This window comes from Rhizobium sp. SG741, from assembly GCF_012275435.1.
In the GTDB taxonomy this organism is placed as follows: domain Bacteria; phylum Pseudomonadota; class Alphaproteobacteria; order Rhizobiales; family Rhizobiaceae; genus Rhizobium; species Rhizobium lusitanum.
Genome location: NZ_JAAZQP010000001.1, coordinates 727,816 through 783,452, shown reverse-complemented (window position 1 = coordinate 783,452; position 55,637 = coordinate 727,816). Strand labels below are relative to the sequence as shown.

The window sequence follows — 55,637 nt, the reverse complement described above, 5'->3', positions numbered from 1 at the left end:
CCCAGGCGGCTTGCGACCCAAGGCGACTTGAAGTTGTCGCGAAAGTCCTGACCTTTGCTAAGATGTTCTAATTGAGATTGCAGCCGGAAGGTGATCCTATTCCTTCTAACTGAGTCCTCGCCCTCCTTTCCATTTAGAGCCCGAGCGAGCCATGTCGATTTCAGATGCGATCTACCGCCCCTTCGAAAGCCTGATCCGCCCGCTCGACATCCCCTATCGGCCGTTGCCGTCGAAGGGGCCGGTCGCCGTTCTCCTGCACTTCATCTCTATGTTTCGCGGCATCCTGATCACGCTCGCCCTCTGCACCATGGTGATTGAGGTCATGAGTCTGGCGATGGTCTGGGGCCTGTCTGTTATCGTCGACGGCGTCACGCAGCAGGGCGCTGTCGCCTTCCTGCACAACGACCGGATGCTGCTGATCCTCCTTGGCCTGATGCTTTTCCCCTGCATCCCGATTGGCTCTTTCCTCGTCAATACGCTGAACTCGCATACGCTTGGCATCGGCATGCCGGCCACCATTCAATGGCAGGGCCACAGGGCGGTGGAGCGGCAGGACCTCGCGTTCTTCCACGATCTCTATGCCGGCCAGGTCGCCTCGCGCCTGCAGCAGGTAGCGTCAGCCGTGCAGCAGCAGGTGATCTCAGCATTCCAGTCCATCCCGCGCTTTATCATGCAGATGGTTGGCTCCGTCATTCTCCTGAGCGCGCTCTCCTGGCAGCTCGCCCTGCCGACCATCGTCTGGATCACGCTCAACGTCCTGCTCGCCGTCAGGCTGGCGCCTGTCTTCACCGAGCGCTCGCGCCGCTCCGCCAAGCGCCGCAGTCTGATTTCCGGCGCCATCACTGATGTCTACGCCAATATGCAGATGGTGAAACAATTTGCCGCCGAAGACAGCGAGGCCGGCGCTATCCGCGGCATCATCGGTAAGGCCATCGAAGCGCAGCAAAGTGAGCAGCGCATCTATCGCACCTCGGAGGTCATCGTCGTTATTCTCAACATGATGCACTGGCTGGCAATCCTGTGGATCGGCTTCACCGGGCTCGTCGATGGTTTCGTCACGATCGGCGAGTTCACTGCCGCTGTTTATGTCCTCAACCGCTTCTCCGGTCACACATTTACATTCCTGCAGATGGGCCAGCAGATCTTCCAGGCGATCGGCACAATCAAGGACGCCATGCCGGTCATGACGACACCACCCACCATCACCGACGGGTCGGACGCACAGGACCTTGTCGTCCCGAACGGCGAAATCCGCTTCGACCAAGTTCGTTTCGCCTACAAATCTGGCAAGCCCGTCATCGACGACCTTTCGCTGACGGTGCGGCCGGGCGAAAAGGTGGGCCTCGTTGGCCTTTCCGGAGCTGGCAAGACGACGCTCGCAAACCTGCTTCTGCGCTTCTACGATATCAAGGACGGCGCGATCCGGATCGACGGGCAGGATATCCGGGCGGTGACACAAGCAAGCCTTCGCCGCTCGATCGGCGTGATAGCCCAGGACGTCGCGCTGCTGCACCGTTCCGTCGGTGACAATATCCGCTACGGCCGGCCGGAGGCGACGCAGGAAGAGATCGAAAGGGTCACGAAGATGGCGAGCGCCGACGGCTTCATCGTCGATCTTGCCGACGGCGAGGGCCGCAAGGGCTATGACGCCTTCGTCGGTGACCGCGGCATCAAGCTCTCCGGTGGTCAGCGGCAGCGCGTAGCGATCGCCCGCGTTTTGCTGAAAGACGCGCCGATCCTCGTGCTCGACGAGGCGACCTCCGCCCTCGACAGCGAATCCGAGGCCGCCATCCAAGAAAAACTCAACCTCGTGATGGAGGGAAAGACGGTGATTGCCATAGCACATCGCCTTTCGACCATTGCCATGATGGATCGGATAGTCGTGCTCGACCAGGGTCGGGTCCTGGAAGAAGGTAGGCCGGACGAACTGGTCGAGCAGGATGGCTTGTTTGCCCGCCTGTGGAAACGCCAGACAGGCGGCTTTATCCCTGAAGAAATTAGCTAGCTATGCTTTCGCTGCGAAACTCCCAATCTTCGCAACAAAATCACCACTTTTGAAAGCCCGACATTTCCTGTCGCAAAACTCAAAGTTATGCGACAGGAAATATTCCACATATCAAAAAGGGGCGGAACTTGCGTCCCGCCCCTCCCAAATTCCAAACAGCAATCTCAGTGACTGTCGCGATTGTTCGGGATTTCCGAGCCGCGTGCGCCAACCAGGAAGTCCAGGTCAGCGCCGGTATCGGCCTGCATGACGGTCTTCACATAGAGGCCGCCGTAGCCGCCGGTGAGTGGCTTGACCGGAGAGACCCAGGCGGCGCGGCGCTTGGCCAGTTCCTCGTCGGAAACCTCGAGCTGGATCGTGCGGGCCGGCACGTCGACCGATATCAAGTCGCCGTTCTGAACCAACGCCAGAGGTCCGCCATCGGCGGCTTCCGGAGCTGTGTGCAGGATGACCGTGCCGTAGGCGGTGCCGGACATGCGCGCATCGGAAATGCGGATCATGTCGGTGATCCCCTTTTTCAGCACCTTCGGCGGCAGGCCCATGTTGCCGACTTCGGCCATCCCCGGGTAACCCTTCGGGCCGCAATATTTCAGCACCATGATGCAATTCTCGTCGATGTCGAGATCGTCGCGGTTGATGCGGGCGTGGTAGTCCTCGATGCTTTCGAAGACCACGGCGCGGCCCTTGTGCTGCATCAGATGCGGCGAAGCGGCTGATGGCTTCAGCACCGCACCCTTCGGCGCGAGATTGCCGCGCAGAACCGCGATACCGCCCGATTGCGTCAGCGCCTTTTCTCTGGGAACGATGACATCGTCATTGTAGTTGACGACATCCTTGACGCCGGCCCAGATCGTATCGCCGGTGACGGTGATGGCGTCCTTATGCAGCAGGCCCATGTCGCCAACCGCCTTGATGACGACGGGCAGGCCGCCGGCATAGTAGAACTCTTCCATCAGATGCTTGCCCGAGGGCTGCAGGTTGACGATGGTCGGCACTTCGCGGCCCAGGCGATCCCAGTCGTCGAGCGACAGGTCGACACCGATGCGGCCAGCGAGCGCCAGAAGGTGCAGCACCGCATTGGTCGAACCGCCGACGGCACCGTTGACGCGGATGGCGTTCTCGAAGGCTTCCTTGGTCAGGATGTCGGAAGGCTTCAGATCCTCCTTGACCATGTCGACGATGCGACGGCCCGAAAGCTGCGAAATGACGCGACGGCGGGCATCGACCGCCGGGATGGCGGCATTGCCAGGCAGCGTCATGCCGAGCGCTTCGGCCATCGACGCCATGGTCGAGGCCGTGCCCATCGTCATACAGCTGCCGGCCGAGCGGGCCATGCCCTGCTCCGCGTCCATGAATTCCTCCAGCGACATCTCGCCGGACTTGACCATTTCCGAGAACTGCCAGACCGCCGTGCCGGAGCCGACATCCTTGCCGCGCCATTTGCCGTTCAGCATCGGCCCGCCGGAAACGAGGATGACCGGGATATCGACGGAAGCCGCACCCATCAAGAGGCTCGGCGTGGTCTTGTCGCAGCCGCCGAGCAGCACGACGCCATCGACCGGATTGCCGCGGATCGCCTCTTCGACGTCCATGGCCGCGAGGTTGCGGAACATCATCGCCGTCGGCCTCAGCGTGCTTTCGCCGACGGAGAAAACCGGAAATTCGACCGGGAAGCCACCGGCTTCATAGACGCCGCGCTTCACGCGCTCGGCAAGATCGCGTAAGTGCGCGTTGCAGGGCGTCAGCTCCGACCAGGTATTACAGATGCCGATGATCGGACGGCCGTCGAAGGTGTCGGCCGGCAGCCCCTGGTTCTTCATCCACGAGCGATGCATGATCGCGTTCTTGCCGGTGCCGCCGAACCAGTCATAGGAGCGCAGCCGGCGCGGCCATTCAGCTTTTTTCTTCATAGTCTTGGTACCTTTTGCGTCGCCCGGGCCGCCTCGTTCGCGCCCGGGCTTTGAAGTCGGCGGTCAAGCCAGCGTGTAGGCGGTCTTGACCGTGGTGAAGAACTCGGCGGCATATTTGCCCTGTTCGCGCGGACCGAAGGACGAGCCCTTGCGGCCGCCGAACGGCACATGGAAATCGACGCCCGCCGTCGGCAGGTTGACCATCACCATGCCGGCTTCGGCATTGCGCTTGAAATGCGTTGCATGTTTCAGGCTTGTCGTTGCGATGCCGGAAGACAGGCCGAATGGCGTGTCGTTGGCAACGGCAAGCGCTTCCTCGTAATCCTTCACCCGGATAACCGAGGCGACCGGCCCGAAGATCTCTTCGCGGCTGATGCGCATCTGGTTCGTCGCTTCCGTAAATAGCGTTGGCTGCAAGTAGAAGCCGGGCGTGTCGCGGCTGATAAGCTCGCCGCCGAAGGCGAGCTTGGCGCCTTCTTGGCGGCCGATCTCGATATAGTCGGTGTCGGTCTTCAGCTGCTTGGCATCGACGACCGGGCCGATATGCGTGCCGGCCTTGGTGGCGTTGTCGACATTCAGCGTCTTCAGCTTCTCCGTCAGCGCCGCCACGAACTTGTCGTGAATGCCCTCGGTGACGATCAGGCGCGACGAGGCCGTGCAGCGCTGGCCGGTCGAGAAGAAGGCGGAGTTGGCGGCCGCCTCGACGGCAACCGTGAGGTCCGCATCGTCAAGCACGACCATCGGGTTCTTGCCGCCCATTTCGAGCTGGTACTTGCGGCCGTGCTCGACGGAGGCGAGTGCCACGCGCTTGCCCGTGCCGACCGAACCGGTGAAGGTGATGCCGGAGAGAACCGGGCTATCCAGCATCGCCTGGCCGACGACCGAGCCCTTGCCCATGACGAGATTCAAGACACCCTTGGGCAAGCCGGCGCGGTGGAGGATATCGACGATAGCCCAGGAGCAGCCGGGCACGAGATCGGCCGGCTTGAAGACGATGGTGTTGCCGTAGCAGAGCGCCGGCGCGATCTTCCAGGCCGGAATGGCGATTGGGAAATTCCAGGGTGTGATGATGCCGATGACGCCGAGCGGCTCGCGAGTGATCTCGACGCCGATATTCGGACGTACGGAGGGAAGCACCTCGCCTGCAAGACGCAGCGCCTCGCCGGCAAAGAAATCGAAGATCTGCGCGGCGCGAATCGTCTCGCCGATCGCCTCGGGCAAGGTCTTGCCTTCCTCTCGGGCAAGCAGCGCGCCGAGTTCGTCCTTGCGCGCAAGGATCTCGTCGCTGGTTTTTCTCAGGATGGAGTGGCGCTCGAGAATGCCGGAGCGCGACCAAGCCGGAAACGCTGCCTTCGCGGCGGCGATGGCATCGGCGACATCCTGAACGCTGGCGCTTGCATAGAGGCCGACGACCTCGTTGGTGTCTGACGGATTGATGTTTTCGGCGCCGGTCGTGCCGGTCCACTCGCCGGCGATCAGATTCTGATGAATGGTCATGGCTTCATGCCTTCCTGGATCGTGTTAGAGATGCCCGGCCGATCCTTTGCGGCCAGGCTCGACGACTTACAGCTGGCGAACAGCCACATTCTCTTCGGCGGCAACCGCGAGCGGATTGCGCAGCGGCAGGCCAAATTCGGCGACTTCGATTTCGAACACATCGCCCGCCTCCGGCTTGATGCCCTCGGCAAAGGAGAGTGTCGCAGTGCCGAACATGTGCACATGCACATCGCCGGGGGTGCGGAACAGGCCGTACTTGAAGTGATGATATTCGAGATTTGCGAACGTGTGCGACATGTTCGCCTCCCCCGAAAGGAAGGGCTTTTCGAAGATCACCTTGTCGCCGCGCTTGATGCGCGACGTGCCGCGGATATCCTCCGGCGCTGCACCGATGCGGATTTCCGGCCCGAAGCTCGCCGGGCGCAGCTTGGAATGGGCAAGATAGAGATAATTGATCCGCTCGGTAACGTGATCGGAAAATTCGTTCGAGAGCGCAAAGCCGATGCGGAACGGCGTGCCGTCCTTGGCGATGATGTAGATGCCAGCCATTTCAGGCTCTTCGCCGCCGTCAAGCGCGAAGGACGGAGATACGAGTGCAGCGCCCGGCGCAGCGGCACCATAGCCATTGCCCTTGTAGAACCATTCCGGCTGCACGCCCTTCTCGCCGGCTTTCGGCTTGCCGCCCTCGATGCCCATTTTGAACATCTTCATGGAGTCGGTCAGCGTCTCCTCAGCGGCTTCGGTCGTCTTCTTGTGCATGGAGTCGCGGGTGGCGGCCGAGCCGAGATGCGTCAGGCCGGTGCCCGTCAGATGCAGGTGGGCAGCATCGGGATGGGTGATCGGCGCCAGGAAGCGACCTTCGGCATAGGCTTTTTCCAGATCGATCGTCTCGCCGAAGCCATGTGCTTCAATGACGGAGACAAGCGACTTGCCGCTATCGGCAGCTTCCATTGCCAGTGCGTAGACGCTGCCGGCATTGGCGACAGCCTTGGCAGCATCGCCCGGCCCGTTGCGGACCGCAACGACGATCTCGCCGTTCGAACCCTTGATCTGCGAGATGAGCATATCTTTCATCCTTTCCTATCAGACAGAGAACGGATGCAATTTACCGTTCCGGCTCTCAGCGAGAGCCGGACTCTGTCATGGATTTGGTTTTAAAGTTTCGGCCGGTCGCTTAAGCGATCAGCCCTTGTTCTTGTTGTAGACGTCAATGAACACGGCAGCGAGCAGGACGGCGCCCTTGATCATCTTCTGCGAGTCCGTCTGGTAGCCAAGGATCGACATGCCCTGGTTCAAGACACCCATGATCAATGCACCGATGACGGCACCCGTTACCTTGCCGACGCCGCCGGAAGCCGAGGCACCGCCGATGAAGCAGGCCGCGATCACGTCGAGCTCGAGACCGTCACCGCCCTTGGCCGTTGCCGAGTTCAGGCGCGTAGCGATGATAATACCGGCGATGCTGGCAAGAATGCCCATGTTGATGAAGGTGTAGAACGTCAGGCGGCGGGTATCGATACCCGAAAGCTTCGTCGCCTTCTCATTGCCGCCCATGGCATAGATGCGACGGCCGATCGTGGTGCGCTGCGTGGCGAAGGCGTAGAGCGCGATCAGCAGCAGCATGAGGATCAGAACATTCGGCAATCCTCTGTAAGAGGAAATCTGGTAGCCGATGAAGATGGCCGCAGCTGCAACCACCAGATTCTGGCCGACAAAGAAGCTGAATGGCTCGACATCGATACCGTGCTGCTCATTCACGCTGCGGCGACGCCACGACAGGAAGAACATGACAATCGGGATGGCGACAGTCAGCAAAATCGACGTGGAGTGGATGCCGCCCATATCGGCGAAGTCGGGAATAAAGCCGGTTGCAACGATCTGGAATGCCGGCGGAAACGGACCGATGCTGCTGCCGTTGCCGGTCGTGTTGATGATCGTGTAGGTCAAGCCACGGAAAACCAGCATGCCCGAAAGCGTCACGATGAATGACGGAATACGGTGATAGGCGATGAAATATCCATGCCAGGCACCGACCGCGGCACCCATCAAAAGACAAATGACCGTCGCAAGTGCAAGATTCATATGCATCTGCACGACAAGCACACCGGCCACGGCGCCGACGAAACCAACCACGGAGCCGACGGACAAGTCGATGTGACCCGCCACGATGACCAGCAGCATGCCTAGCGCCATGATGACGATGAACGAATTTTGCAGCACGATGTTGGTCAGGTTTTGCGGCCTGAACAGAACGCCGTTCGTGAGATACTGGAACAGCAGCATGATGACGACGAGCGCGATCAGCATGCCGTATTCGCGAATATTGTTGCGGATATGGTCGCCGATGGAAACGACGTGGCTGCTTTCCGTGGCTGGGTTGGCCGAACTCATTGATGCTTCTCCCCTGAGCGCATGATAGCGCGCATGATACTCTCCTGGCTCGCCTCTGCCTTTGGCAGTTCAGCGACGATGCGACCCTCGTTCATGACGTAGATGCGATCGCAAGTACCGAGAAGCTCGGGCATTTCCGATGAGATCATCAGAACGCCCTTTCCGTCGGCGGCAAGCTGGTTGATGATGGAATAGATTTCGTATTTTGCGCCGACGTCGATGCCGCGCGTAGGCTCATCGAGTATCAGGACGTCCGGATCGGAGAACAGCCACTTCGACAGCACCACCTTCTGCTGGTTGCCGCCGGACAGGTTGCCCGCCTCCTGGAAGACGCCGGCCGAGCGAATGCGCAGCTTGGAGCGATAGTTCGTCGCCACCTGCAGCTCCCGCACATCGTCGATGACGGTCGCCTTGGACACGCCAAGCAGATTGGCAAGCGTCGTATTGTGGAGAATGCTGTTCGACAGAACTAGACCAAGTTGCTTGCGGTCCTCGGTCACATAGGCAAGACCGGCATCAATTGCCTTCCGCACCGTGCTGGTATCAACCAGCTTGCCTTCGAGGAAGACTTCGCCGCTGACCTTGTGGCCATAGGACCTGCCGAAGACGCTCATGGCGAATTCGGTGCGTCCCGCACCCATCAGGCCAGCGATGCCGACCACTTCGCCCTTGCGCACATGGACATTGATGTCGTGCAGGATCTGGCGGTCGCGATGCTGTTGATGGAAGGCATTCCAGTTCTTCACTTCGAAGATGGTCTCACCAATCGGAACCGAGCGAGGCGGATAGCGGTCGGCCAGCTCGCGTCCGACCATGTTGCGGATGATGATATCTTCGCTGATCTCTTCTTCGTGACAGTTCAGCGTCTTTACCGTCATGCCGTCGCGCAGCACCGTGATCTCGTCGGCCACCTTGCGCACTTCATTGAGCTTGTGCGTGATGATGATCGAGGTGATGCCCTGATTGCGGAACTCGATCAGGAGATTAAGGAGCGCATCGGAATCGCTTTCGTTTAGCGATGCCGTTGGCTCATCGAGAATGAGCAGCTTGACGCTCTTCGAGAGGGCTTTGGCGATCTCGACGAGCTGCTGCTTGCCGACGCCGATGTCGGTCACGAGCGTGTTCGGAGATTCCTTGAGACCTACCTTGGCAAGGAGCTTTTTGGTGCGGGTGAAGGTTTCCTGCCAATTGATCATGCCATTGGCGACGACTTCATTGCCCAGGAAAATGTTTTCGGCAATCGACAGCAACGGCACGAGCGCCAGCTCTTGATGGATGATGATGATGCCGATCTCTTCGGAGTCCTTGATGGTCTTGAACTGCCGAACCGCGCCGTCATAGTAGATGTCGCCGTCATAGGTCCCGGCCGGGTAGACGCCCGAAAGCACCTTCATCAGGGTGGACTTGCCTGCCCCATTTTCACCGACAAGGGCATGAATTTCGCCCTGGCGGACCTTCAGATTGACATTTTCCAAGGCGTTCACACCGGGGAACGACTTGGTGATTGTCCGCATTTCGAGGATGGTATTGTCCATTGTCTATATCCAACGCCGCGATCCAACATAGCAGACCGGGCGACCGTCTTAAATATCAGAGTCAGGGCTCGCGTTTCCGCAAGCCCTGACCGGTATATCGGAAAATTACTTCAGCTGATCAGCCTTGTAGTAACCGCCCTCGACGAGAACCTTCTCATAGTTGGTCTTGTCGACTGCAACCGGAGTCAGCAGGTAGGACGGAACAACCTTGACACCGTTGTCGTAGGTCTTGGTGTCGTTGACTTCAGGCGTCTTGCCTTCCATCAGAGCGTTGACCATGCCGACGGTGACCTTTGCGAGGTCACGGGTGTCCTTGAAGATCGTGGAGTGCTGCTCGCCAGCGATGATGGACTTGACCGAAGGAATTTCGGAGTCCTGGCCGGTAACGATAGGCAGTTTCACGCCACCGGTGCCGTAGCCAACGCCCTTGAGCGAAGACAGGATGCCGATGGAGAGACCGTCATAAGGCGACAGAACGGCGTCTACATGCGAATCGGTGTAGTAAGCCGACAGCAGGTTATCCATACGAGCCTGGGCCGTTGCCGGATCCCAACGCAGCGTGCCGACCTTGTCCATCCCCATCTGACCGGACTTCACGACGAGCTTGCCGCTGTCGATGTAAGGCTTCAGAACCGACATCGCGCCGTCATAGAAGAAGAAGGCGTTGTTGTCGTCCGGCGAACCACCGAAGAGCTCGATGTTGAACGGGCCCTTGCCGTCCTTGAGGCCGAGGGCGTCGACGATCGAGCCAGCCTGCAGGACACCGACCTTGAAGTTGTCGAAGGTAGCGTAATAGTCGACATTGCCGCTGTTGCGGATCAGGCGGTCATAGGCAATGACCTTGATGCCGGCATCATGAGCCTTCTGCAGAACGTCGGACAGCGTGGTGCCGTCGATCGAAGCAATGACGAGGACCTTGTCGCCCTTCGTAACCATGTTTTCGATCTGCGAGAGCTGGTTCGGAATGTCGTCGTCGCCATACTGCAGGTCGGTGCCGTAGCCGGCAGCCTGAAGCTGCTTGACGATGTTGTTGCCGTCATCGATCCAGCGAGCCGAAGCTTTGGTCGGCATCGCGATGCCGACGGTGCCCTTGTCTGCCGCGAAGGCAGGCGTGACCAGCGTAGCGACGCCGAGCGCAACGCCGGTCATCAATGAGATAATGGATTTCATTACTCTCTCCCTTGTTAATAGTGTGGCGGACGAAAAAACGCCCGCCCGAAACTGCGGCAGGTTCCGTAGAAGGAATGGTTTACTTCTAATTGTGAGAAACGAAGTAGGTCTCCTCCACGCTCTCACGTGTTATGAGCTGCAACCAGCGCACGATCGGCAAACTCGTACGATTTCGTATAACTGTCAAATAGAATAACTGGCAAAACACATATCAAGTTTGGTATAATGTTAAAAAATAGTACTTTTTTGCCGACGAATGGGAAATTTGGCCGCCATGGAGAAAATATATAACGACTATTTGAGCGATGGCATTGAGATTCATTCCGACAATTTTCGCGACGACACGCTGCTGAAAGCCGGTCTGAAGCTCAATCACCTGCGCATGATCGTCACGATCGAGGACCACGGGCAGATTTCCGCCGCCGCTGAGTCTATGAACATGTCACAACCTGCGGCTTCGCGCATGCTGTCCGAAATGGAGTCGATTGTCAAAAGTCCTCTCTATGAGCGCGTCGCCCGCGGCGTCGTGTTGACGCCCTTCGGCCTTGCATTGGCAAAGCGGGCACGCAAGATCCTGCTCGAACTGCGTGAGGCGGGCCGGGAGATCGGCGCATTGCGCACCGGCAAGGGCGGCTCCGTTTTCCTCGGCGCCGTCACGGCCCCGGCGATCAGCCTTGTTGTGCCGGCAATCCAGCGCGTCACGCGCACCTATCCCGGTATCGAGATCAATATCGAGGTGGAAAACAGCAACGTGCTCGCTCGCGAGCTGCTGGCCGCCCGTCACGATTTCATCATCAGCCGTATTCCTGACGATCTCAATCCGCGCCTGTTCACGGCGCATGAGATCGGCATCGAAAAGGCCTGCCTCGTGGTCCGCAACGGGCATCCGTTGCTTGCAAAGGGCGTCGCCAGCCTGGAGGACCTTGCGGCTTATGATTGGGTCTTCCAGCCGCCGGGCACATTGCTCCGCCGCAAGGTGGAGGACATCTTCCTTGCCGCCGGCGTGCCCCTGCCAGAAAACATCATCAACACATCTTCGCTGCTGCTGACCCTTGCCGTAGTCTGCAAGACGGAGGCTATTACCCCCATAGCGCTCGATATGGCGCAATTCATCTGCGGACAATCATCGCAGGCCGGCGAATCCTGCATCCTGCCGATCGATTTCGATATCGATGTGAAGCCTTACAGCCTCATCACCGCCCGCGAGCGCGCCATGCCGCCGAGCGCCAGGCTGCTGCACGATATGATCCTGGAAGAGAGCCGGAACCTCGCGCTGATATAAGGCGCACCTGGAATGCGACCGCTACTTCATAAGCTCCACGCCAACTTCCAGCGTTATGGACGTTGGCGTGGAGGCCACGCATGCTGTTCAAGCAATCATTGTTTCAATCCGTTCTCGATCGCCTCGGTTCAGAAGAGGACCTTTCCGAGAATGAAGAGGCCGGGCATCGCATCCGCGGCCTCAATGTGAGCTTTGCCGCAACCGTTCCCGGGGGCGAAACGCCTGAGGCATCCCATCTCGACGAAGCCTATCGCGACAATCTTGGCGAGCCGATCATCCCGCCGGAGCCGGCACCCACACCGAAAGAGCCGGAGCCGCCTGTCATGCCGAAGCATCTGGCGCGGACCTCGCGGGAAGAAGTGGCGGCGGAACTGGCAATCACTTCCGACAGCACCCTCCAGTCCCTGCATGAAAAACGCCGCAGCTTCGCCAAGGCCAACCACCCCGACAGTGTGGCCGCCCTCTTCCGGGAGCAGGCAACGGCCCGCATGACGCTCGCCAATCAGCTGATCGATGAAGCCATACGCCGCCTCACGCGATGATCACTTCTTGTCGTGCGCCGACGTGTCGTCTTCGCCCGTATCGTCCTGCAGCGGTGCTTCGACATTCGCAGCGGGTGGCTGCGGCTTGAAATTCAAGAGCAGCATCCAGGCCGCATAGGCACCAAGCGCGCCGGAAAGGAGGGCCCAGAAAGGCTGCGAACCAAGGGTCTCGACGATTGCCCAGCCAAAACAGACAGCAACGATCAAGATCCGCACCCAAAGCGGCTTGTAGATGGGGTGGCTGGGGTCGATCAGTTGCATGAGTCTCGTTCACCTATTCAAGGAGACTTGTCTTTAGCGCATCATCGGGAAAACTGTGAAGCGGTTTGAATAAAATAAGCTGGTCTCGGCAAATTCCGGACAAGCCGATATGGCATGATGATTTTCGGAATTGTGAAGGACAGGCGGCTTGACGTCGCCTTCGGAAAATGGAATGAAAATTCCATATAGATCATTATTCGGTTCATTTGTTCCGAATCTAGGGAGGTAAAAATGACTGTCAGATTTGGTCTGCTCGGCGCAGGACGCATTGGTAAAGTACATGCGAAAGCCGTGAGCGCCGACGCCAATGCCAAGCTCGTGGCTGTTGCGGATGCGTTTCCGGCGGCCGCGGAAGCGATCTCCGCGGCCTATGGCTGCGAAGTGCGCACCATCGAGGCGATCGAAGCCGCTAAGGACATCGACGCTGTCGTGATCTGCACGCCGACCGATACCCACGCCGATCTCATCGAACGCTTTTCCCGTGCAGGCAAGGCGGTCTTCTGCGAAAAGCCGATCGATCTCGACGTTGCCCGGGTCAAGGCCTGCATCAAGGTTGTCGATGAGGTCAAGGGTAAGCTGATGGTCGGCTTCAACCGCCGCTTCGATCCGCATTTCATGGCGGTCAAAAAGGCGATCGACGACGGCCGCATCGGCATTGTGGAGATGGTGACGATCACCTCGCGCGACCCGGGCGCCCCGCCCGTCGACTATATCAAGCGCTCCGGCGGCATTTTCCGCGACATGACCATCCACGATTTCGACATGGCCCGCTTCCTGCTGGGCGAAGAGCCGGTGGCCGTTACCGCAACCGCCGCCGTGCTGGTCGACAAGGCGATCGGCGAAGCCGGCGACTACGACAGCGTTTCCGTCATCCTGCAGACTGCATCGGGCAAGCAGGCCATCATCTCCAACTCCCGGCGCGCCACCTATGGCTACGATCAGCGCATCGAGATCCACGGCTCGAAGGGAATGGTCGCTGCCGAAAACCAGCGTCCCTTCTCCATCGAAGTCGCTAACGGTGACGGCTACACCCGCCCGCCGTTGCATGATTTCTTCATGACCCGCTATACCGAAGCCTATGCCAACGAAATCGCCAGCTTCATCGCCGCCGTCGAAAAGGGCGGCGCCATCACGCCCTCGGGCGCCGACGGCCTCGCAGCCCTGACGCTCGCCGACGCCGCGCTGCAATCCGTTAAAGAAGGCCGGCTGGTGAAGATCGGCTGAGCGACGGCTCGGCCTCGATCAAAGTATGAATACATTGCAAAAGCCCGTCGCAATTTGTTTGCGGCGGGCTTTTGCAATGAGCCCGCCGGCAGGAGCCGGAGCGAATAGTTCTTGCGAATCAGATAAGTGTATGCTTATCTGTCAGCATGATCGAAAATGAGATATTCCGAGCCTTGGCCGACCCGACCCGCCGCGCGATCTTCGAGAAGCTGGCGGCAGGCGGCATGAACGCCAGCGCCTTGCGCGAGGGTATGGAGATCAGCCAGCCGGCAATGTCTCAGCACCTCTCTGTTCTTCGCAGCGCCGGGCTTGTCAGAGAAGAACGACAGGGGCGCTTCGTGAATTACGAGGTCGATCCGGAAGGGCTGGCGCTCATCGCGCAATGGCTGGCGAAGTACCGCGCCTATTGGCCCGCTCGCATCGAAGCTCTCAAGGTCTTGCTGAAGGATATGGATCAATGAACGACGTGAAGACCGAAAAGCACGACATTGAGCTCGAATACGACTTCGACGAACCGCCGCAAAAGGTCTGGCGCGCCATCAGCATCCCGGAGTTTCGGGAAAGCTGGCTTCCGAGCGACGCATTGGCCGATCCCGAGGCGACGTCGGTCACACCCGGTCAGGAAGTTCGCTACAGGATGAGGGACAATGCCCCACCATTCCTTGAAAGCACCGTGACGTTCACGGTCACCCCGAACGCATCAGGCGGAACCAGCTTGCGGATCATCCACAAGCTTACCGACGCAAGGTTCGACCGGATGACGGATACAGCCGCAAACAATAACGGCCCGCTTATGCTCGCCGCCTGACGCGGCGACGCCCCCACACCATAAGTCAACAAGATTGGAGTTCGCCGATGCGCGAAGCGATGCAACTCGTCCCTATGGTCGTTGAGCAGTCAAATAGTGGAGAGCGCTCTTTCGACATCTATTCCCGGCTGCTGCGCGAAAGAATCATCTTTCTCAACGGCGAGGTCAACGATACCGTCTCGGCCCTCGTCTGCGCGCAATTGCTGTTTCTCGAAGCGGAAAGCCCGAAGAAGCCGATCAGTCTCTACATCAATTCGCCGGGCGGTGTCGTGACCAGCGGCCTCGCAATGTATGACACCATGCGCTATATCCGCGCGCCGGTGCACACGCTCTGCATGGGGACTGCCCGCTCGATGGGTTCATTCCTGCTGATGGCTGGCGAGCCTGGCCAGAGGGCCGCCTTACGCAATGCCAGCATCCACATCCATCAGCCTTTAGGCGGCTTTCAGGGGCAGGCTTCGGACATGTTGATCCATGCCGAGGAAATCAGGCGCACCAAGCATCGCATGACCCGGCTCTATGCCGAGCATTGCGGACGCTCTTACGAAGAATTCGAGCGCGCCATGGACCGCGATAACTTCATGACCACGGAGCAAGCACTCGAATGGGGATTGATTGATCGAATTCTGGATATTCGCGAGGAAGATTGAGACCTTGGCGCACCGGGTTGATCTGAAGGCCTTGGCCCGACCGGATGATCATTCTGTTTATGGGCTGCTATTCCCTGCTCAACCGGCCTGGCCGCGCAGCTCCACGACGGAAGCTCCCCTCCTCACCACATCGTTGTCGATGATCGAAAGGGCGCGGTTCAAATGCCCTTCGAAAACCAGCGTTTGCTCGTCGGCAATGACGCGCAGCTCCGGCATGCCCTCCATGCGCACGACATGCGACTCCGCCAACCCCTCCTCTATGCCTTCGATCAGCAGGTCGTGGTACCGCACCCCCGGGCCGGTGATGACGATCGGCATGTGCTCATGCAGGCTCAGCACCCGCGAAAGGCCGTTGCCGAGTGCCAGCCCTGCCTGGCGAAAGGCCAGTTGGTTGCGGCGCCCGCCGTGTCGTGCGCTTGCCGCGATCTTGTCCAGCTCCGCGATGGGAACGAACTTTGCCGGGATGGTATCGAGCGGCACGTCGAAGGCCGTGCGCAGCATGGCATAAAAACCCGCATAGGCCTCGATGCAGCCGCGCGCGCCACAGCGACAGAGGCCGCCGCCAGGCACATGCATCATATGCCCGAAATTCGGCGCCGATATATGATGACCGCCTTCTTCATCGCGGCGCACGATGCCGAGACCGATGCTGTGGCCCAGCGACAATGCCGCCAATGCCCGGAAATCGGAACCCTTCCGGTTTTCCTCCTGCCGTCCGAGCGCCGAGGCGACGAGCAGGGTCTCGTTGCCGAGGATGATCTTCGCCGGCCATTCATCGCGAAGCATGGCTGCAAAATCGATCTCGTCACGCCCGAAGATCGGCGACCAGCGCAGCACTGGCTCGGAGGCATCGACAAGCCCTTTGCTGCTGATCGAAATCATCAGGACCTTGTCGCGAGACAGCTGTGAACGCGCAACGATTCGGCTCAATGCGTCGCGCAGGCCGGCCACGAACGAACCGACGCCGGAACCCTCCTGCGGCCGGTCCTCGGTGAAACGGTCGATCAGCCGTCCGCTATAGTCGACGAGCGAATATTGCACGGCATCCGAGGAGATGACCACGACGATGAGATAGCCGCAATCGCGCCGTTGCGAGAACAGCACGCGCGGCCGTCCACGACCGCTGGCCGCCTGCTGCTCGGCCTTCTCGATGATCTGCGCCCGCTCCAGATCCGCTGTTATGACCGATACGGTCGCAGACGAAAGCTTCGTGAAATCAGAAAGTTCGGTATGGGCGAGCGGGCCGTGCCGGCGCAGCGCCGACAGCACCAAGGCGCTGTTCCTTTGACGGACCAATTCGGTGCTCGATTTGGCCAACATCGTCAAGCCTCCCGCTCATTCCACCCTCCCCTCCGCATCTCCCGATGGCTCTTCCGGATGGCCGATGAAACCTGGCAGTGCGGGTGTTGACAGTTGAAAAAATCTCTGACACTAAATTTCTCGACTGTCGAGAAAAAAATCCAAGCCTTTTCTCGTCAGCGATATCGCGGCGGCCAACGGGAGTTCAGGACACGTGCGGTCGCATTCACTCGGGAGGATAATATGAAAGCTTTTATCAAGCTGGCTGCGGGCGCGGCCATCGTTTTGACCATGCAGACGGCTGCCTTCGCCAAGGATCTCGTCGTTGGCGTTTCCTGGTCCAACTTCCAGGAAGAGCGTTGGAAGACCGACGAAGCCGCCATCAAGAAGGCGCTTGCAGCAGCGGGCGCGAAGTATATCTCCGCTGACGCCCAGTCTTCCGCTTCCAAGCAGCTGACCGACGTTGAATCCCTGATTTCCCAGGGCGCCAACGCTCTCATCATTCTCGCTCAGGACTCCGACGCCATCGGTCCGGCCGTTGAAAAGGCCGCCGACGAAGGCATTCCGGTCGTCGGTTACGACCGCCTGATCGAAAATCGCGCAGCGTTCTACATCACCTTCGACAACAAGGAAGTGGGCCGCATGCAGGCTCGCGAAGTCCTGAAAGCCAAGCCGGAAGGCAACTACGTGTTCATCAAGGGCTCGTCATCCGACCCGAATGCCGACTTCCTCTTCTCCGGTCAGATCGAAGTGCTGAAGCCAGCCATCGACGCCGGCAAGATCAAGAACGTCGGCGAAGCCTATACGGACGGCTGGCTGCCGCAGAACGCGCAGCGCAACATGGAACAGTTCCTGACCGCCAACAACAACAAGGTTGACGCGGTCGTCGCCTCCAACGACGGCACCGCCGGCGGCGCTGTCGCCGCTCTCGACGCCCAGGGCCTCGCCGGCTCCGTACCGGTTTCCGGCCAGGACGCCGACAAGGCAGCCCTGAACCGCATCGCGCTCGGCACGCAGACGGTTTCCATCTGGAAAGACTCGCGTGAACTCGGCAAGCGCGCCGCTGAAATCGCCCTGTCTCTTGCCGGTGGCAAGACCCAGGACCAGATCGACGGCGTCCAGACCTTCAACGGCGGCCCGAAGCACGTGCCGATGAAGTCGGTGTTCCTGACCCCGGTCGCAATCACCAAGGACAATCTGAACGTCGTCATCGACGCCGGCTGGATCTCCAAGGCTGAAGCTTGCCAGGGCGTCAAGGCCGGCGCCGTCGCGGCCTGCAAGTAAGCCGTCCTTGAACGACTGACCCATCGACATACCGACGCCGCAGCGGCATCCCGTTGCGGCGTCGAATGCGGATTGGAAGCCGACAACTCCCCCTTGCAGTTGGAGACGGAGCTTCCCGCAGCGTGCTGCGCCATCGCACACCTCTTGGCCTGCCGGATGGCGGTCATCGGGTCCGGACGAAGTCCGGCTGGACAGGCGATGATGCATTTTTTTGAGATTGGCGCGGTTGCCAGCGATAGCCCAGCATGCATCGCAGGCCGCGCCCGATAGAGGGAGAACGGCAAAGCGATGGCCGACATGACACAGTCCACCACATCGAGCGGCCCCCGGAGCGCAGATGCCGGCCCAATCACCCGCTTCCTGCGGGCCACGGAAATCGATACCCGCCTGCTCGGTATGATCGGGGCGCTGCTGATCATCTGGATCGGCTTCGATCTTTACCTGCGGATATTCGACGGCCGCGAATTCCTGACCGCCAGAAACCTTTGGAACCTCTCGGTGCAGACCTGCGAAATCGCGGTTCTCGCCACCGGCATGGTACTGGTCATCGTTACACGCAACATCGACCTGTCAGTTGGCTCGGTGCTTGGCTTCGTCGCCATGATCATGGGCGTCATGCAGGCCAAATGGCTGCCGCAATATCTCGGCTTCGACAGTTCATGGACCTGGATCATCACGCTCATCTGTGGCCTGGTGATCGGTACGGCGATCGGCGCCTTCCAGGGCGGGATCATCGCCTTCATGAATGTCCCCTCCTTCATCGTCACGCTCGGCGGCCTTCTCGTCTGGCGCGGCCTTGCCTGGTACGTCACCAGCGGCCAAACCGTTGCGCCGATGGACTCCACCTTCGTCATCATGGGCGGCAGCGGTGCCACCGGCTCGATCGGCGCCACCTGGAGCTGGGTCGTCGGTGTGCTTGCCTGCGTGATGATCGTCGCCAGCATCGTCGGCTCGCGCCGCCAGAGGAAGCGCTTCGGCTTTCCGCGCCGCCCGCTCTGGGCGGAATATTTCCTGGGCTGCCTCGGTTCGGTCTTGGTGCTCGGCACCATCTATCTCTTCAACAGCTATAACTGGCCCGTTGGCATCGCCAAGCGCTACGCCACGGAACACAATATTACCTGGCCGGAAGCGGGCCTCGACATTCCCTACGGCATCGCCGTTCCGGTTCTCATCGCCGTGCTCATCGGCATCGTCATGACCTTCATCGCCACGCGCCTGCGCTTCGGCCGCTATGTCTTCGCGATCGGCGGCAATCCGGAAGCGGCCGAGCTTGCCGGCATCAAGACCCGCTGGGTCATCGTCAAGATCTTCGCGCTGATGGGCTTACTCGCCGCCGTCGCCGCCGCGATCTCGACAGCCCGCCTGAATTCGGCTGTCAACTCGCAGGGCACCACCTACGAACTCTTCACCATCGCCGCCGCCGTCATCGGCGGCACATCGCTTGCCGGCGGTAGCGGCACGGTCGCCGGCGCCATGCTCGGCGCGCTGGTCATGCAATCGCTGCAATCGGGCATGGGCCTCGCCAATGTCGATACGCCAATTCAGAACGTCGTCGTCGGCATAGTCCTGGTGGTCGCCGTCTGGCTCGATATCGTCTACCGCTCGCGCGCCAAGTAAAAGGAATTCTGAACCATGACGGATCAAACCACTCCGCTTGTGGAAATGAAGAACATTTCCATCTCCTTCGGCGGCATTCACGCGGTCGACAATGCCTCGGTGGACCTCTACCCCGGCGAAGTCGTAGCACTCCTCGGCCATAACGGCGCCGGCAAGTCGACGCTGATCAAGATTCTCTCCGGCGCCTACAAGCGCGACAGCGGCGATATCCTGATCAACGGCGAACCCGTCGATATCCGTACCCCGCGCGACGCCAAGAAATACGGCATCGAGACGATCTACCAGACGCTGGCTGTCGCCGACAACGTCGACGCCGCCGCCAACCTCTATCTCGGCCGCGAGCTGCAGACCCGCTGGGGCACGCTCGACGACGTCGCCATGGAAGCCAAGGCCCGCGAAGTGATGGGGCGCCTCAACCCCAATTTCAAGCGCTTCAAGGAGCCGGTGAAGGCGCTTTCCGGCGGCCAGCGCCAATCGGTGGCGATCGCCCGCGCCATCCTCTTCGACGCCCGCATCCTGATCATGGACGAGCCGACCGCGGCACTCGGCCCCCAGGAGACGGCGCAGGTCGGCGAGCTGATCAAGCAACTGAAGAAGGAAGGCATCGGCATCTTCCTCATCAGCCACGACATCCATGACGTGTTCGACCTCGCCGACCGCGTCTCGGTCATGAAGAACGGCCAGGTCGTCGGCCACGCCCGCACCGAAGACGTCACCAAGGACGAAGTGCTCGGCATGATCATCCTCGGCAAGGTCCCGCCCAAGGCCATCCCCGGCCCCGGCGCGATGCGCGAGTGAGCCGGAACGACCACGCACGACACAAGGCCGCGGCTCAAAAGCTCGCGGCCTTGTTCATTCAAAACCACCGATATGCGCTTTCCTGAATTTTCCGCATTGAAGCCAAGAGCTTCCTAGGCTAAGAACCTGCCATCGGACAGGCGATTCAACCCGCCTCAGGCATGCACCCGTAGCTCAGCTGGATAGAGTGTTGGATTCCGATTCCAAAGGTCACAGGTTCGAATCCTGTCGGGTGCGCCATATTCCGCCGATTCCACGCTATTATACGCGATTGCCACCTGTTGATCCCACCGGGCAAAAATGCGTCCCAGAGGCATGAGTTGTCATCATATTTGCGATAGCTCTGCGTCCGGCGAAAAACGCCAACGATTCCGTCCGTACGAGGCTGCATTGCCCTTTGCCCGCGCGGCGAGCCCGCACCGGATCGCGCCAGGGCGAAAACGAGCCGAATCGACATCCGCCAATCCCGCACCCGATCGACCCAACTTTCCGGAATTAGGTAGCAACTGCCACCAGCTCCGAATTCCCGGCTTCGGAGCGCATGTCAGGGAATCAGCCGCTTGGAACTACCGAGCATCCCAGCACACTTCGCGGTATCGTCTTACAGCCTGCATCTGTATGGATCCTCGACACGAAGGCCGTCGATCTGACCGTGATATGGCTGCGCTCCCTCGATCAGCACGAGGTTGCGGTCGATCGCCGTGGCGACGACCATGCGGGACATGTCGCCGAGATCCTCGTCGTCATCGATCCGGAGGTCGAGCTGGGCGATTCGTGAGAATACGGCCCCCACCCCCTCATCGAAGAATTCGAGGGCGTTGTTCCTGCGGGCGAAGGACACGAACGCCCTGAGGGCAAGATCCATAACCTCCCGGCCTTCCTCGATCGGCGTCGAGAGGATCTCGGCCTGGACGTGGGCGACCGATACGACGCTGGCATGGATGTCCTGCGCCGGCACCGGGCGGATCCACGCAGTCACGTCGGGGTTTTCGCAGATGATATCCATCAGCGCCTGCGTCGAGAGTAAGAACATGCGTCAGAGGGCCATCTTCGCACCGGAGGGGTTGCTGCTGCGCTGCAGGCGCTCGCGCTTGCGGCCCTGACCGACGATGATGCGGCCACCGGAATACGGCTTGAAGCCGATGGCGTCGAGCGCCTCCCCGAAGGTCTCGTGCTGCCGCGCTGCAGTAACGAGTTCCGCAAGATCCTTGACGGAGATCACGACCGCCATATCATCGGCCTTCTTGATATTGCCGATGACTTGCGGAACGCCGTTTCGGGCTTTCCCGAGCACTGCGCTCAGCTCATCCTTGGCCTTCCTGACGGTCAGAGGATCACCCCCGATCTGGACAATGGTTTCCACGAGGCCGTCAGTGATGTCCTGTCTGCTGACGTTACGGCGCGCCTGCACCTGCCTGAGTATCCTCGCGTCCATGTCGTCATCTCCATCTGTTCGAGGAAATAATGGGATGCGTGGCCACATTCGTCAAGAAAGATGGCCACACATTTTGGCGCAGTCTCGTCTTCGCCCAGTCCGTTGTCGCGGGCAAAGATTAGGCGAAATCCGCGGGCGTGATCGGCCGACCCGCCTTCCCAGCGGCAAGAAGTCTGGTGGCAATTGCTACCTAATTCTGGAAATCTGCCTTCTGGGCGGAGTTGAGGCGACTGCCGTGTACAGGGTGAGCACCGACGATATCGACGAGACGAATGAATTCCGCCTCTGCCGCAACACCAATCATAACACAGGACGACAGCATCAAGTCGGCATAGAACGCTCCTGCCGCCTCCTGGAGATATCGAAGCGCAGCCTCGCTCATATCCGGCACCTAGCGCTTCACCAGTGCGATGAATGTGCCCGCATCGTGAAATCTCAAGCAACTCAGTCTTGCCGAGATGGGACAGCCGAAACCATGCCATGCGGGATTAGCGTCATTGATTCCGAGGTTGATCATTCCCTGCCGAAAGAGGTCCCAAAAGGCATCACGCGCTAGTTCTGCATCTCCCACACGGACACCCGTGACCACGAAAACCCTGAAGATTCGAAGTCGGTTCCGATTGCGGCGCCGAGTGTTCCGAGGGACTCCGCCATTTCTGGTATCGATCAGCCACCGTCCGCAAAACCCAGATTTGGAAGCATGACATGCCGCTTGCCCACGAACACTTGCTTGCGCTTCGCTGCCCCGGGATCTGTCAGCTTTGGCGTGATCGACAACACCGCGACCGTCCAGTCCGGCAATCCGACCTGTGGCGCAGACATAACTCCGCTGAGTACCGTGAGGCCGCCCCGTTCCAGCGCAGCGACGCACGACAGGATGTCTTTGTAGAGGCGCCGCCGGGGAACGTCTTCACCGCCTTCGATCTGAATGTCGTCGGAAAGCGTGAAGGAAGCGAAGTCGAGCCATTCCGTCAGGGCCGCAATGTCCTGATCATAAGTGTCCGGCACGCCGGGTCTATGGACGAGGAATGCCTGGCACTGGGCAGCCGCCCGGACAGCCCGCTGCGTCCTCATGGGCACAACATCCACGGGTTTGAGGTGCGCGTAGGTCTCGATCATTTGCTCTGCTACCGCTTCTGGTCCGAGGGGTAGCCTTGGCTCATGGAACGCACCCTGCTGGTAGCCCAGCGCCACCCCAATCCGGTCGAGGGCTTCCTCGCTAACCCGCTCACCGCGTTCGACACGTTCGACGGTCGAGAGGGAGACTGAGGCGAAGTCGGCGAGCGTCGAGACCTTCCACTTGCGGAGGTCGCGAGCCCATCGGACGATGAGCGCGACCAGCTCGATCGACGGAGCCGTCGGGACGTCTACGCGCTTGTCGGCGGACAAAGCGACCTTGTGAAGCAGTTCTTGAACATTCATGGGCAATCTCCTTTGGCTGGAGAGAACATGCCCGAACCGCTTCGCGCAAAAGAGTCCGGAAAATCCTTCAGTACGACGAGCAAGCAGTCATTTCAACGCGAGAAGACTCCGGCGCGTTGTAGTGCAAAAGGATTCGAAGCCAAGTCTTTCGATCGAAGCGATCATCGCCCGGTAATGCTGTTCCGCGAGCAATCCTGACGGCTGAGGAACGCAACTGTTATTGCACAAGTCACAGTTGAGCGCCCGAAGTAATCAATCTATACTTATGTCAATTGATTTCGGTGATTCGTTCTTTCGTGCGTCCGCACGAATCCTCAGGAGCGACAATTGGCGACGCGGAAGGCGATCGAGGAGGAAGCAAGTGCGCTGCTTTCGCGGATCGGCGTCGATTCGGCGGGCCCGGTAGACCCCGTTGCGGTCGCAAATGAACTCGGGTTGAAAGTCTTCAACGCGACCTTCGACGACGAGGGTATCCACGGCCTGATCGCCAAGCGACCGACCAACACCAGCATCTTCGTGAACGTGAACGACAAACCCGTCCGCAAGCGGTTCACGGTTGCGCACGAACTCGGCCACTTCGTTCTCCATCTCGCCGCTGGCGAAGGCGAATTCATCGACACTCAGGACAACTTCCGCACCGTCCAGGACCCAGATACTCCATGGGACGACACAAGGCGCGCGGAATGGGAGGCGAACGTCTTTGCCGCCGCTCTCCTCATGCCTCGGGAAGCCGTACTCCGGGCGTGGAAGGAAATCGGCGATCCTGACGGGATGGCAGCCTACTTCCAGGTCTCCCGGCAGGCGATGGCGCTGCGGCTCGACGGTCTGGGGTTGCTTGAATGAGCGACGCCGGCCCTCCCTCCAAACCGAAATCGGTTGTCAGCGTATTGGGCGAGGTCAAGCCGCAGGATGGCTCGTCGTGGGAGCCGAACAACTTTGCTGAATGGGAGGCCCGCGAACGGCTTCAGGCGTTCCTTCGCGTCTGGTCCCAGCAGTCGGACGACGAGCGCGAGATGCGGTCGCTGTACGCCAAGATGATATTCACGCTGATCTGCGCCGAGGTCGCCTTCGCCTTCCTGCTGATCGTCCTGATCGGTGCCGGGATTCTGCATTTCGAAGTCACACTGCTGAAGGTTCTCTTTCCCAGCGTCCTCGCGCAGGTTTTCGGCCTCGGCTATCTCGTGACCCGTTATCTTTTCGGGAAACAGCTCACGCCGCCAATAAACGAAATCACGCAGCGAAAGAAATCCCCGAGGAGTTGATGAGCGAAAACGACGAGCCAAAGAAGAACGGCACCGCCAGAAACGGCCAGCCAAGACGCAAGGCTCTCGACCTGCGCCTGGCACTCAACGCGCTGTCCGACGTCGTCCAGAACCGCCCTCCTCCGATCCGTGAGTTCGACCAGATCTACATGAAGGTCGGCGACATGGTGGTGTACGCGGAGTATCTCTGCCGGAAGCTTGATGGACGCTCTCTCGTCTTCGTGGGTGACGGCGACGCAATCGGCCTGTCGATCGCGCATCTGATGAACGAGGGAATCCTTGACTATGGTCCGAGCCGGATCCTGCTGCTGGACTTCGACGAGCGCATGGTGAACTCGGTCAACCGGTTCGCCCAAGACAATGCATTCTCCTACAGCATCAAGGCTCAGCTCTACAACGTCGCCGACGCCCTTGATCCCGCCCTCATCGAATCCTTCGACGCTTTCCACATCAATCCACCCTGGGGGCAGTACAACGACGGCAAAAGCGTCGTGTCTTTCCTCCGCCGCGGCGCGCAGCTTCTGCACGACCAGGGGTTGGGCGTCGTCGCTATAGCCGACGATGACACGAAGACTTGGCCGGGCCTCGTGCTGCGGATGACTCAGAAAGCGGCTATCGAACTTGGATTGGCCGTCGTCGAGATGCAGCCGCACATGCATACCTACCACCTTGAAGACGCACCCGAGCTGGCATCCTGCGCGATGATTTTCCGCAAGGTGGAGAAGTTCGAACTTAAGAATGAGCCGCTGAGCGTCGAGGAAAAGAAAGACTTCTACGGACGCGACCAGCATCTTGAGGCCAGGTTTGTCCGGGAAATCGAGCACATCGGACGCGGCATGGCCGACCCCAGGGACTACAGGATCGAAAGCGAGGTATCGGAATGAACGGGATGGAGTCGATCGTATTCATGAAGGTCGGAATGCACGCATCCGAATCCTTCGAGGATATCCTAGTGCGGAAGAACAAGGAGTTTGACCGTGCGGGAATGAGCTTCTGGGGCTACGGCGGCGGCACGATGCATCCGATCTCGAAGCTGCAGCCGTTTGCAAAGTTCCGTGTCGAGCAGGGCCGCGACGTGCGTCTCATCATGGAGGTGATCAAGTCGAACCACTCGATGTCAGCGGTTGCCGACGAATATTCCGAGGACGGCGAAAACTGGAAGCCGATTCCTGACGGGATCGAGGTTCGAGGCTCGAAGTACGCTGTGGTACTCAATGAAATTGTGCCGGGCGATCTCGAGGTGGACCTCACTCGTTACGTCGTCGGCATCGGACCAAGCGAAGGCAAGAACGCAGGCGGCTACATCAAGGGACGCATCGATAAGGGTCTCCTGGATTATGTCGGCCCGGCGAACGAGGTCGTTCCCCGCATCGTGAAATCGGCCTACTCCGCGAAGCTCGCGCAGCCTTTCGGCGTGCTGCTCAGAGGCGAACGCCCTGCTCGTTGACCATGGAGGCGGAGCCTGCACGTATCTGGGTTGCGAAACGCAGCCAGCTCCCGTTCCCGGAGGCACGGTGATCGTCGACCCTCCGGCGATCCTCCGGCTCGAGCAGCACAGGATCGCAGAGCTTTACGAGAAACGGGCGCCGCAACTCAGCACGGAAATTGATCCGGTAGCGCGACGGCGTCTCGGTCTCCGCCGTCCGTTCGAGCAAAGAGGTGACTTGCGAAAAGCCCACCCTGCCGCCATTGGGACCGGCATTGCGGTAGACGGACGGATCGAACTCGCCCTCGTCTGAAAGGGTCAGTTCCCGCTCGGAGTAGCATACCAAGGCGTAGTGCCGCTTCTTCGGCCCGAGTTTGGTGGTCGCCCGGCTCATCAACAGAGCATGAGGAGGCAGATCGACTTCGCGGCCGTTCGCGGTCAGGTACTTGCGCCACACCAGAACGCTTTCGGGATTCTTGTCCTCCGACTTCGGTGCCGACAGCATCGTCGAGAATACGAGATCGACTCCGTCGCTCGACCCAAACCTGGAGAAATCCAGCGGACTTCCGATCCCCCAGAAGAACACGCCGTCGCCCGCCTTCCGCTCGTATTCCTTCCGGCGGAAAATATCAGAGAGATCCTGGCCTGCTTCGGCCTGCATCTTCGTCCAGCAGACGAAGCGCGGCGACGCGGAGACCGCCGGCGTTTCCGCCGCGACTTCCACGATTTCGTCCATCTCTGGAAACAGGTCGAACTGCATAGCGGCTCCCATTTTCCGACTGTCACGCCCACGGCAAGCAAACGTTCTAGCGCACTCCACGCGTACATCGAGTCGCGCGCGCATCTGCGCTTGCTTTCCACATCGCGCTTGTGTGAGGCCTGTGGACAGACGGTGGACAACGCGCGAGTTGCCTTATTCTGTTCCCTTTATGTTCTTTTTGCAAGTAGCGGACGGCACCTCACGTTAGGCAGTGTTGCCAGCGAAAACTTTCGCGAAGGCCGACAGCGGATGGATTGCCCCAGGCTGGCCACATGCAACGGCGCGAGCGGCTAACCATGGTAATGAGACGTCGCAAGCAATGTGCGGCTGGAAGCACCGTCCGAACCAAGACCCGCACCGTCTTCGCGAGGCGCGAACGGGGCACGGCATGTGTCATAGGATGTTCAAAACCCCGCTGGCACGCTTGCGTCCGGGCACCAGCTCGATGCATTTAAGTATCAGTGCAACAGAGCTAGAAAATCCAACATGGCAGTACTTCGACCCGTTGAGATGAAGCTGTTGGACGACCTCTTCGGCATGAGCGGAGGCTGGGTTCTTGACTTCAGCAACAGGACGTTCGACGAGTTCTTCCGCCACGAACTCGGCATCGACATCTACGACGATGCTTACGGAGTCAATGGCACCTCCAAGGGAAAGCATTTGCGCGCTTTCCTTGAGATAGGTCAGCAAGAGGCAGTCATAAAGGCGCTGACGGCGTTATGGGAGTATCGCGAAGCCGGACTGATTTCGCGGGGAGAGAAGGATACCGTCCACGGTGGCCGCGAGAGGCTCAACGCGATCATGCTGCGCCTGGGCGGAAAGTCCCTGCCTCCCGATCCAATGACGGCATCTCCCGAGCCTGCCCAGCCGCAACGGACGGGACCAACCGAACGAACTCTGCAAGCGCTCGAAGACGAATTCACGAGGCTCCACGGGATGGAAGATGCACGCCAGGCGCGGGGCTATGCGTTCGAGCGCTTTCTGAAAACCTGGTTCGACGCCTGGGGGCTTGATGCGCGAGCGTCGTTCAAGCTGGAAGGCGAGCAGATCGATGGGAGCTTCGAGCACCGCGGCTCAGTCTACCTGATTGAAGCCAAGTGGACCAACACGCGAACTGACGCTGCGGCGCTACGGTCCTTCCAGGAAAAGGTCGGCGATGGGTTCGAAGGAACGCGGGGTCTCTTTGTATCCTATTCAGGCTTTACGACAGAGGGCCTTCAAGCATTCAAATCCAAGCGCGTCATCCTGATGGAAGGCATGGATGTGTATTACGCTTTGCGCAGGCGCATATCGCTGGATGAAGTGATCGCCGCCAAGTTCCGAAGGGGCACGGAGGAGCGGCGGCCACTGATCCTCGTTTCGGAACTGTTTCCCCAAGCGTAGAACCACCACAGGGGCACCATTCCGCCCGAAACGCGTCAACCCAGATTGTTCTTCTCGCCAAGCCACTGATGGAAGACGTATATCGGTGCTCCGCATCCTACCCGATACACAATGGCATATCGCGCGTGCGACCGGAGACAACGATGGACAAGGATATAGAAGATAGACGGCTGTGCACCGCCTGCGTTCGAGAACCATACCTGAGCGCGTTGATCTCGACGCAAGGGACTGACTCTCAATGCGACTATTGCGGCGATGAGGACAAGTGTTTTGAAATTTCGAAGGTGTGCGATGAGGTGCACGGGGCGTTCAAGCGCCACTTCTCTCGCGCCCGAATGGAGATGAACAGCTACGAATGGGCAATGCACAAGGATTCAGAATCCTCCTATGACTTCGAGCCGGCGGGTGATCAGACTGTCTACGCCATCATGGGTGTCGCCGATGTATCTGAGACTGTTGCCACCGACATCCAACAAGTCCTGGAGGAACGGTTCGAGGACTTCGAGGCCGCGCAGATCGGAGAAACAACGGAATACGACAGCGATCTGCATTACGAAGAAGTAAAGCCGGACGACCGCGAGTGGTATCAGGCTTGGTTTTCTTTCGAACGGTCCCTCAAGAGGGAGGCTAGGTTTTTTAGTACACACGCACTTGAAGTCCTCAACAGCGTCTTCGAGGGCATCGGAACGATGACAACTAGGCGCGGCGGCTCCTTGATTGTCGATGGCGGCCCGGGCACCGGCTACGAGTACCTGTATCGCGCGCGGGCTTTTCAGTCTCAAGCAAAGCTCGAAGCGGCACTGCTGCGGCCAGACAAAGAAATTGGCCCTCCTCCTTCAGCGTTGGCGGCATCGGGGCGAATGAATGCGCGCGGTATTTCCGCCTTCTATGGTGCAACCGATCCCGAAACCGCAATTGCCGAGGTTCGTCCGCCTGTCGGCAGCAAAGTGGCTATTGGCAAATTCACGGTAATAAGGCCAATCCGACTTCTTGATCTCACGGCATTGCGCGGGGCTGCGGCGCCGGCCGGCAGCTTTTTCGACCCCAAGTACGCAACCGCCCTGAGCCGCATGTCATTTCTTCGAAGCCTAAGCCGACGAATGTCGCGACCTGTGATGCCGGATGACCAGGAATTTGAATACCTCCCAACGCAGGCGGTTGCAGACTTTCTAGCGACCGACATGGTGGCACCACTAGATGGGATCATATTTCCGTCGGTCCAAGCGGGTGGGAACGCGCAAAACGTAGTGCTGTTCCACAAGGCCTCGTTGGTTGAAAAGATTGTCATCCCGGCAAACACAGAGACGAGTGTTCGAGGCGAGAGGGAAGACGAGGACGGGTCCTACCCGGAGTACACCGTGACCTGGTGGCTTCCACCGGATGGGGACAACGCCCCTCCCACCGACGCTGCCTGGGACCCGTTGATCGACATGTGGCGCTCTCCGACCGCTTCAGAAGACGATATGGATTTTGGCAGCGGCAGGTTGGAGACCTTGTCCATATCTTCCAAAGACCTCGAAGTGAGGCACATCGATGCCATTCGCTTTGACACCGAGGACTATGAAGTCGGATTCTCGCAGTACAAGCGACAGAAAGTGTCAGACTACTAGGCGCTCGGCGTCGGTTCGCGCTCCGAAGACGATCCCATCAATTTGGAACGGCCTTTGCACGCGGATCGAGCGATCGACCGAGCAGCCGTGCTTGCCTTGCCGCGTACTCGCCGTGCCTCTGGCGTTTGCCGATCGGCGGTCGGCTTCCATCCCCTGGCGATGCCGTGGCTCAGCAACGAGCCAGCGATCTCGAGCTGTTCGCGAAGGTGACCGCAATCCGGAAGCAAGGTCTCGATGGTCGCGCGGGCATCGCCATCATGCCAAAGCGAGTGCCGCGTTAACTGGATCAACAGCCTGGATCGACTTCTATGATGTAGGGCGTGAGCGCATCGGCGGCGCCACACCGGAAGGCTTGCACATGATAATGTTCGAGCAAGTGATCAACGAGGTGGTAGTACAGCCGCTGTTCATGGCGCTCCAATGGGAGCGTGACCGCGTAAGAAACGGCGGGCGAGCGGGCGTCCATCTCGAGAAAATCAGCAAGTATGTAATCCTCACCGTGGATGGCATCGAGAGGATCTGCAGAATTACCGACTTCGACCACGACGACGTCGACGTCGACGATGTCGCTTAGGCCTAGCCGATCACATTCTAAGTAAATTGACGATCAGCTCTGGCAGCGTGCCGATCGATGTCGTATCGAGACGCGCGTTGCCTGCGCAAGCGTGGAGCCAGCGACGCCATTCACAGTGGCGGAGAAGGAGCACATGATGAAAACTGTCTACACCATCGGCTACGAGGGAACCGACATCGAACGGTTCGTGAAGACACTCGCCGCGGTGGGCGTCGAAGCGGTCGCCGATGTTCGTGCCGTCCCCCTCTCCCGCAAGAAGGGCTTCTCGAAGAATTCGCTTCGCGAGCATCTGGAGAACGCCGGGATCAAGTACCTTCCCATGCAGGAACTCGGCGATCCGAAAGACGGGCGTGAAGCCGCCAAATCAGGTGACTACGACCGCTTCAGGACTATCTATTCCGCGCATGTCGATCAGCCGGAATCGGTCGCTGCCATAGAGAAGCTTGCCGCAGCGTCTGAGGATCAGGCTGTCTGCTTGCTTTGCTTCGAACGCGACCCCAAGACGTGCCACCGATTCATCGTTGGCGAACGGATGGGTGCCTTCGGCTACGAGATGATGCATCTCTATGGCGACGATCCGGCGCGCTATCTTCGTCATCAGGACAAGCTGCCGAAGCGTGCGGCTTCAGCCTAAAAGAGTTCGCCCTGTGCCTGGTGTGGCGGGTAGATTAAACTGATGATCATCCATTGCTCTTGGAACCTGTGCTGGTTTCCCATGAGGAAAATCAGATCTTTCGAAGGAAGGTCATTTTCGAGCTTCTCTCGGAAATAGCGTTCCCAGTCCGCGCCATACCGCCGCTCGCAGCCCAGATAGAGGGCGCCCACTTCCCAGTCGAGAACCTTGTGCCTGAAAACTTTGGCGTTCGCTCCTTCACCGCATTCGTATCGATAATAGAAATCGAATGGCAGTTTCCGTAGGGTCTTGATTGACGGTTTGTCGTCATCGTCGAAGAGGCCGCCTTGGTTCTGACTACCCAGGAGCTTCGCAAGGTCCTCATCGGTCCATTCGGGATCGGAGACTGGCTCAATATCCAGACCAAGAACCCTCATCGGCTTCAGCAGCGCGAGCGAACGGCGGTCTTTTTCTTGCGCAGCTGCGATATCGTCAAAATGTTCGAATGGCTTGACTGGAGACAGCAAGCGACGACGCTCTCCCCAATCCTTCCCGGTCGGAACAACGGAACCGCCTTCGATCGTGTCGGTCTTGATGGTAAAGCTTTCGGGACGGTGGTCCTTCCTGGCCTTCTCGACCTTGGCCTTGATCCACTGCCATTTCTTGAACTGCTGCTCTTCGGCGATCAAGCGAAATGGCACCGGAAACAGGCGGATCAAATTACCCTTCTCATCCATTCCGGCGACGCAGGTAGTCTCGGCATACTTGCCACTAGGCGACGGATACGTTTTACAAAGTATGAGAATTCGGGCATCGACAACAGGCATGGCTTGCTCCCGGACAAGATCGAGACTGGCCGGAATTGCGCCAGTTCAACACTGCGAAGTCAATTCAGCGTTGTCGTGTATACTACGTGACACACAACCATTTCTGGACATCAGCGAACTTTGTCATCGCCCCAACTCCAGACAGCTTTCCTATTCCGGCTTCTTGCGGGAAGCTCGCCCAGTCTTCGGTGCCGCAGGCTTCGGTGCGACGCGCTTCGCGGGCGATTTTGGCTTTGCTGCAGCGGGCACCGCAGGGGGAGGAGCAGGTTGTGCGATGCCGAGCTGTTCGGCCGCGCGCTCCATTCGAACTCGAGCCAATCCAGATTGGCCCGAAGCGCGCTTCCGCAATTCCGTATGAACCTTCGGGTACCATGGAGCCTCGATTGCCAAGGCAGGATAGTGGGGGATCACTTTGCCTCTCTCCTTGAGCGCGTTTGCGATCCAGTACCAGCCAGTTCTGGGAGATATCAGCCAAGCGTCGACAAAGGCCACGGGATCCACGAATGCGAATATCGGAATGTCCTCAAATTCCAAAACATTATTGCGAGTATGGCAGACCTTATCGAAGAACTTCTGGCCGTCCGCTTTCACCACGTCGAGCAGGGCTGGCACTTTGCCTGGAAGTGCCAGATGCAACGCTGACGTCCGTGCGTTGATGAGGTGGTCGAAGACACTTTGAAAATCGGGCCTGTATGTATCGACGACCCAGTACGTGACACCGGCGAATCCGTCCTTAAAGTCATCCGCCCACATGTACCCGGACTTACGAGGAGGCAGCCGTCCTGCCCTCAATAGATCGTCTATGTAGGCCTTCGCTTCTCCCGCGACATCCATCGTCGTCTTGCCCAGGACCCCGCGGGAGGCCATCATCATTCTCAACGCCACAATGTGCAGTAGCTCGCCGGACTCAGTGACTTCGCGTTTGTCGAACTGTTCGTTCATCCGCTTTAAAGCCACATCGACATCCTCGTCATTCAGTTTGTCGAAGCTGCCAACCACCTGCCAGGGCGGAGCGACCTCCTGCTCAAGGAAATATGCGCTATTATCCAGGGAAGCTAAAATGTGCTCTGAAACGAAGCGGCCATCGAACAGCATTTCAGCTAGGACGTCGTCATTCAGCAATGTGCCAGCGATATCGATGGAGTCATACCTTTGCATCGCATCGAAGATCCTGGATTTCGGCGCCGGATCCTGTTTGCCCCGTCCCATTGCGATCCGATGCCCGAAAATCTTCTCCTTGCGCTGTGCCAAGTCCTCCCGCTTGAGTCTGTTCGACCGGGTCTCCACCGAAAGAGCCGCGAATAGACGGATCAGCTCAACCATCGCCATTCCGTTGGCAAAATGACGGTCCTCGAGAGCCATGGCGAGCCGACCGACATCCTCGACCACATGCCGAAGGACTCGCAACGATGCCGTTCGGGACTCGGTAAACGTGGCAAGGATTTCCATTCGGTGTTCACCAAGCCTGCCGAGCGATTTCAAATCTGCAAAGGCCTTGACGAAGTCGGCGAAGGCTGCCTCAACGTCGGGCTCGATGTTCAGCGTCTGTCCAAAAACCTTTTCCTTTGTATCCGCGAACGTCTTCACGATCTTATCGTCATGGGCGATGACGATCACCCGGCAGCCGTGATGCTCGACATAGCGATTGATCATCCCAAGCAGCACCTCGTTGTCGACGGTGCATCGTTCGAGATCGTCAAGAATTATCGGCCGCGAACTATCCACCTCGTTCTTGATAAATGTGCCAACCAATAGACTGGCGAGGCCACCAGTGCCCAGCGATCCTAGAACAGGAATGTCGATCGAAGTGTCGTCAGCTTGCTCTGCAAACTTTTTCAGTTTCGATGCTCGCGGGAACATCTTGCCAAAGACCTGCGCTTCGATCTCTCCAGGTGTATTAAGGCCGAACAGGCTGATGTAGTGAGCATGCGTATCGGGGAGAGCACGGCGAACCTGATAGGACTTTCCTGTGCCCCAATCCCCGGTGACCAACACGGCGTAGCCAGGCTTCAGCCGCCCGACATAGTACGCGAGATACTTGTCGAGATCGGTCCGAGGCTTGATCGCGAGAGCCGTGATCGGTTCCGCATCGTTGCGACTTTCAACCGACACCTGCTCCGGCACGTTCTTCGCAAAGGGATTTCTCATCGTGTCTCTCAACCTCGGAAACCTGGCAATCACGCCTGAGTAGCAACATCTGCATCTACGCGGCAAGCAGGCCTGAGGGAAAGGGCCAATCCGATGGTATAGAAACGAGGCCGCTCGCAACCGAGGTCGCGGGCGGATTCTTGCGCATGTCGACCCCGATCAGGCGACGGCGACGAACTCAAGCTTCATCGTCAGATCGTTGAACTCCTTCACCGTCGGCTGAATCGTGACCATGCGAGCCGGAGCGTTCTCGGTGCCAAAGTTCTTCTTCCCAGACACAGCACGGGTCCGCGCCCGACGTTGGCGGACAGGGGATGGCTAACCCCCAGAATTAGGTAGCAACTGCCACCAGACTTCTTGCCGCTGAACACATAGGATCGCCGCGATCCTATGTAGTAATTTTGAATGACCCTTGTCGTTGATGAACTGAAGAAAAAGCGGGCAGAAACCGACCTTCGGATCAGCGAGATGCAGGCACAGATCAGCGTTCTGGCGCAGCAGGCTGCATTCGACGAAAGCCGGATGATGTCAACAAGGATATCTCAGCTCTCTTCGAAGGCGTCGGCCGGCCGTGGTTTCGTTCGGCGGACGCTCGGGGAAGCGGGTCGGCCGATCACGACCGCGGATTTCGCCTAGTCTTCGCCCTCGACAACGGACTGGGCGAAGACGACGCGAGACTGCGCATAAATCCGTGGCCATCTTTCTTGACGAATGTGGCCACGCATCCCATTGTGTCCTCGAACAGGTGGAGATGATGACATGGACGCGAGGATACTCAAGCAGGTGCAGATGGCCCGCAACGCCAGCAAACAGGACATCACTGACAGCCTCGTGGAAACCATTGTCCAGATCGGGGGTGATCCTCTGACCGTCAGGAAGGCCAAGGATGAGCTGAGCGCAGTGCTCGGGAAAGCCCGAAACGGCGTTCCGCAAGTCATCGGCAATATCAAGAAGGCCGATGATATGGCGGTCGTGATCTCCGTCAAGGATCTTGCGGAACTCGTTACCGCAGCGCGGCAGCAGGAGACCTTCGGGGAGGCGCTCGACGCCATCGGCTTCAAGCCGTATTCCGGTGGCCGCATCATCGTCGGTCAGGGCCGCAAGCGCGAGCGCCTGCAGCGCAGCAGTAACGCCTCCGGCGCGAAGATGGCCCTCTGACGCATGTTCTTGCTCTCGACGCAGGCGCTGATGGATATCATCTGCGAAAACCCCGACGTGACTGCGTGGATCCGCCCGGTGCCGGCGCAGGACATCCATGCCAGCGTCGTATCGGTCGCCCACGTCCAGGCCGAGATCCTCTCGACGCCAATCGAGGAAGGCCGGGAGGTTATGGATCTCGCCCTCAGGGCGTTCGTGTCCTTCGCCCGCAGGAACAACGCCCTCGAACTCTTCGATGAGGGGGCGGGGGCCGTATTCTCACGAATCGCCCAGCTCGACCTCCGGATCGATGACGACGAGGATCTCGGGGACATGTCCCGCATGGTCGTCGCCACGGCGATCGACCGCAACCTCGTGCTGATCGAGGGAGAGCAGCCATATCACGGTCAGATCGACGGCCTTCGTGTTGAGGACCCATACAGATGAAGGCTGTAAGGCGATACCGCCGAACAGGTGGAGGCGCCTCACCGGGCGTGGCTCCTTTCCAGATACTTTCGCTTTCGGGCGGAGGTTATCGGGGACTGTTTTCTCATCCGACATAATCGAAAGCCCCTCAGATTCGAGCGAGCTATATTCGCCTCGTCATCGAACGGCGGTGTCATAAGGACGAGAGCGTCCGGTTGCTCTTCCCACTTCACCGTACCCTCAACAGCCCGAGCGTGCTCTGGCCGAACGCCTTCGCGTCCCCAATATGGAGAAACGCATGACCAAGAAACTTGATAACAAGGTCGCCATCGTGACAGGCGCCAACAGCGGCATTGGCCTCGCCACCGCAAAGCTGTTCGCCGCCGAGGGCGCTCACGTTTACATCACCGGACGCCGCAAGGAACAGCTCGACGCCGCAGCGGCTGAGATCGGCGGCAGCGTTACCGCGGTCAACGCCGACTCCACCAAGATGGAAGACCTTGACCGCCTGTTCGCGCAGGTGAAGGCCGACCACGGACGTCTCGACGCCATCGTCGTCAACGCGGGCGGCGGGAGCGTGCTTCCTCTTGGTCAGATCACCGAAGAGCAGGTTGACGACACTTTCGGGCGCAACGTGAAGGCCGTGATCTTCACGGTACAGAAGGCGCTTCCTCTTCTCAGCAAAGGCTCCTCGGTCGTCCTGATCGGCTCCACGACCAGTATCGAAGGAACGGAAGCGTTCTCGGTCTACTCCGCCTCGAAGGCAGCGGTACGCAACCTTGCCCGTTCGTGGGCGCTCGACCTCAAGGGCAAGGGCGTTCGCGTAAATGTGCTGTCGCCCGGACCGACCCGCACTCCCGGCCTCGTGGAAATCGTGGGCGACAATAAGAACGCACAACAGGCCTTCCTCGATGCTCTCGCGTCCACGATCCCGCTAGGCCGCGTCGGCGAGCCTGAAGAAATCGCAAAGACAGCGCTTTTCCTGGCGTCCGACGATTCCAGCTTCGTGAACGGCGTCGAACTGTTCGCCGACGGCGGCAAGGCTCAGGTCTGAGCTTCCAGGGGGCAGTCGTCTTTCGGCCGCCCTCCCTCTCTCGTCATGTCTCCTTCTTGACGAGGGCGGCGCTTGCACTACCAATTGCGCGAATCTAAACCAGCCAAATGAAGTGACCCTATGAACCTGGACGACGTCCTGCGCCTTCTGCTCGATCCGATCACGCAGTTCGCGGCGCTGGTCGTCGCACTCGTTGTGGCGAGAACGCGTGTCCGGGGCCGCCCGACGCACCGCTTCATCGTCCACATCGCTTTCTTCGCCATCCTCACCATCCTGCTCGTGGGCCACGACGTCGCTCCATGGACGACGGTCACTGGCGACGAGGACCTCACTCACAAGATGTTCATCGGCGTCGCCAAAGCTACTTGGTGGACGGGTGGCGCGATGGTGCTCGCGAGTTCGGTTCGAGTCTTCCTGATCTTCGAGCGAAAACCTCGGGAGGGCCGCCTGATCCAGGATTTGCTCGTGGCCTTCATCTATCTCGGCGCGGCTCTTTCGATCATTGCGTTCGTATTCGATCTTCCGGTACGAACCCTGGTCGCGACCTCCGGCGTCTTCGCTATCGTCCTTGGTCTCGCGCTCCAGAGCACGCTCAACGACGTCTTTTCAGGGATCGCGCTGAACCTTGGTCGGCCATATACCGTCGGGGATTGGATCGAGGTCGAAGGAGGCGTCCGTGGACAAGTGGTTGAGACGAACTGGAGGTCGACGCACCTACTCAACGATACCAACGACCTCGTGATCGTGCCCAACAGCACCCTGGCCAAAGCCACGTTAACGAATCTTACTGGCACCGACTCCGACCATGGCTCGAAGGTCGTCATCAGAGCATTGCCGACACGGTCGCCGGCGGTCATCGAGGAGACGATGAAGACGGTCCTCCTCAGCGCGAACACGACCCTCAAATACCCGACGCCGTCGGTCTCGGTCACAGGCCTCGACGGTTCTGCTGTCGAGGTCGAACTCTCCTTCAAGGTCGCCAGCCTCGGCCAGACTGGGATCGCCAAGAACGAGATCTTCGACCTCGTTTTTAGGCACGCGAAGGCGGCTGGGATTCAACTGTCGACTGCGGCGAACGCACCGACAGAGGCGTCGCCTGCTGAAAACTCCAAGCATCCCGGAACGCCGTGGCGCCTGCTGACATCGATCCCGCTGTTCTCGGCTCTCACCGAAGACGAGATGGAGACGGTGGCGAACAGCATGAAGCGTTGCACCTTCAAGAAGGGCGTGGTCATAGCTCCGCAGAACGCTTCGATGACGTCTCTGATGATTGTCCGGAGCGGTGTCGTATCGGTCGAGCGGGACGAGGAAGGTGAAAGGAGCGAGGAACTGACGCGGCTGGCGCCCGGCGACCTGTTCGGGGAGCGCGGCGTTCTGATGGGCGCGCCGGAGCCAGCAACGATGCGCGCCCTCACCTTCGTTGTAGTCTACGAGATTTCGAAGGACCATCTCGCGAGAGTCATGCATGAGCGCCCTGCCCTTGTCGAGGAACTCAGCAAGCTCCTGGCGAAGCGTGTCGAGACCGAGGAGCACCTGAGGGCCGACGGGAACGCTGGTGCGGAGGCTCATCCGGTTTCATTGGCAGCCAAGATAAGACATCTTTTCAGACTTCCACACGGCAGCATCAACTGACGTTTGGACGGTTAGGTCGGCTTCACTCCGCCGCCCGTGGGTGCGAGACGGTCAAAAGCCTGCCCTGGATCAGCAGCGCTATCGTGCCTATTGCGATTGCCCCGACAACGACGTTCGCAAAGAAGAAAAAGTAAGGCGCCAGCTGGCCTCCGATGCCGTCTCCACCGCGAGATGCCATTCTCATGGACGCAGATGCCAATGCAGTAGTGCCGAGCGTTGCCGCCCAATATGAAGGGGCGAACGGCTGCTTCATGATCCAAGGCACGACGCGAACGAGAAGCGCCACCTGCAGAAGGCAGTAGCCCAGCAGCCCGTTTGCGAAGAGGTCAGGCGGGCCGGACGTCATGCTCAAGTAGGCGGCACACGCGACCGCAGGCGGAGCCAAAACGATGCCGAGCGTCGGCCGAAGTGCTGGAGCCATTTCGGGCGCTGTCAGCAGTCGCTGCAGCAGGACGGACTCGGTAGCGGCCCAAGTGAACATCCCGGCGCCGAAAAGCAACTGCGCGAGTCCCGTGTATCCGAACGAACCCAGGACAAGTGCCGACACGAGAGATCCTGCCACAGTCGGAAGATAGAGGATGGCCGTCGTCGCCTCGTGGTCGCGGCCGCCACGCCACATGACCCCGGTCCGCCATGTTGCGAAGAGGATCGAGAACGCCATGCCGAGGAAGAGCAAGGCGACAGCAACGGGATGCGAGTACGGTAGGACAGCGCGGGCGACAAGCATCGTCGCCACGCCTGCGAGGCCGATGAAACAGCAGTGGATCGGATGGTCAGCCTACTCCAGTGCCTCATCTCTCGCAAAGATCCATTTGGCCGCGTAGAAGACGCCGATCGTCACCCAGACCGCGATGGCGACGACGTTGATCGCCTCGCCGACTATCGCAGGAAAATCCCAGAGTTCGTGGGCCAGCCGCCAGTCGCCGCCAAGTCCAGCGAGGCCGAGCACCATGCCGTACATGCCCGCAGGTACTCTGGGGAAGCTTCGGTGATTGCCTGCATGCATGTCGTCAGCCCTCCACGAATCTGAATGCAGTCCCCGCCCGCTCGACATAGCCGACGCCGGGGTAATTCCAGTGGTAGCCAAGTATGCGCAGCTTTTCGTTCGCAGCCTTGTCGAGCAGCGAAGCCCTGTTCTTGAGAGCGATCTCCGGCTCCGTATCGAAGCCGAAGTGCCATTTCGGGTTCTCAAAGGACACGACGTTGTTCGGAACGACGTCGCCGGAGATCAGAAGATTTCCATCGCCTGCCAGTTCCAGCGAAATGTGTCCGGGCGTATGTCCCCGAGTGCTCACCACGCTCATGCCCGGTACGATCTCGTCTCCCGGCTTGACCAGAGTGAGCCTGTCCTTAACGGCGAACAGATCCCGCTGCGCCCCTCGGGCGAACTCATGCAGAGGCTTTGGCATCGCCGTCTCGTAGTCGGAATTGGTCCAAAACGACCATTCGGCTTCACTGACGTAGTAGTGGGCGTTGGGAAACATCAGCGAGCCGTTGGGTCTCGTCGTCCCACCCGAATGATCGGGATGAGCGTGGGTAAAGATCACCTTGGTGACGGATTCGAAGTCGACGCCAATAGACGCTAGGTTTTCCGCAAGGCGTCCATCGCTCGGCTGAAAGTTCGAGCCCGCGCCCGTGTCCACGAGCATGACATCGACGCCGTGGCGGATCAGCGGGACGTTGGTCTGAAGCGGCGCGCTGTCCGCATCGCCTCCGAGCCGCCCGAGGATCGTTCCACGCTCGTCGGGTGACGCATCCGGCATCAGGATGTCCCACGGAAGCGTGATGTAGCCATCGCTCAGCACAGTGATGTCGAACTGGCCATGACGGAGCGTGTGAAAGCCCTGCGATAACGACGGAAGGTGTGCACGGTCCGGATTCATCAAAGGCTCCTCGCCGCCGTCGGACTACTGGCCGCGGCGATGACAGTGTGTCCCCGCACCGACGCGTTGGCGAGTGTGTTCCTGTGAGTTGCGGGGCGTTCTCGCCAGACACTAGCTGTAATATTCAACCATGCATCGCGCATGAGGAAGGCGAGCCTATGTGGCAGATCTTAGGTGACAACGCAGGAAAATCGCGCGTCAAACGCTCGTCAGACGTCAAATTTGGATGCGATCTCTCCCGTGCTTTCGCTCCGTCCAAATATTCCGCCAAAGTGGAGCGTTGTCGCATTTGTGAGTTCTTGTGAGAAATAGAGCGATGGACCGCCCTCAGGTTGCGGAAATCGTGGCGCAGCGGTACCAATTCGGCAAACTCCAAGGATCGGAGCCGTCCATGATTTTTGATCTGCAGTCCTTCGGCCCGCTCGAATTCGAGGAGGCAGGAATTTTCACTTGGAACGTCGGCGCGGATGTGATGTTCGGCGACAGCGCAGTCGCTCTTCTCTATGGCCTGTCCGCCGAAAGCGCGATCAGCGGCAAGAAGATGTGCGCCTATCTCGGGCGCATCCATCCTGACGACCTGGCCGATGACGCGCTCGCAATACACACCGCCATCACCTCATCCGGCAGCTACCACGCCACCTACAGAGTCAGGGGAGCGCTCGACATCTACCGTCCTGTCGAGTCCTGGGGCCGCTGCTTCCGTGGCAGCCAACGAGACCAGGTCCAGTTCGCCGGAATCATACATCCCGCGGAACCGACGCCGCCTGTTCAATAGACCCTACGGAGCCGTCCGGACAACAGCGCCTCCTTTCAAGGTGAAGGAGAAGATGCTTCCTGTCGGCTCGTTTGCCCTCACCCACAGCGTGCCGCCATGGGCTTCGACGATCGAGCGGCAGATCGACAGGCCCATTCCGAGGCCCGCTGTCTTCGTCGTGAAGAATGCGTCGAAAATCTGGTCTCGACGTGATGGGTCGACACCCGGACCGCTGTCCGTCACCGATACCATGGTCTTGCCGTCTTCCAGCCGTTCGCTTCGGAGATGCAGGCTGCGCGGCGCATCCGTCGCCGATCCCATCGCCTCGGCCGCATTGAGGATAAGGTTGAGAACGACCTGCTGCAGCTGGATGCGGTCTCCCACCACAGACCCCACACTGGGATCGAGATCCGTTGCCAGCGATATGCCGTGCCGCTGCAATTCGCCGCGCGTCAGCACGATCACGCCGTCGATCATGCCGTTGATATCGACAGCCTCCATCGAGAGCGGCGCCTTTCGCGCGAGCGCCCTGATGCTGGCGATGACGTCTCCGGCGCGATGGCTGTCACGAATGATGCGTTCGGCCGCCTGGCGGGCCTCCTCGATGTCCAGCTGGTCTTCGCTCAGCCATTTCAGGCAGGTCGCCGCGTTCATCACGATGGCCATCAGTGGCTGGTTCACTTCATGCGCGATGGAAGCCGTCAACTCGCCGAGCGCGGTCAGCCTTGCTGCACGCGAGAGATGCTGCTGGGCTTCCTCCATCCGTTTCAGGTCGTCGATATCGATGTTGGTGCCGTACCATTTGATGATCGCTCCATGCTGGTCACGCATTGGTGTCGCGCGGATCAGGAACGAACGGGCGACGCCATCCATGCGGATCATCCGCGCCTCGACCTCGCCCGCCTCGCCCACACCGAGCACCTCGACCCATTTCGCAACGACCTTGTCGAGGTCGTCCGGATGAATGGCACGCATCCATCCGTTGCCGAGGGATTCTTCAAGCGTAAGCCCGGTGAAGTCGTGCCAACGCTTGTTGAAGCTCAGAAGCGTGCCGTCGATGTCGCTGTTCCAGGCCAGCGCCGGGATCATGTCGTAGGCGAGTCGAAGCTCCTCGGCGGCTCGCCGGGCTTTCTCCTGGGTGTCCTTGGCGGCTTGATAGAGCGCCGCGTTCTCCAGGGAGATCGCCGCCTGTGACGCCAGCAGCTGGAGGACCGCGACCTGATCCTTCTTGAACAGGTTGGTGGACAAGCCGTTCTCGAGATAGAGGACGCCGACAAGCTGCTTCTGCTTGACGATCGGAAGGCAGAGGATGGATGTCGATGGTGCCTCACGCACGTAAGGGTCTTCGGCGAACGGATGCTCGTTGCCGACGCCATCGAGGATCACGACATCCTGCGTCCTGGTCACGTAGGCCAGAACGGTTTCCGCCAGCCTTCGCTCGAACGTGTCGAGCTTCACCGATATGCCGTCGTCGTAGGTCACGGCCTCGGAGACGATCTGCATTTCTCCGTCCTTCGGCAGCAGCAGCAATCCCCTGACGGCGCCGGAATGCTCCACGACTGTCACCATCAGGCGCTCTATCAGGCGATCCAGAACGATCTCTCCTGACACCGCCTGAGACATCGCCACGACCGCCGCCATTTCCAGAGGATGATCTTCGGGCTTCGCAATCCCGTTGGACTCGCCCCCTATCCCTGGATTCTCTCGGTCCAGCCTCCTGACTATCGCAGTCGCACCCCATGCCGAGAAGCACGCTCTCGCATTCTTCAGGAAGCTTTCGGCGGTCGATTTCAGCCCGAGCGAGCCCGAGAAGCGCCCCGCCAGTTCGCTTGCGATCCCCTCGTTCTGGACGAAGCTGTGCTGCCGGGCTGAAGCGATAGCCTTCTCATAGAGTTCGAGGGCGTCGATCGGTCTGTTTTCCAGCCGTGCCATCTCCGCCGAAAGCAGGAAGGCCCGATTGCCGAAGTTTTCGGGACTGCTCTTGGCCCAGATGTCGACATGGAGCTGGTGAAGCCGCAATGCCTCGACGTGCGCGTCGCCACCCATGTCGTCGGATCGAGAAGCGGCCGCCGCGTGTGCGAGAGCGCTGTAGAAGTGGAACTCCGCGATCTCGACGAACGACTTCGCACTTCTGTTGGAAGCTGCCTCCCCCGACGCCGCCAGTGCGCCGACGCAGTCGCCCGTCAGATAGCGCGCCACGATCCTCTGGATCCAATACCATGCCAGGACGAGCTTCAGGCGCTCCCCTGCCTCGACCAGATAGGCTTCAAACGCCGCGGGGGCCGGAAGGGCGGGATCAGGCTCTTCAATGCCACGGAGTTCCCGGATATGGAGGAGCTGTCCTGCCGCCGCGTCGGCCGCCAGCGAAAATCCGGTTTTACTGGCAGCTTGCAAGAACTGCTGCGCGTCCCGTTGGGCCGCCTCCAGATCGACACCGCGGATAAGAAGATGCGCAACCAGCGCTTCCCCTGGCGCAACGCTGAAGACCAGATCTGCCCTGGCAACCGCTGTGGCTATTGCCTGACGGGAATACTTCTCCGAGATCGATAGATGCTGGGTCCAGGGCACGCAAAAGCAGCCGTAGCAGGCGTAGACGCGAGCCTTGAAGCGATCCATTCCATGGCGCTCGACCAGCTCCAGTCCCAGCCTGCCGAACTGTCCGCCGGACGCGTAGTCGCCCGATCTCAGACCAAGCGGAATGACGACCGAGACGTACGCATAGCAGGAAGCGTCGCAGTTGCCGTGGCGGAGGCTGAGCGACACCATCTGCAGGTAGATCAGCTCCTCGAGATTTCCGTCCGTGACGATGGCGGGGAGGATCGTGTACGCAAGTACCTCCATCGCGGCGAGCCAGTCGCGGTTCTCCATCCGCGGAAGGTGGACGAGCTGATCGATGGATCGTCCCGCCAGCCGCTCGTACAGATCGTGGATGCCCGCGCGAACCTCGGCGTCGCTCGGATGAGCGGACCACTCGATCCCAAAGTCGCGCAGGTACTCGAGCGCCACCTCCACCGCCTTGTCCTGGTCTCCGAGCGTCAGATAGAGGGACGACCGTAGGCCGACCACGGCGCCGCGATCTACCGCGTCCTCCGCCTTGGCCGCGAGGTGAACGAGATGGGCTTCCGCGACCTCGTTCTCGCCTGACAGATACTCGCACTCGGCGCTCTCGAGTTCGAGTGGAAATCTGATCGAGTACCGCTCCCATCCGGCCTTCTCGATCAGGCTCAGGCCCGTCTTAAGATATTTGAGGGCGGAACGGTATGCGACCGATGCCTTGGCGCGCCTGCCAGCTTCGAGGAAAAGTTCGGCGATCCTTTCGAGTCTGTGGGGATCGACCGCCTGGTCGAGGCCGCGCCCGAGCTGGTCAGCCACCTCGAAGATATGCTTCTTCAGCGCGCCCGGCGGCAGCTTCTCCATCAGCGCGGAGCCGATCCGAAAATGGATCTCCGGCCTCTCGGCTTCCGGCACCATGCGGTACGCGGCTTCCTGGACCCTGTCGTGCACAAGCACGAAATCGTCGTCGGAGCGCAGCAGCAGTCCCCCTTCGACGGCCTCCCACAGAATGCCGACTACCTCCTGCCGCGGCTTGGCTGTGATCAGCGAAAGGATAGTCGCGGAAGTGCCGTTCCCGAGGCATGCCATCAGCTTGACGATCTCGAGAGCACGGAGCGGAAGCCTGCCGAGCTTGGAGACCACGAGATCGGCGACGTTGTCCGTGATCTTCGTCGCGCGGATCCTGTTCTCGTCCCATTTCCATTTCGCGGTCTCATGGTCGTAGGAGAGCGCTCCTTCGAGATCGAGGGCTTCTATGAAATGAAGAACAAAGAACGGATTTCCGCCCGTCTTCTGTTGCACGAGCTTCGCCAGCCGCGCGACCGACGGGACGTCGTTCCCAAGCATGTCGGCTAGAAGGTGTCTGATTTCGCCCTCGTCGAGCGGGCCAAGCCGCAGTTCGTCATAACGGCAGCTTCCAGCCTTGAAGGCCTCCCGCGCATCGTTCAGCGGATGCCCGCGAGGCACCTCGTCGTCGCGGTAGGCGCAAATGAGCATGAGGTTGGCGACGTCCCCGTCTTCGGTGATCCTTGCAAGCAAATCAAACGTGGGGATGTCCAGCCATTGTACGTCGTCGATGAATAGGACGAGCGGATTGTCCGGCCGCGCAAACACCTGAATAAAACGGCTGAAGACGAGATTGAAGCGGGACTTCGCTTCGTGGGGCGGCATGTCGGGAGCCGGAGGCTGCTCGCCGATCACCAGCGCAAGTTCCGGAATGAGGTTGATCATCAACTGCGCATTCGGCCCCAAAGCCTCGGTCAGCGCCAGCCGCCAGCGTGCCAATTCCGCCTCGTCCGCACCGAGGATCTGACGCACAAGGCCGCGGAACGCCTGCGCTATCGTGACGTAAGGGATGTCGCGCGTGTACTGGTCGAACTTCCCGGCTGCAAACAAGCATCCGCTGAACGGGATCGACTTGCGCAGTTCTCGGATAAGCGACGACTTACCGACGCCTGCGGGACCGGAGACTAGAGCTACAGCCTTTCCGCCCGGCGTTCTGGCGATCTCGAACGACTCGAGAAGAGAGCTTATTTCCAGAGAGCGGCCATAGAGCTTGTCCGGAACCTGAAGGTGACCCAGGGCGTCTGCGGTTGCCACGTCGAACTCCTCGACGCGACCCGTCGAAGCAAAACTGCCGAGACACCGCCTGAGATCGCTCTCCAGGCCCGCAGCCGTCTGATAGCGGTCGTCGGGGTTCTTGCTGAGGAGCTTGAGTACGATCGACTGGACGACAGGCGGAATGGCATCGTTCCGCTCCCTCGGAGGTATTGGTCGGCGGGCGACATGGGAATGGATCCATTCCATTGCATCGACCGCCATGAACGGAAGTTCGCCCGTGAGCATCTGATAGAAGACGACGCCAAGGGAATAGAGATCGCTCCGCTCGTCGACGGGCTCCTTCATCCGCCCCGTCTGCTCGGGGGACACATATGGCAGCGAGTCCGCCATGCCACGGGCTGTGGCGGGCAGCTCGGGCACGCTCGTCTGGGAGCCCGCCTTTCCGAAGCCGAGCAGCCGAACCGTTCCCAAGTCGTCTGCAAGAAAGCGGTCTGGGCGAAGATCCTTGTGGATCAGGCCTCGTTCGTGGACCTGTCTCACCGCTGCGGCCGCGTTCGTGGCAACAGCTAGAAATCGGCCCACCTCGAATGGGCGTCCCAGTTCGGCCGTCAGCGGCAGCCCGCCCTGGTCCTGCAGCACCAGGAACTCCCGGCCATCGTGACGTTCCAGTGACAAAGGAGTTGCCGCCCACTTTTCATCGAGGCGGTGAGCGAGAGACAGCACGTATTCGAAGCGCGGATGGCATTCGCTGACGGTGTCTGGAGAAGCGGCCGTGACCAGTAGGAGCGGAGCGCCGCCGTCGCTGGACGTGCCCCGATAGAGCGCGCTGACTGCGTCCTCACGAAGCAACTGCATCTGGTAGCGGGACAGGTCCATCACGAAGCTCCGTATGCCAACGGCTGAGGCCGCTCGTGATCCTAAACTAATTTTACAGTCGCGCCATCGTGGTCGATATGACGGTATCATCGAGAAGGCCGGACTGCTATCCGGCCTCCCAACTTGCTTCCCGGCTACGCCTTGATGAAGGCAAGGATGTCGGGGTTCAGGACATCCGGGTTCGTCGAAAGCATCCCGTGCGGATAGCCCTCGTACGTCTTCAGCGTCGCGTTCTTCAGAAGCTTGGCCGACAGCGGCCCGGCGTCGGCGTAGGGAACGACCTGATCATCGGTCCCGTGCATGACGAGAACGGGAATCTCGATTTTCTTCAGGTCTTCGGTGAAGTCAGTCTCCGACCAGGCCTTGATGCACTCGTAGTGCGCGTTTGCGGCGCCCATCATGCCCTGGTGCCACCAGTTGTTGATCAAACCCTGCGAGACTTTCGCATTGGGCCTGTTGAAGCCGTAGAACGGCCCGGTCGGCACGTCGATGTAGAACTGCGCCCTGTTGTCGGCGAGCGCCTTGCGGAGGCGGTCGAAGACTTCGATCGGCAGACCGCCAGGGTTCTTTTCCGATTTCACCATGACCGGAGGCACGGCAGCGACGATCACCGCCTTCCTGACGCGGCCGGGCTTGGCGCGGGCGACGTAGTGCACGACCTCCCCGCCCCCGGTCGAATGACCGACATGGATCGCGTTCTTGAGATCAAGCGCCTCGACCACCTCGGCGACGTCCGCGGCGTAGGTGTCCATCTCGTGCCCCGTACGGCTGTGGGAAGAGCGGCCATGCCCACGTCGGTCGTGCGCGATGACCCGGTAGCCCTGGGCGATGAAGAACAACATTTGATTGTCCCAGTCGTCGCTGCTGAGCGGCCAGCCATGATGGAACATGATGACCTGCGCATCCTTCGGACCCCAGTCCTTGTAGAAGATCTCGGTTCCGTCCTTCACTTTCACAGTACCCATGAACTTGTGCTCCGTTGCGGGTGATGGTTTCTGTTTCGTGGCGGCTTCGGCAGCCGTCGCGGGCAATGCAAGAGCGAGCGCGACTGTCGATCCGGCGATCATCGCGTCCCGTCTGGTAATCGAAACATCCGGCTTGAATGTCATGCGTTGAACCTCCGAATTGCGAGTGTCTGGTTTTCAGGCGGGCGCAGCTACGCCGACTGCGGTCTTGGTGAATGGCACGAACCCGGGGAGTGACTCGACCCGGCACAGCCATGACTGGACATGAGGGTAGACAGTCAGATCGATGCCACCCTCGGGCGCCCGCGCCACGTAGCCGTAGACGGCCAGATCAGCGAGCGTCGGCGAGGACGCCGCGAGCCAGTTCCTTGTCTCAAGCTCGTCGTCCAAAACGTTCAGGAGTGCATAGGATCTCGACAGCACTTCGTCTGGGACAGGTTTCGGACCGGATATCCGTATCCTTCGTGCCGTGGCGACACCGTATGCCACCTCGCCTGCTGCGACCGAGAGCCAGCGCTGAACTGCCGCCGCACCCATAGGATCCTCGGGCAGCCAGTCGTGCCGTCCGAGCTTCTTGGCCAGATAGATCAGGATCGCATTCGAGTCCGCGAGAACGGCGTCGCCATCCTTGAGAACTGGCACCTGACCGAACCTGTTCATCTTCAGGAATTCGTTCGTCTTCTGCTCACCCCGGCGGATGTCCACCTCGACAAGTTCGAACGGCTCGTTGACGAGCGTGAGGAAGAGCCTGACCCGATGCGAGTGGCCGGATAGCGGATGGTAGTAGAGCTGCATTCCGGTCTCCAATATCGTAAGGCGCCGTTGTGGCCTCTTGATCTGGAGTATTCCGCTTTGGTGGGCCGCGGTCTTTCCTATTCGTCAGATGATTAGCGGCAGCTCGAAATGCAGCCCGCGTCGGCTATCGTCCGCTGGGCGCTGTCGAAGCGAGCCGCGTCCGGGCCTTTCACGCCGAGCGCTTCGAACATTTCCGCGAGAGGATGATAAGCAATCGCGGCCCGGTCTCCGGGCAGTTCCCTGATGAGCATGCGCAATGGGAGGTCGAGAGCTGTCAGCGGCGTCTCTGTCATCACAGAGGTCCCGACTTTCGGGTTGCCGTAGATGAGAACGCGCGTCTCCGGCATCGACAGCCCGTTTTCACGAGCGGCTTCCGCGTGATCGATTTCAGCGAAGATCGTCAGCCCTGCTTTGCCGATGGCGATCTTGATCGCCTCCAACGCTTCGTCGAAATTATGCGTCGAACGATGTTCAATCGGCTTCATGAACGACCTCCTCTAGTCGGCATTGATTTCGTCGCCCTTGGATAGTTTGCCTTCCCCGGCCTTGTAGAAATACTGGGAAGCGACAAGCCAGCCTTTCAGAGGCCGAAGTGGCGGAATGCATGTCGCAAGCAGGAACGGCCCGGTTACGAAGATCTGCGTCCAAATCGACGCATTATGCGCGACCTCCAGCCACACTGAGAGCAGCACCGTCGGAATGCAGGCAAAGCAAATGACAAAGAAGGCCGGGCCATCCGCGGGATCGGCGAAGGAGTAGTCGAGCCCACAGACCTCGCAGTTTGGACGAAGCGTCAGAAAGCCCTTGAACAGATGGCCTTTGCCGCATCGCGGACAAAGGCCGCGAACGCCCGTTTGTAGGGGCGGGAGCGGAGGGTAGTTGTCGTTCGTGTTCGTATCGACGTGAGTGCGCTTGGACATCTGCCCTCCTAGAAAGGTTTCCTACGGCGCTAGAAACCGTAATGGCTCAATCCCCAATGCCCGTCCGGGCGGCGGCCGGCCGGCCACTTGAAGGCGCGGTCCGTTTCCTTAATCGGATGCTCGTTGATGCTCGCGTGACGGTACTTCATCAACCCGTCGGCGTCGAATTCCCAATTCTCGTTGCCATAGGCTCTGAACCAGGTGCCACTGTCGTCGTGGTGTTCGTAGGCGAAGCGGACGGCTATGCGGTTTCCTGAGAAGGCCCAGAGTTCCTTTATCAGCCGATAATCAAGCTCCTTCGCCCACTTCCGAGCAAGGAATGCCTCTATCGCCGGACGACCAACCACGAACTCTGCCCGGTTCCGCCAGCGACTGTCGACCGTGTAGGCAAGCGCGACTTTCGCAGGATCCCGAGTGTTCCAGCCGTCCTCCGCGAGCCTGACCTTCTCGGTCGCGGATTGAAGCGTGAAGGGAGGCAGTGGCGGGCGTGTCATTTGTCGTCTCTATCCATGATTGTTGGCAACCGCTTTGAGTGCGGCGACTTCGGCTTCCAGTTCCCTGATGCGAGCGTCTCTGGTCTCGATTGCCTTGAGCACCTCGTCGGCCTCGAACCGAAGCGGGATGTGCTGCGGGCAGTTCGCGTCCCAGCCCGTAACATTGAAGAGCATCACCTGCTCCGGTCTCGCGGCGTAGCCTTCCGGCATCAGCTGCTTGATCAGCCCCTTGTCGCCTTCGACGACCCTGGCGGTGCCCCAGATTTTAATCCGGGATCGGCTGCCATAGTCGATGAGGAACAAGTGGGCCTTATCGTTCTCGATCAGGTTTCCCTGCGATATGAATTGCCGATTTCCCACGAAGTCCACAAACCCGATCGTTGTGTCGTCGATCACACGGAGGAAGCCCGGAGGGCCGCCGCGATGCTGGATGTATGGCTGGCCCTCGGCATTCACCGTGGCCAGGAAGACGCTGATCTGCTTCTCGATGTAGTCCCTTAATTCGGGTGTGATCCTGGTCGCCCACCCACCACGGTCTTCCATCCTCGAATACGAACGGCGTGATCCTTTGCGTTCCTGGATTGCCTTCACGGTTTCCGTGAACGCAACGTTGCTCGATACCTGACGCGCGGTGTCCATCGTCACCCTCCTCCGGCTGCCCTCGGGTGAGAATGCCTTCAGACGCCTTCGTAGACAACACGAGTGAAGAGCGCCGGAGGGATCACCCACTGGCCGAACTTGGCATCCCACTGCTTGGTCGGGTTGGCCGCGATGGTCTCCTCGACGGAGCGGCCCGCTTTCTTCATCTTGGCCACCTTCTCCCTGGCACCGACCAGCATGTCCAGCCAGACCTTGATGTCCTCGCGGTTCGCGATGTCGCCGTGACCGGGAATGACGATGGTCTCCTTGTCGATCATCTTGAGGTTCGCTTCGGCAGCGGCGATCTGGCCGTCGATGCTGCCGCCCGTCGAAGAGTCGATGAAGGGGTATAGACCGGTCCAGAGCGTGTCGCCGACATGGATCACGTTGTCCTCCTCGAAGAAGACCGAGATGTCGCTGTCGGTGTGGGCGGGGCCGTAGTATCTGAGCCTGATGGTCTTGCCATCCAGCTTCAGCGTTTCCTCGTCGCCCTTCATGAGGCGGGTCGGCAGCGCGCCCTTCGGGGACGGAGGGAAGTCGAAGTTCCAGTCTTCGACGCGAGTGGCGGCTTCGAGATACTTCAGGGTGTTCGGATGCGCCATGATGGCCGCGCCTTCCGAGTTCAGCCACTCATTGCCGTCGGTATGGTCGAAGTGCCAGTGGGTGTCGATGAGATGGGTGATCGGTTCCGGCCCGATATCGGCGAGAGCCTTTTCGAGGCGTGGACGCGTGGCGGTGATCCCGGCGTCGACCAGAAGCTTGCCGTCATTGCCAGTGACTACGGCGACGTTGCCGCCCGATCCCACCAGGACGTTCAAGCCGCCGCGGAGTTTCGTGGTCGCGATGTCGGCCTTGGCCGCAGCCTCACGGATGATCAGGACCTGGCTCTTGGCGGCCGCGAAGGCCTCGCGGGGCGTCAGCCACGCGCCCGTGGCGGCAACCGTCGCGCCGCCAAGGCAGCAAAGGCAGAAACCGCGTCTTGAGAATGCGTAGTCGTGCTTGGTCATCACCCACTCCATTGTTGACTGTGTGCCTGAAGAAGTGCCACCACGCTGGGAGGAAGCGTGGTGGCGACCTCGATCCAAATCCGGCCAAGCTTTGATCGAGGGAAGCTGATCGGTTGACCAATACTCCCACCCGCCGACGATCACGAGGTAGTTGTCGTGAAGCCCGGTGAGATCCCGTGAGATGCCCGAAGACCTCCCGAAAACCTAGACTATCGTCGAGTCAAGATCGACCTTGGCCGTGTTCCAGCGACAAGAGTCGGATTGTTCGTGACTGCCTGCAGAGCTACCGTGCCCACGCGATCATATTCATGTCGATGCCTCCGCCGGGGAAAGGACGATGCTTACTTCGCATCCCCGTCATGCGGCGACATCCGTAGCCGACCGGGGAGTCAGCCATGCAAGTTCCGTTCGCAAGTTCGACGCGTCCCACGTCTCGTGACGCCAGGTCACAGTACCTCAACGAAGCCCCGCGCGACGCAAGCGATGACGCCATCCGCTTCGGCCGCTTCTGCGCCGTCCCGCACGCGCGACAGCTCCTTATGGATGGACGGCCGCGCGAGATCGGCGGCCGCGCGTTCGATCTGCTCATGGTCCTGCTCCGATCTAACGGCGGCATCGTGAGCAAGGAAGAAATCTTCGACGAGGTGTGGCCGTCGATGGTCGTCGAGGAATGCAATCTCCGCTTCCAGATCGGATCGCTTCGCCGGGCGCTGGGCGACCACGGAGACATGATCAAGACCATAGTCCGTCGCGGCTACATGCTCGTCCGAGACGATACGGTGATCCCAGAGGGCGGCGGCGTCCCTTCCCTGGGCATCGTACAGCAGTCGGCAATTGACATCGTAGAGAAGGTCGACAAGGACAAGCCGTATATCGTCCTAATCGACGACGACGACGGCGTGCGGCGCGCCATAACCGGGCTCCTCCGGTCGGTCGGCCACTGCGTGGGATCGTTTCCCTCGGTGAAGGCCTATGTGGAAAGCGACAGTGTGCATCGCGCGGACTGTCTGATACTCGACGTCGGCCTCCCCGGACAGAGTGGCTTGGACTTCCAGGCCGAACTCATGAAGTCGGGTCTCCGTCAGCGGATCGTCTTCATCAGTGGCAACGCGGACATTCCGATGTCGGTTCGGGCCATGAAGGCTGGCGCTGTCGAGTTCCTGACGAAACCAGTGCGGCATCAGGATCTGCTGTCTGCGGTGGATATGGCCATCAACGCCTGATCGCTGACCAGATTCCATGGAGCTTCTCATGACCGATTTCGGCGCACCGAACCCGAGAGCAACGACGTTTGTTGGCGGCAACCAGGGTGAATGGATCGTCGGTTCGCAGCGCGCCCTCTTGGGATCACCGCTAGCTGCGGTATCCCGAGTGGCCATGCTTTCAGGGAACGGCCCGGCGGAAGCATCCGGCGCCGCCTGGGTCCTTCGCGGGGTCGCCACCAACGATCGATACACCACACGTGACGAAAAGCGTTCGCTCGTGGAAAGGCAGGCGCCGATCGGCCGCCCGGAAGCGACGAGAGCCGCTCTCATCCTACTGCGAAAGTCCGCCGACTGGTGGGCAATGACACAAGACGAACGCCGCGCCGTTCTCGAGGAGCAGTCGCATCATATTGCGATAGGACTGCGCTTTCTGCCCGCTGTCGCCCGGCGGCTGCTCCACTGCCGGGATCTGGAAATGGATGCGCCCTTCGATTTTCTAGGCTTCCTCGACTTCGCTCCTGCCGACGAGCCCGCATTCGAAGACATGCTGAGCGAACTCAGGGCGACGAAGGAATGGAGCTTTATGGAGCGCGAGATTGACATCCGCCTGGCCAAGGACACCGAGTGAGGTCCAACTCAGGGTCTCCTTCTCGTAGGCGTAGACCGCGCGTGACCGCGTTGGCCAAGCTGATGATGCTTTTGGACGAAGCCCCCGGTACCGAGGGCACTGCAGGGGGATGACCTGCGGTGCCCTTTTTGCGCCGAACACCCTCCTGCCCGCCCAACATCGTCTCACACCCATTCCCGACATCTCACACTATCTCCGCGCCGCAAGATGTAGCGTCACCTCAATGAAACCAGTGCCATAGGGACGTTCGGATCCCGGCGCTCATAGAGGTGACATCCATGAAGAAGTTCCTTTCAAGCACCGCAATGTTGACGGCGCTCCTGCTGAGCGGATCAGCGGTCGCCGCCTCCAAACCGACCGTCGTTCTCGTGCACGGCGCCTTCGCCGAGTCCGCGAGCTGGGACGGCGTGGCTGCAAAACTCCTGAAGGAGGGCTATCCAGTCGTCGCTGTCGCCAACCCTCTGCGGGGTCTGAAATACGACTCCGATTACGTCAACCAGGTGCTGAAGTCGATCAAAGGCCCAATCGTCCTCGTCGGTCACTCCTATGGTGGGTCGGTCATCAGCGACGTCTCGATCAAAGATACTGGGGTCAAGTCGCTGGTCTTCGTGTCCGGTCTCGCTCCCGAGAACGGTGAGAGTGTCTCCCAACTGGGCAAGAAGTTCCCCGGCAGCACACTGGGCGGCACGCTCGCACCGCCTGTCCTTCAGCCGGATGGCAAGCACGACCTCTACATCGAGCAGAGCAAGTTCTGGAAACAGTTCGCCGCCGACGTCCCCAAGGACAAGGCAGCGCTGATGGGAGCCGAGCAGCGCCCGATCGCGGCAGAAGCCTTCGAAGAGCCCTCGACAGAACCCGCATGGAAGTCCCTGCCCTCGCACTTCATCTACGGCTCCGAGGACAAGAACCTTCCTCCCGCACTGCATGCCTTCATGGCCAAGCGCGCCAACGCGAAGGAAGCGGTCGAGGTCAAGGGATCGTCCCACGTCGTGATGATCTCGCACCCCGACAAGGTCGCAGCGATGATCGAGCGAGCCGCCGCCGACTAGGCCCGTAGTCCCCGCAGAGCAACTACAAACAGGAGCATGACATGCACCCCGATATCGCCATCAAGGTGAGCCTGGGCATGACAGGCGACGTCTTCGAAACGTTCGACGACTGCCTGCATGTCGAGCACTACCAAGTCGCTGACCCCGATATCTTCCTTGCGAAACTCACCCGTGAGAATGGAAGCCGCGCGATCACCACTTCGCTCAGCGCTGGAGCTGGCACATTTATTCTCGCAGACCGGGATTCCGAGCTTCGCCTCGAGCAGAAAGGCTGCGTTCTCTACCAGGGTGTACTGGTCGAGGACAGCATCGCCTTCATCGAAGGCTCCGATCCCATTTCCGTGGAGCTGCAGTCGGATGCTTGCCTGTACGTCCTAACGTTCCTGGGCGAACGGCACTCCTGGCCTTGCCCGGTCATCGGCGGCCGCTTCAACATTCGTGACGAGCGTCTGTCGGAACTGATCGATGACGTGTCGGAAAGCTCAGCGGCGCGAAGAAGCGACCTTGCGCGCGAATTCTCGACACTGGCATTCGAGCGCTATCAGTCCCTGCCCCGCGTGCATCCCCTGTCCACGTGGCGGCTGAACCGAGTGCGGCGGCATGCAGAAACGAGGCTCGACCAGCGCCTGACCCTCGAAGAGCTGGCGGACGTCGCGGGCTTCTCGCGCGCGCACTTCGCCGCCACCTTCAAGGCGGCCACCTCGATGAGCGCACATGAATTCCTTCTGCGTCTCCGCATCCAGGAAGCCGCGAAGCTGCTGATGGGAACGGATCTGCCACTCGTGGACATCGCCCTGCAATGCGGGTTCCAGAACCAGCCGCATTTCACGACGGTCTTCAAGAAGATGACATCCGTCACCCCGCGCAGATGGCGCGCTCGCCGCGGCCTTCCCACGCCGTCGGTTCCGGGGCTTCGTCGACGCAATGCCACGACCATCGATCTCCCGGTCATCGACCCCGATCGTCCATCCCACGAGCTGCACTAGCGGCACCTAACCCTTTCTTGAGGAGTCCTGACATGACACACGTAACCCTGCATCCCTCGATCGAAGCGGCACCCGAGGCTGCTCGCCCGACACTCGAGGCGATCAAGAAGCAAATGGGCGGCGTCCCGAACGTCTTCCGCATGATGTCCAACAGTCCAGCGGTGCTAGAGGCCTATGCGGGGCTCAACGGCGCGCTTGGCAAGGGCAAGCTGGACAAGAAGATCCGCGAGAGGATCGCACTTGCCATCGCCCAAAGGAACGGGTGCGGCTACTGCCTCGCCGCTCACACCTACACTGGAACCCACGTGACCAAGCTCAGCATGGACGAGATCGCGGCAGCCCGGCGCGGCAGATCTTCGGATGCGCGTGCCGATGCTGCCGTGAAGTTCGCGGTCAAGGTCGCCGAGGAGCGTGGATCGGTGAGCGAGGACGAGCTGCATGCAATGAGAGCCGCTGGGTTCGATGACGAGGAGCTTCTCGAAATCGTAGCCCATGTCGCCGCAAACACGTTCACCAACTACATGAACGAGGTCTTCAAGACCGAGGTGGATTTCCCCAAGGTCGAGCACCACGCCGTCTGACAGAAGCAGTCGGCAGGTGACCGCCTCCCTGCCGACCGAGTGCAGCCGACGTCGATGGAGACCCAGCGCAGTCGAAGCCAGCCACCTACGGCTGCGGCCGATCCTCATGACTGCATTCGCTTTCATTTTCCGCGTCCTGCCGCTGGCGATCGCCACTGGTCCCGGGGCCGAGATGAGGCAATCCTTGGGAATTGCCGTTTTCAACGGGATGCTTGGCGTGACCTTCTTCGGGCTTTTCCTGACCCCCGTTTTCTACGTG

Annotated in this window: 56 protein-coding genes, 1 tRNA gene and 1 pseudogene (1 of these 58 running past the window's edge); 32 read left to right on the top strand and 26 right to left on the bottom strand. The window is 60.0% G+C overall.

Features of this window, described 5'->3' with window-relative positions; translation table 11 throughout:
* Positions 1-151: 151 nt before the first annotated feature.
* Positions 152-2,005 carry an ABC transporter ATP-binding protein gene (locus tag FHT29_RS04040; RefSeq protein ID WP_168599220.1) on the top strand — a complete coding sequence of 618 codons (1,854 nt, stop codon included), beginning with the start codon at positions 152-154 and terminating at the stop codon, positions 2,003-2,005.
* Positions 2,006-2,169: 164 nt separating this feature from the next.
* On the opposite strand, the gene araD is transcribed toward FHT29_RS04040, so the two are convergent.
* The 6 genes from araD to chvE form a co-directional block, all read right to left on the bottom strand.
* Complete coding sequence (araD, locus tag FHT29_RS04035; RefSeq protein WP_047562535.1) at positions 2,170-3,915, bottom strand: L-arabinonate dehydratase; 1,746 nt, start codon at positions 3,913-3,915, stop codon at positions 2,170-2,172.
* Between the two features lie 63 nt (positions 3,916-3,978).
* On the bottom strand, positions 3,979-5,412 hold the full coding sequence (locus tag FHT29_RS04030) for an aldehyde dehydrogenase family protein (RefSeq protein WP_168599219.1): 1,434 nt from the start codon (positions 5,410-5,412) through the stop codon (positions 3,979-3,981).
* A 66-nt stretch (positions 5,413-5,478) separates the two neighbouring features.
* The gene (araD1, locus tag FHT29_RS04025; RefSeq protein WP_037195415.1) at positions 5,479-6,477 is read right to left on the bottom strand and encodes an AraD1 family protein; all 999 of its coding nucleotides are present in this window, start codon (positions 6,475-6,477) and stop codon (positions 5,479-5,481) included.
* A gap of 117 nt (positions 6,478-6,594) precedes the next feature.
* Positions 6,595-7,803 (bottom strand): multiple monosaccharide ABC transporter permease, encoded by a 1,209-nt coding sequence (gene mmsB, locus FHT29_RS04020; RefSeq protein WP_092575856.1) that lies wholly within the window; start codon positions 7,801-7,803, stop codon positions 6,595-6,597.
* On the bottom strand, positions 7,800-9,338 hold the full coding sequence (mmsA, locus tag FHT29_RS04015) for a multiple monosaccharide ABC transporter ATP-binding protein (protein ID WP_047638707.1): 1,539 nt from the start codon (positions 9,336-9,338) through the stop codon (positions 7,800-7,802). Before mmsA ends, mmsB begins: the two co-directional genes overlap by 4 nt.
* 105 nt (positions 9,339-9,443) lie before the next feature.
* Positions 9,444-10,508, bottom strand: coding sequence for a multiple monosaccharide ABC transporter substrate-binding protein (chvE, locus tag FHT29_RS04010; protein ID WP_047562528.1), 1,065 nt, complete (start codon positions 10,506-10,508; stop codon positions 9,444-9,446).
* A 274-nt stretch (positions 10,509-10,782) separates the two neighbouring features.
* Here chvE and FHT29_RS04005 point away from each other — a divergent pair, with 274 nt between their 5' ends.
* Together FHT29_RS04005 and FHT29_RS04000 are read left to right on the top strand one after the other, a co-directional pair.
* Positions 10,783-11,790 (top strand): LysR family transcriptional regulator, encoded by a 1,008-nt coding sequence (locus FHT29_RS04005; protein ID WP_037194984.1) that lies wholly within the window; start codon positions 10,783-10,785, stop codon positions 11,788-11,790.
* 80 nt (positions 11,791-11,870) lie between these two features.
* Positions 11,871-12,332, top strand: coding sequence for a hypothetical protein (locus tag FHT29_RS04000; protein ID WP_168599218.1), 462 nt, complete (start codon positions 11,871-11,873; stop codon positions 12,330-12,332).
* On the opposite strand, the gene FHT29_RS03995 is transcribed toward FHT29_RS04000, so the two are convergent.
* A complete protein-coding gene (locus tag FHT29_RS03995; protein WP_047562524.1) occupies positions 12,333-12,593 on the bottom strand; it encodes a hypothetical protein in 261 nt (86 codons plus the stop codon).
* A gap of 231 nt (positions 12,594-12,824) precedes the next feature.
* Between FHT29_RS03995 and iolG the strand changes: the two genes are divergently transcribed.
* From iolG to FHT29_RS03975, 4 genes are all read left to right on the top strand, one after another.
* Positions 12,825-13,817: an inositol 2-dehydrogenase gene (iolG, locus tag FHT29_RS03990; RefSeq protein ID WP_113118480.1), complete on the top strand. Its 993-nt coding sequence runs from the start codon at positions 12,825-12,827 to the stop codon at positions 13,815-13,817.
* Positions 13,818-13,963: 146 nt separating this feature from the next.
* Complete coding sequence (locus FHT29_RS03985; RefSeq protein WP_092575865.1) at positions 13,964-14,278, top strand: metalloregulator ArsR/SmtB family transcription factor; 315 nt, start codon at positions 13,964-13,966, stop codon at positions 14,276-14,278.
* A complete protein-coding gene (locus FHT29_RS03980) occupies positions 14,275-14,625 on the top strand; it encodes an SRPBCC domain-containing protein (RefSeq protein WP_037194998.1) in 351 nt (116 codons plus the stop codon). Before FHT29_RS03985 ends, FHT29_RS03980 begins: the two co-directional genes overlap by 4 nt.
* Before the next feature lie 47 nt (positions 14,626-14,672).
* Positions 14,673-15,275 (top strand): ATP-dependent Clp protease proteolytic subunit, encoded by a 603-nt coding sequence (locus tag FHT29_RS03975; RefSeq protein ID WP_168599217.1) that lies wholly within the window; start codon positions 14,673-14,675, stop codon positions 15,273-15,275.
* A 78-nt stretch (positions 15,276-15,353) separates the two neighbouring features.
* Here FHT29_RS03975 and FHT29_RS03970 read toward each other — a convergent pair whose 3' ends face one another.
* Positions 15,354-16,595, bottom strand: coding sequence for an ROK family transcriptional regulator (locus FHT29_RS03970; protein WP_168599216.1), 1,242 nt, complete (start codon positions 16,593-16,595; stop codon positions 15,354-15,356).
* Positions 16,596-16,817: 222 nt separating this feature from the next.
* Here FHT29_RS03970 and xylF point away from each other — a divergent pair, with 222 nt between their 5' ends.
* The 4 genes from xylF (at position 16,818) to FHT29_RS03950 (ending at position 20,513) form a co-directional block, all read left to right on the top strand.
* Entirely contained in the window at positions 16,818-17,858 is a 1,041-nt protein-coding gene (gene xylF / locus FHT29_RS03965; protein ID WP_168599215.1) for a D-xylose ABC transporter substrate-binding protein, read from the top strand.
* 288 nt (positions 17,859-18,146) lie between these two features.
* On the top strand, positions 18,147-19,475 hold the full coding sequence (locus FHT29_RS03960; RefSeq protein ID WP_047562514.1) for a sugar ABC transporter permease: 1,329 nt from the start codon (positions 18,147-18,149) through the stop codon (positions 19,473-19,475).
* Positions 19,476-19,490: 15 nt separating this feature from the next.
* Entirely contained in the window at positions 19,491-20,273 is a 783-nt protein-coding gene (locus FHT29_RS03955) for an ATP-binding cassette domain-containing protein (protein ID WP_034503944.1), read from the top strand.
* Positions 20,274-20,436: 163 nt separating this feature from the next.
* Positions 20,437-20,513, top strand: a tRNA-Arg gene (locus tag FHT29_RS03950).
* A 361-nt stretch (positions 20,514-20,874) separates the two neighbouring features.
* Here FHT29_RS03950 and FHT29_RS03945 read toward each other — a convergent pair.
* The 4 genes from FHT29_RS03945 to FHT29_RS03930 form a co-directional block, all read right to left on the bottom strand.
* Complete coding sequence (locus FHT29_RS03945; RefSeq protein WP_168599214.1) at positions 20,875-21,306, bottom strand: type II toxin-antitoxin system VapC family toxin; 432 nt, start codon at positions 21,304-21,306, stop codon at positions 20,875-20,877.
* Between the two features lie 3 nt (positions 21,307-21,309).
* Positions 21,310-21,708 (bottom strand): hypothetical protein, encoded by a 399-nt coding sequence (locus tag FHT29_RS03940; RefSeq protein ID WP_168599213.1) that lies wholly within the window; start codon positions 21,706-21,708, stop codon positions 21,310-21,312.
* 190 nt (positions 21,709-21,898) lie between these two features.
* On the bottom strand, positions 21,899-22,090 hold the full coding sequence (locus FHT29_RS03935; protein WP_168599212.1) for a hypothetical protein: 192 nt from the start codon (positions 22,088-22,090) through the stop codon (positions 21,899-21,901).
* A 284-nt stretch (positions 22,091-22,374) separates the two neighbouring features.
* Positions 22,375-23,130, bottom strand: coding sequence for a helix-turn-helix transcriptional regulator (locus tag FHT29_RS03930; RefSeq protein WP_168599211.1), 756 nt, complete (start codon positions 23,128-23,130; stop codon positions 22,375-22,377).
* 27 nt (positions 23,131-23,157) lie between these two features.
* On the opposite strand from FHT29_RS03930, the gene FHT29_RS03925 reads away from it, so the two are divergent.
* The 5 genes from FHT29_RS03925 (at position 23,158) to FHT29_RS03905 (ending at position 25,839) form a co-directional block, all read left to right on the top strand.
* The gene (locus FHT29_RS03925) at positions 23,158-23,328 is read left to right on the top strand and encodes a hypothetical protein (RefSeq protein ID WP_168599210.1); all 171 of its coding nucleotides are present in this window, start codon (positions 23,158-23,160) and stop codon (positions 23,326-23,328) included.
* A 129-nt stretch (positions 23,329-23,457) separates the two neighbouring features.
* Positions 23,458-23,973, top strand: a complete 516-nt coding sequence (locus FHT29_RS03920; protein ID WP_168599209.1) for an ImmA/IrrE family metallo-endopeptidase — start codon at positions 23,458-23,460, stop codon at positions 23,971-23,973.
* Positions 23,970-24,392, top strand: a complete 423-nt coding sequence (locus FHT29_RS03915) for a hypothetical protein (RefSeq protein WP_168599208.1) — start codon at positions 23,970-23,972, stop codon at positions 24,390-24,392. Before FHT29_RS03920 ends, FHT29_RS03915 begins: the two co-directional genes overlap by 4 nt.
* Positions 24,392-25,276, top strand: coding sequence for a bis-aminopropyl spermidine synthase family protein (locus tag FHT29_RS03910; RefSeq protein ID WP_168599207.1), 885 nt, complete (start codon positions 24,392-24,394; stop codon positions 25,274-25,276). The genes FHT29_RS03915 and FHT29_RS03910 overlap by 1 nt, the downstream gene beginning before the upstream one ends.
* Before the next feature lie 5 nt (positions 25,277-25,281).
* A complete protein-coding gene (locus tag FHT29_RS03905) occupies positions 25,282-25,839 on the top strand; it encodes a hypothetical protein (protein WP_168599206.1) in 558 nt (185 codons plus the stop codon).
* On the opposite strand, the gene FHT29_RS03900 is transcribed toward FHT29_RS03905, so the two are convergent.
* The gene (locus tag FHT29_RS03900; protein ID WP_168599205.1) at positions 25,814-26,578 is read right to left on the bottom strand and encodes a hypothetical protein; all 765 of its coding nucleotides are present in this window, start codon (positions 26,576-26,578) and stop codon (positions 25,814-25,816) included. The two genes, FHT29_RS03905 and FHT29_RS03900, sit on opposite strands and share 26 nt — an antisense overlap.
* A gap of 510 nt (positions 26,579-27,088) precedes the next feature.
* Between FHT29_RS03900 and FHT29_RS03895 the strand changes: the two genes are divergently transcribed.
* The 4 genes from FHT29_RS03895 to FHT29_RS03880 all read left to right on the top strand — a co-directional run bounded on the left by FHT29_RS03895 (position 27,089) and on the right by FHT29_RS03880 (position 30,779).
* On the top strand, positions 27,089-27,961 hold the full coding sequence (locus FHT29_RS03895) for a restriction endonuclease (RefSeq protein WP_246702993.1): 873 nt from the start codon (positions 27,089-27,091) through the stop codon (positions 27,959-27,961).
* Positions 27,962-28,104: 143 nt separating this feature from the next.
* Entirely contained in the window at positions 28,105-29,571 is a 1,467-nt protein-coding gene (locus tag FHT29_RS03890) for an RES family NAD+ phosphorylase (RefSeq protein WP_168599203.1), read from the top strand.
* A 358-nt stretch (positions 29,572-29,929) separates the two neighbouring features.
* Positions 29,930-30,145: a hypothetical protein gene (locus FHT29_RS03885; RefSeq protein ID WP_168599202.1), complete on the top strand. Its 216-nt coding sequence runs from the start codon at positions 29,930-29,932 to the stop codon at positions 30,143-30,145.
* Between the two features lie 136 nt (positions 30,146-30,281).
* On the top strand, positions 30,282-30,779 hold the full coding sequence (locus FHT29_RS03880; protein ID WP_168599201.1) for a DUF488 domain-containing protein: 498 nt from the start codon (positions 30,282-30,284) through the stop codon (positions 30,777-30,779).
* Here the strand turns inward: FHT29_RS03880 and FHT29_RS03875 are convergent.
* On the bottom strand, positions 30,776-31,585 hold the full coding sequence (locus FHT29_RS03875; RefSeq protein WP_168599200.1) for a hypothetical protein: 810 nt from the start codon (positions 31,583-31,585) through the stop codon (positions 30,776-30,778). The two genes, FHT29_RS03880 and FHT29_RS03875, sit on opposite strands and share 4 nt — an antisense overlap.
* A 150-nt stretch (positions 31,586-31,735) precedes the next feature.
* Positions 31,736-33,733, bottom strand: coding sequence for a P-loop NTPase fold protein (locus tag FHT29_RS03870; protein WP_168599199.1), 1,998 nt, complete (start codon positions 33,731-33,733; stop codon positions 31,736-31,738).
* Positions 33,734-34,138: 405 nt separating this feature from the next.
* On the opposite strand from FHT29_RS03870, the gene FHT29_RS03865 reads away from it, so the two are divergent.
* The 5 genes from FHT29_RS03865 to FHT29_RS03845 all read left to right on the top strand — a co-directional run bounded on the left by FHT29_RS03865 (position 34,139) and on the right by FHT29_RS03845 (position 37,982).
* Entirely contained in the window at positions 34,139-34,369 is a 231-nt protein-coding gene (locus FHT29_RS03865) for a hypothetical protein (RefSeq protein WP_168599198.1), read from the top strand.
* A gap of 123 nt (positions 34,370-34,492) precedes the next feature.
* On the top strand, positions 34,493-34,891 hold the full coding sequence (locus tag FHT29_RS03860) for a hypothetical protein (RefSeq protein ID WP_168599197.1): 399 nt from the start codon (positions 34,493-34,495) through the stop codon (positions 34,889-34,891).
* 3 nt (positions 34,892-34,894) lie between these two features.
* Positions 34,895-35,317: a type II toxin-antitoxin system VapC family toxin gene (locus tag FHT29_RS03855; protein ID WP_168599196.1), complete on the top strand. Its 423-nt coding sequence runs from the start codon at positions 34,895-34,897 to the stop codon at positions 35,315-35,317.
* A 277-nt stretch (positions 35,318-35,594) separates the two neighbouring features.
* Positions 35,595-36,350 (top strand): SDR family oxidoreductase, encoded by a 756-nt coding sequence (locus tag FHT29_RS03850; RefSeq protein ID WP_168599195.1) that lies wholly within the window; start codon positions 35,595-35,597, stop codon positions 36,348-36,350.
* A gap of 120 nt (positions 36,351-36,470) precedes the next feature.
* A complete protein-coding gene (locus FHT29_RS03845; RefSeq protein ID WP_168599194.1) occupies positions 36,471-37,982 on the top strand; it encodes a mechanosensitive ion channel family protein in 1,512 nt (503 codons plus the stop codon).
* Positions 37,983-38,004: 22 nt separating this feature from the next.
* On the opposite strand, the gene FHT29_RS03840 is transcribed toward FHT29_RS03845, so the two are convergent.
* The 3 genes from FHT29_RS03840 to FHT29_RS03835 are packed head-to-tail and all read right to left on the bottom strand — an operon-like array spanning position 38,005 to position 39,865.
* Positions 38,005-38,748 (bottom strand): dicarboxylate transporter/tellurite-resistance protein TehA, encoded by a 744-nt coding sequence (locus FHT29_RS03840; RefSeq protein WP_348644852.1) that lies wholly within the window; start codon positions 38,746-38,748, stop codon positions 38,005-38,007.
* Positions 38,749-38,760: 12 nt separating this feature from the next.
* The gene (locus FHT29_RS35040; RefSeq protein WP_348644848.1) at positions 38,761-38,988 is read right to left on the bottom strand and encodes a hypothetical protein; all 228 of its coding nucleotides are present in this window, start codon (positions 38,986-38,988) and stop codon (positions 38,761-38,763) included.
* Positions 38,989-38,992: 4 nt separating this feature from the next.
* The gene (locus FHT29_RS03835) at positions 38,993-39,865 is read right to left on the bottom strand and encodes an MBL fold metallo-hydrolase (protein ID WP_168599193.1); all 873 of its coding nucleotides are present in this window, start codon (positions 39,863-39,865) and stop codon (positions 38,993-38,995) included.
* Between the two features lie 391 nt (positions 39,866-40,256).
* Between FHT29_RS03835 and FHT29_RS03830 the strand changes: the two genes are divergently transcribed.
* Positions 40,257-40,640 carry a PAS domain-containing protein gene (locus tag FHT29_RS03830; protein WP_168599192.1) on the top strand — a complete coding sequence of 128 codons (384 nt, stop codon included), beginning with the start codon at positions 40,257-40,259 and terminating at the stop codon, positions 40,638-40,640.
* A gap of 3 nt (positions 40,641-40,643) precedes the next feature.
* On the opposite strand, the gene FHT29_RS03825 is transcribed toward FHT29_RS03830, so the two are convergent.
* The 8 genes from FHT29_RS03825 to FHT29_RS03790 all read right to left on the bottom strand — a co-directional run bounded on the left by FHT29_RS03825 (position 40,644) and on the right by FHT29_RS03790 (position 50,929).
* Positions 40,644-46,109: an AAA family ATPase gene (locus FHT29_RS03825; RefSeq protein WP_168599191.1), complete on the bottom strand. Its 5,466-nt coding sequence runs from the start codon at positions 46,107-46,109 to the stop codon at positions 40,644-40,646.
* 134 nt (positions 46,110-46,243) lie between these two features.
* Positions 46,244-47,074 (bottom strand): alpha/beta hydrolase, encoded by an 831-nt coding sequence (locus tag FHT29_RS03820; protein ID WP_168599299.1) that lies wholly within the window; start codon positions 47,072-47,074, stop codon positions 46,244-46,246.
* Between the two features lie 177 nt (positions 47,075-47,251).
* On the bottom strand, positions 47,252-47,869 hold the full coding sequence (locus FHT29_RS03815; RefSeq protein ID WP_168599190.1) for a glutathione S-transferase family protein: 618 nt from the start codon (positions 47,867-47,869) through the stop codon (positions 47,252-47,254).
* Between the two features lie 92 nt (positions 47,870-47,961).
* The gene (locus FHT29_RS03810; RefSeq protein WP_168599189.1) at positions 47,962-48,354 is read right to left on the bottom strand and encodes a DUF302 domain-containing protein; all 393 of its coding nucleotides are present in this window, start codon (positions 48,352-48,354) and stop codon (positions 47,962-47,964) included.
* A 12-nt stretch (positions 48,355-48,366) separates the two neighbouring features.
* Positions 48,367-48,789: a DUF983 domain-containing protein gene (locus FHT29_RS03805; RefSeq protein WP_168599188.1), complete on the bottom strand. Its 423-nt coding sequence runs from the start codon at positions 48,787-48,789 to the stop codon at positions 48,367-48,369.
* Positions 48,790-48,818: 29 nt separating this feature from the next.
* On the bottom strand, positions 48,819-49,283 hold the full coding sequence (locus FHT29_RS03800; RefSeq protein ID WP_168599187.1) for a nuclear transport factor 2 family protein: 465 nt from the start codon (positions 49,281-49,283) through the stop codon (positions 48,819-48,821).
* A 9-nt stretch (positions 49,284-49,292) separates the two neighbouring features.
* On the bottom strand, positions 49,293-49,922 hold the full coding sequence (locus FHT29_RS03795) for a pyridoxamine 5'-phosphate oxidase family protein (protein ID WP_168599186.1): 630 nt from the start codon (positions 49,920-49,922) through the stop codon (positions 49,293-49,295).
* A 38-nt stretch (positions 49,923-49,960) separates the two neighbouring features.
* The gene (locus FHT29_RS03790; protein WP_168599185.1) at positions 49,961-50,929 is read right to left on the bottom strand and encodes an MBL fold metallo-hydrolase; all 969 of its coding nucleotides are present in this window, start codon (positions 50,927-50,929) and stop codon (positions 49,961-49,963) included.
* 395 nt (positions 50,930-51,324) lie between these two features.
* Here FHT29_RS03790 and FHT29_RS03785 point away from each other — a divergent pair, with 395 nt between their 5' ends.
* The 6 genes and pseudogenes from FHT29_RS03785 to FHT29_RS03760 all read left to right on the top strand — a co-directional run.
* Positions 51,325-52,152, top strand: a complete 828-nt coding sequence (locus FHT29_RS03785) for a response regulator (protein WP_168599184.1) — start codon at positions 51,325-51,327, stop codon at positions 52,150-52,152.
* A gap of 28 nt (positions 52,153-52,180) precedes the next feature.
* Positions 52,181-52,762, top strand: coding sequence for a chlorite dismutase family protein (locus FHT29_RS03780; protein ID WP_168599183.1), 582 nt, complete (start codon positions 52,181-52,183; stop codon positions 52,760-52,762).
* 278 nt (positions 52,763-53,040) lie between these two features.
* Positions 53,041-53,811, top strand: coding sequence for an alpha/beta hydrolase (locus tag FHT29_RS03775; RefSeq protein ID WP_168599182.1), 771 nt, complete (start codon positions 53,041-53,043; stop codon positions 53,809-53,811).
* A gap of 41 nt (positions 53,812-53,852) precedes the next feature.
* A complete protein-coding gene (locus FHT29_RS03770) occupies positions 53,853-54,797 on the top strand; it encodes an AraC family transcriptional regulator (protein WP_168599181.1) in 945 nt (314 codons plus the stop codon).
* Between the two features lie 32 nt (positions 54,798-54,829).
* The gene (locus FHT29_RS03765; RefSeq protein WP_168599180.1) at positions 54,830-55,378 is read left to right on the top strand and encodes a peroxidase-related enzyme; all 549 of its coding nucleotides are present in this window, start codon (positions 54,830-54,832) and stop codon (positions 55,376-55,378) included.
* Between the two features lie 67 nt (positions 55,379-55,445).
* Positions 55,446-55,637 (top strand): annotated as a pseudogene (locus FHT29_RS03760) (efflux RND transporter permease subunit); its annotated part runs 78 nt beyond the window's last position; the annotation flags it as partial.

Excerpts from the sequence above, each read along its gene's own strand:
- FHT29_RS03900 (WP_168599205.1), bottom strand. The coding sequence starts at position 26,578 with ATGCAGTTCGACCTGTTTCCAGAGATGGACGAAATCGTGGAAGTCGCG.
- FHT29_RS03925 (WP_168599210.1), top strand. The coding sequence starts at position 23,158 with ATGCCCGAACCGCTTCGCGCAAAAGAGTCCGGAAAATCCTTCAGTACG.
- xylF (WP_168599215.1), top strand. The coding sequence starts at position 16,818 with ATGAAAGCTTTTATCAAGCTGGCTGCGGGCGCGGCCATCGTTTTGACC.
- FHT29_RS03820 (WP_168599299.1), bottom strand. The coding sequence starts at position 47,074 with ATGGGTACTGTGAAAGTGAAGGACGGAACCGAGATCTTCTACAAGGAC.
- FHT29_RS03890 (WP_168599203.1), top strand. The coding sequence starts at position 28,105 with ATGGACAAGGATATAGAAGATAGACGGCTGTGCACCGCCTGCGTTCGA.
- araD (WP_047562535.1), bottom strand. The coding sequence starts at position 3,915 with ATGAAGAAAAAAGCTGAATGGCCGCGCCGGCTGCGCTCCTATGACTGG.
- FHT29_RS03780 (WP_168599183.1), top strand. The coding sequence starts at position 52,181 with ATGACCGATTTCGGCGCACCGAACCCGAGAGCAACGACGTTTGTTGGC.
- FHT29_RS03895 (WP_246702993.1), top strand. The coding sequence starts at position 27,089 with ATGAAGCTGTTGGACGACCTCTTCGGCATGAGCGGAGGCTGGGTTCTT.
- FHT29_RS04000 (WP_168599218.1), top strand. The coding sequence starts at position 11,871 with ATGCTGTTCAAGCAATCATTGTTTCAATCCGTTCTCGATCGCCTCGGT.
- FHT29_RS03915 (WP_168599208.1), top strand. The coding sequence starts at position 23,970 with ATGAGCGACGCCGGCCCTCCCTCCAAACCGAAATCGGTTGTCAGCGTA.
- FHT29_RS03935 (WP_168599212.1), bottom strand. The coding sequence starts at position 22,090 with ATGAGCGAGGCTGCGCTTCGATATCTCCAGGAGGCGGCAGGAGCGTTC.
- FHT29_RS03775 (WP_168599182.1), top strand. The coding sequence starts at position 53,041 with ATGAAGAAGTTCCTTTCAAGCACCGCAATGTTGACGGCGCTCCTGCTG.
- FHT29_RS04030 (WP_168599219.1), bottom strand. The coding sequence starts at position 5,412 with ATGACCATTCATCAGAATCTGATCGCCGGCGAGTGGACCGGCACGACC.
- FHT29_RS03975 (WP_168599217.1), top strand. The coding sequence starts at position 14,673 with ATGCGCGAAGCGATGCAACTCGTCCCTATGGTCGTTGAGCAGTCAAAT.
- FHT29_RS03960 (WP_047562514.1), top strand. The coding sequence starts at position 18,147 with ATGGCCGACATGACACAGTCCACCACATCGAGCGGCCCCCGGAGCGCA.
- FHT29_RS03955 (WP_034503944.1), top strand. The coding sequence starts at position 19,491 with ATGACGGATCAAACCACTCCGCTTGTGGAAATGAAGAACATTTCCATC.
- FHT29_RS03860 (WP_168599197.1), top strand. The coding sequence starts at position 34,493 with ATGGACGCGAGGATACTCAAGCAGGTGCAGATGGCCCGCAACGCCAGC.
- FHT29_RS03995 (WP_047562524.1), bottom strand. The coding sequence starts at position 12,593 with ATGCAACTGATCGACCCCAGCCACCCCATCTACAAGCCGCTTTGGGTG.
- FHT29_RS03795 (WP_168599186.1), bottom strand. The coding sequence starts at position 49,922 with ATGGACACCGCGCGTCAGGTATCGAGCAACGTTGCGTTCACGGAAACC.
- FHT29_RS03870 (WP_168599199.1), bottom strand. The coding sequence starts at position 33,733 with ATGAGAAATCCCTTTGCGAAGAACGTGCCGGAGCAGGTGTCGGTTGAA.
- FHT29_RS03835 (WP_168599193.1), bottom strand. The coding sequence starts at position 39,865 with ATGAATCCGGACCGTGCACACCTTCCGTCGTTATCGCAGGGCTTTCAC.
- iolG (WP_113118480.1), top strand. The coding sequence starts at position 12,825 with ATGACTGTCAGATTTGGTCTGCTCGGCGCAGGACGCATTGGTAAAGTA.
- FHT29_RS03825 (WP_168599191.1), bottom strand. The coding sequence starts at position 46,109 with ATGGACCTGTCCCGCTACCAGATGCAGTTGCTTCGTGAGGACGCAGTC.
- FHT29_RS03885 (WP_168599202.1), top strand. The coding sequence starts at position 29,930 with ATGATAATGTTCGAGCAAGTGATCAACGAGGTGGTAGTACAGCCGCTG.
- FHT29_RS03970 (WP_168599216.1), bottom strand. The coding sequence starts at position 16,595 with ATGTTGGCCAAATCGAGCACCGAATTGGTCCGTCAAAGGAACAGCGCC.
- FHT29_RS03940 (WP_168599213.1), bottom strand. The coding sequence starts at position 21,708 with ATGGACGCGAGGATACTCAGGCAGGTGCAGGCGCGCCGTAACGTCAGC.
- FHT29_RS03855 (WP_168599196.1), top strand. The coding sequence starts at position 34,895 with ATGTTCTTGCTCTCGACGCAGGCGCTGATGGATATCATCTGCGAAAAC.
- FHT29_RS03805 (WP_168599188.1), bottom strand. The coding sequence starts at position 48,789 with ATGTCCAAGCGCACTCACGTCGATACGAACACGAACGACAACTACCCT.
- mmsA (WP_047638707.1), bottom strand. The coding sequence starts at position 9,338 with ATGGACAATACCATCCTCGAAATGCGGACAATCACCAAGTCGTTCCCC.
- FHT29_RS04005 (WP_037194984.1), top strand. The coding sequence starts at position 10,783 with ATGGAGAAAATATATAACGACTATTTGAGCGATGGCATTGAGATTCAT.
- FHT29_RS03790 (WP_168599185.1), bottom strand. The coding sequence starts at position 50,929 with ATGACCAAGCACGACTACGCATTCTCAAGACGCGGTTTCTGCCTTTGC.
- FHT29_RS03945 (WP_168599214.1), bottom strand. The coding sequence starts at position 21,306 with ATGTTCTTACTCTCGACGCAGGCGCTGATGGATATCATCTGCGAAAAC.
- FHT29_RS03770 (WP_168599181.1), top strand. The coding sequence starts at position 53,853 with ATGCACCCCGATATCGCCATCAAGGTGAGCCTGGGCATGACAGGCGAC.
- FHT29_RS03850 (WP_168599195.1), top strand. The coding sequence starts at position 35,595 with ATGACCAAGAAACTTGATAACAAGGTCGCCATCGTGACAGGCGCCAAC.
- araD1 (WP_037195415.1), bottom strand. The coding sequence starts at position 6,477 with ATGCTCATCTCGCAGATCAAGGGTTCGAACGGCGAGATCGTCGTTGCG.
- FHT29_RS35040 (WP_348644848.1), bottom strand. The coding sequence starts at position 38,988 with ATGCATGCAGGCAATCACCGAAGCTTCCCCAGAGTACCTGCGGGCATG.
- FHT29_RS03765 (WP_168599180.1), top strand. The coding sequence starts at position 54,830 with ATGACACACGTAACCCTGCATCCCTCGATCGAAGCGGCACCCGAGGCT.
- FHT29_RS03815 (WP_168599190.1), bottom strand. The coding sequence starts at position 47,869 with ATGCAGCTCTACTACCATCCGCTATCCGGCCACTCGCATCGGGTCAGG.
- FHT29_RS03985 (WP_092575865.1), top strand. The coding sequence starts at position 13,964 with ATGATCGAAAATGAGATATTCCGAGCCTTGGCCGACCCGACCCGCCGC.
- FHT29_RS03875 (WP_168599200.1), bottom strand. The coding sequence starts at position 31,585 with ATGCCTGTTGTCGATGCCCGAATTCTCATACTTTGTAAAACGTATCCG.
- FHT29_RS03980 (WP_037194998.1), top strand. The coding sequence starts at position 14,275 with ATGAACGACGTGAAGACCGAAAAGCACGACATTGAGCTCGAATACGAC.
- FHT29_RS03865 (WP_168599198.1), top strand. The coding sequence starts at position 34,139 with ATGACCCTTGTCGTTGATGAACTGAAGAAAAAGCGGGCAGAAACCGAC.
- FHT29_RS03800 (WP_168599187.1), bottom strand. The coding sequence starts at position 49,283 with ATGACACGCCCGCCACTGCCTCCCTTCACGCTTCAATCCGCGACCGAG.
- FHT29_RS03910 (WP_168599207.1), top strand. The coding sequence starts at position 24,392 with ATGAGCGAAAACGACGAGCCAAAGAAGAACGGCACCGCCAGAAACGGC.
- chvE (WP_047562528.1), bottom strand. The coding sequence starts at position 10,508 with ATGAAATCCATTATCTCATTGATGACCGGCGTTGCGCTCGGCGTCGCT.
- FHT29_RS03830 (WP_168599192.1), top strand. The coding sequence starts at position 40,257 with ATGATTTTTGATCTGCAGTCCTTCGGCCCGCTCGAATTCGAGGAGGCA.
- FHT29_RS03845 (WP_168599194.1), top strand. The coding sequence starts at position 36,471 with ATGAACCTGGACGACGTCCTGCGCCTTCTGCTCGATCCGATCACGCAG.
- FHT29_RS04040 (WP_168599220.1), top strand. The coding sequence starts at position 152 with ATGTCGATTTCAGATGCGATCTACCGCCCCTTCGAAAGCCTGATCCGC.
- FHT29_RS03810 (WP_168599189.1), bottom strand. The coding sequence starts at position 48,354 with ATGAAGCCGATTGAACATCGTTCGACGCATAATTTCGACGAAGCGTTG.
- FHT29_RS03930 (WP_168599211.1), bottom strand. The coding sequence starts at position 23,130 with ATGAATGTTCAAGAACTGCTTCACAAGGTCGCTTTGTCCGCCGACAAG.
- mmsB (WP_092575856.1), bottom strand. The coding sequence starts at position 7,803 with ATGAGTTCGGCCAACCCAGCCACGGAAAGCAGCCACGTCGTTTCCATC.
- FHT29_RS03785 (WP_168599184.1), top strand. The coding sequence starts at position 51,325 with ATGCAAGTTCCGTTCGCAAGTTCGACGCGTCCCACGTCTCGTGACGCC.
- FHT29_RS03880 (WP_168599201.1), top strand. The coding sequence starts at position 30,282 with ATGAAAACTGTCTACACCATCGGCTACGAGGGAACCGACATCGAACGG.
- FHT29_RS03905 (WP_168599206.1), top strand. The coding sequence starts at position 25,282 with ATGGAGTCGATCGTATTCATGAAGGTCGGAATGCACGCATCCGAATCC.